The organism is Alicyclobacillus pomorum DSM 14955 (assembly GCF_000472905.1).
In the GTDB taxonomy this organism is placed as follows: domain Bacteria; phylum Bacillota; class Bacilli; order Alicyclobacillales; family Alicyclobacillaceae; genus Alicyclobacillus_A; species Alicyclobacillus_A pomorum.
This window is the reverse complement of record NZ_AXAR01000009.1, coordinates 1-57,671: the sequence shown is the minus strand read 5'-3', so window position 1 is coordinate 57,671 and position 57,671 is coordinate 1. Positions and strand designations below refer to the sequence as shown.

Below are 57,671 nucleotides of genomic sequence, written 5' to 3'. Positions count from 1 at the left end.
CGCGCAAGGGGTCGCAGACGCTCTCGCGCAGAGTTCACTCTGCGCGGGGTGGCAGTCCATCGCCGGTCCGCATTGGACGACCCAAAACCTGCTGCGCACCATGCGCAGCCTTGACACGCAGGTGTGGGAACAAGCACGCGTGGTCACGGTACTCATTGGCGGCAACGACCTGCGCCGACGCTACTACAGCTTCCTGTCCCACCCTGCCACCATGCAGGCGATTTCCCGCGCCGTCGATTCGTGTGGGCACATGCTGGCGCACGTATTGGAGCTCGTGAAGGAACAGGGCATCCCGTGTGTTGTGGTGGGGACACTGTACAACCCCCTGCCCCATGCACACGTGGCCGTCAGTGCGGTCACTCGTCTCAACGAGCAGATTGCCTGGGCTGCCTCTCGCTCAGGTTGTCACGTCGTGGACCTGTATTCCCTGTTTTTGGGGCATGAACACGAGTGGATTGCCCAGTATCGAACCGGCCACATGCAAGACCTCGCCACGCCGTTTTGCCGCCCCATCCACCCGAATGATGAGGGACATCAAGTGATTGCGAGCGCCATGTTGAACAAAGTCCTTGAAGTCTTAGCCTGCGAGGTATAAGACGGTCCGTTTTCATCGAATCAAGCCATTTGCTACAATGTTGCCGTGCACTTGAAAGCGCTTGGATGCATATCCAGCGCACAAGATGCGCGGCATGTTTGCAGTTCCATTCGGAGGTGTGCAGCGTTTGAAGTTCGTCGTACTCGGCCCCGGCCGCATGGGAACTGCACTCACTCTCGCGCTCACGTCGCTGGGTCACTCGGTGCTCGCGGCACACGGACGCGTCCCTGACAGCAGGGCAAGCCAACAGTACCAGTCTCTGACGGGGGTACCTGTCATAGGCTGGGAAGCGCTCGCACCGTACGTCCGCGAAGCCGACGTCGTCCTCCTCACCGTCCCAGACAAGGCTGTGACAGTCATGGCAGAGACCTTGGCGGACGAAGGGTGGATTGACAACGGGACAGTGATGATTCATACAGCGGGATCCCTCAGCGCTGCAGCGCTTCAGCCCGTGGAATCGCGTGGAGCGCTGCGGCTGTGCATGCACCCGCTGCAAACGATTGCCGACCCTGCAAAAGGCGCATCGCTCTTTCAAGGCGTTTACTTTACGCTCGATGGCGACGATGACGCCGTTCTGCTCGCCCAGCAGTGGATTGAAGCCTGGGGTGGAATTCCCCTCTCCATCCGCCCGGATCAGCGCCCTGCGTATCACGCGGCGGCCGCCCTCGCATCGAATGCAGTGGTGGCGCTCGCCTCGGTAGCAGCGCAGGTCTCAGGATTGCCGGACGGTCTGAAAGCGCTTCTGCCACTGCTTCACGGCGCGGTCGACAATTTGGACAAGCTCGGCTTGCCAACAGCGCTCACTGGCCCTGTCGAACGAGGAGACCTATCCACCGTGAATGCGCACCTAAGCGCTTTACAACACAACCCCACCGCATTGTCTGTGTACGCTGCCTTGGGGAAGGCCACGGCGGACGTGGCCCGCAGCAAGGAAAGTCTCTCGCAGCAACAGTGGGAGGACTTCCAACAGCTTTTCACATCCGTTCTGGGGGGTATGTAGTGTGTCAAAACCAGTCACCGTCCGCACGTTTCTGAACATGAAGCAGGCCGGCCAGAAGATTGCCATGGTCACTGCCTACGACTACCCAACTGCGAAATTGCTCGAAGAATCAGGCGTACACGCGCTGCTGGTTGGCGATTCGCTGGGCATGGTGGTGCAAGGCATGCATACCACGCTGCCGGTCACATTGGAAGACATCCTGTACCACACGAGCATCGTGTCGCGCGCAGTCACGCGCCCATTGGTCGTAGCCGACATGCCGTTTTTGACCAACCAGGTGTCCGTGGAGGAGACGTTGAAAAACGCGGGGCGCCTCATGAGCGTAGGCGGCGCACACGCGGTCAAAATGGAGGGCGGCGCGGAAGTCGCGGAGTCGGTCTACCGATTGGTGCAAGCGGGGATTCCCGTGATGGCGCACGTGGGTCTGACGCCACAAAGCGTTCACGCACTCGGTGGCTTCTCCGTGCAAGGGCGTAAAAAACCTGAGGTGGAGAAAATGCTCGACGACGTCACGTCGCTGGAACAAGCCGGCGCGTTTTCTGTCGTCCTGGAGATGGTTCCCGCTGAGGTCGCCGAAGCCGTCACAGCGCGGCTGACCATTCCCACCATTGGCATCGGTGCAGGCGCGGGATGCGACGGACAAGTTCTCGTGTTTCACGATATGATGGGTTTCACGTCGGGGTACATTCCGAAACACAACAAGCGCTACGCAAATCTCGCGGACACGATTGTGCAGGCCGCCAGATCCTACGTCGAAGAAGTGCAATCCGGCGCATTCCCAGGTCCAGATCAGACTGTGTACCTGAAGCCGGATGAACACGCCGAACTACAACCTCTGTTGAAAGGTGAACCGCTATGATTCAAATTCATCACATCCATGAACTCCGCAAACACCTGAATGAGGAGCGGCGTGCCGGCAAGAGGATTGGACTCGTCCCGACCATGGGTTACCTGCACGAAGGCCACATGGCACTGGTCGACGCGGCGCGCAAAGACAACGACGTCGTGGTCGCCAGCGTGTTCGTCAACCCGCTCCAATTCGGCCCCAACGAAGATTTTGCGAACTACCCGCGGGATCTTCAGCACGACGCAGAGCTGTTAGCCGCGCACGGGTGCGACATACTGTTCGCTCCGAGCGTGGAAGAAATGTATCCCAAACCGATGGTGACGCAGGTCGAAGTCCCAGCGCTCAGCACGCAACTCTGCGGCAAGACCCGACCCGGCCACTTTCGCGGCGTCGCCACCGTGGTCAGCAAGTTGTTTCACATCGTTCAACCGGACAGGGCGTACTTTGGCCAGAAGGACGGTCAGCAGGTGGCCGTCATTCGGCGAATGGTCGAGGATTTGAACTTCCCCATCCAAATCGTGGCGGTGCCTATCGTGCGCGAAGCCGACGGACTGGCCAAAAGCTCGCGCAACGTCTACCTGACGCAAGAAGAACGCCCACATGCCACCGTGCTCTACCGGGCGCTGCAACACGGGAAGTCACTGTTGGAAAAAGGGGAAAGATCTCCGTCCGTCGTCGCCTCGGCGATGGCCGAGGTGGTCTCAGCCGAACCCGGCGTCCGTCTGGACTACGCGGAGGCCGTATCACTGGACACGCTGGAAGCCCCCGAACGGCTGTCTGGCCCAACCATGCTGGCCATCGCCGCCTACGTCGGGAAAGCGCGACTGATTGACAACTTCCAGTTGGACGTCAGGTCGGACGGAGTGCGTACGCTCTAACAGACTCCGGCCCCATGTCGGAACCTGTTCCTCACCCCATCCAGCCATCCGCTGCACGTGATGTGGCGGATGGCTAGATGGCCGCCTGTACGATGCCGAGGTACTCGTGAAGGACCGTCCAGGTCAAGTCCATCGCCTGGCCACTCGGCACAAACTGATTCACGTACCACTTCGGTTTCGCACTCGTTTGATAATCACACGGATACGCTTCTACCCCCACACCTTCCTTCGCAAAATCCAGCACCGCCCGGCGCATGTGAAACGCGGACGTGATGAGCACCGGATGCTGAAAGTGGTGTTCTGCCAGGATTTTGCGCGTGTACTTCGCGTTTTCCTCTGTATTCCGACTCTTGTCCTCGACGTAGATATCTGCCGCAGGTACCCCCATGCTTATCAACTGGCGACGGGCAATGTCTGCTTCCACCCCATCGTCCGGGTACACCTGACCGCCAGAGAGGACAATCGGAAGCTTCGTCTCCCGGTACAAGCGCAGTGTGGTGAACAGGCGGCTTTCGGCGGACGAGGACAACATGCCCACGCCGTCCACGTCCGGTGTGTCCGGCGTCGCGCCACCGCCCAGCATGACCAGTACGTCACCGTGCACCGCGCTCGGATGCGGCACAGACTGCTCCAGTCCGCGCATCAGTCCGTCTGCCACGGCCGGAATGCAGCAAAGGTAAAAGACTACTGCGAAGCCCATGAGGGCTGTTGCCAGGCGACGCTGCTGACACTTCTGTGCCCACACGGCAAGTAGGGCAGCCGCGAGGATGAGTAATCCTGGTGGCAAAACCCATCCAACGAGCGCCTTGATTACGTACATGTTCCACCCCTCCACATCCCATCATAGCAAACTGGCAAGCCATTCCGAGTTGTGCCATCATGAGGTAGGGTGAACAGCGAATGTTTCGCGAACTGACAGAGACGGAGCTCCCGTCTGCATTGCAGTCCACTCAAGGCAAGCAGGCGTTCTTTTTCTACACGCCGCTCTGTGGGACATGCAAACTCGCGCAGAAAATGTGTACGGTGGCCATGGAAGCTCTGCCAGGCACGACGGTCTACGCATGCAACGTGAGCCGGTTTCCCAATCAAGTGCAGGCATGGAAAATCGAAAGCGTCCCTTGCCTGGTGATTGCTGAGGGCAACGAGGTGCTGCACAAGGTATACGCGTTTGAATCGGTGGACAAGGTGTACCGCCTTTTGAAAGCTTGTCAGACTCTGTAGTAGAGAGAACAGCGGTAAAGGGGAATGTACGTGGCGAGGCAGCGACGGATTACGATTGAGGATGTGGCGCGTGAAGCTGGGGTCTCCATCACCACCGTCTCGCGCTTTCTCAACCAGGACTACGGGGCCATGCGCGAAGAAACCAAAAACCGCATTCAATCGGTGATTGAACAACTCGGCTACCACCCCAACAAGTTTGCGCAAGGGCTCAAGCGCAACCGCAGCAAAACGGTTGCGGTGGTCGTTGTGAACATGGGATATCCGTTTTGCGTAGGCGTCATTCGCTCCCTGTCAGACGTTCTGCACGAGGCCGGGTACAGCTTGCTGGTGGCAGAGACCGGGGCGGACGCGGATCGGGAAGAAAAAGTGCTCCGCTCCTTGATGGCGCAGCCCGTGGACGGCATCGTCATACAAACCAACGGCGCCAACAACGAATTGCTCGCGGAGATTGCAAAATCGACTCCGGTCGTGTTGATTGACCGGCAGTTTGACGTGCCAGGCGCTGTCAACATCGTGACCAACAACGCTGAGGCCTCCGAACAACTGACCGCCAGTCTGTTTGCACAAGGGTACCAGCGCGTCCTGTACGTGACCGAGGAGGTGCAGCAGATCAGCACGCGCGTCGACAGACTGCGTGGGTATGAAGCCGCGTGTATGAAAGCAGGCAAGTTGCCCTGGGTGGCGTGGATTGACCGTGCGCGCCCGTCCACTCTGCAAGAGGCGGTCCACGACGTAATGGCAGCGCGCCCACAGGAACCGTTTGCTGTCTATGCCGCGAACGGGCTGATTATGTTGGACTTGTACCCACTCATCCGCCAATTGGACTACCCGGTGCCATCCGCCATGGGGATTGCCACGTTTGACGAGCCAGACTGGGCCAAGATTGCCACGCCGCCACTCACCTGTGTTCGCCAGCCGACGCGGGAGATTGGTGAGTCCGCTGCAGACGTGCTGTTGAAAGCCTTGCGAAAGAAGCAGGATGCGCCTATTCGCCGTACGTCCCGCATCATTCTGCCATCCACGGTCATTCCTGCGGGCGCCACCCTGCGGCTTCCGTAGACGCCGTTGCGCCCGCAACGTTTCCCCATCAGGAAGACTTGTTCAACCCAAGCAGCTCGGCCAGCCGCCGGAATTCCGCGTATTTGTGCTGGTACTTTTGATGTGCCTCCGCGTTCGGATACACGACGCGGATGAGGTCTGCAGACTGAAATTGCTTGTGTCGCAGCGCCACATCCTCCCAGCCGTACGTCCCGGATGCCAATTCCGCCAGCATGACGGCCCCCACCACAGAAGCGTCCGCCGTCGTGGCCGGAACCACGTCGGTACCGAAAATATCGGCTGCCATTTGTCGAATCCACGGCACCTCCAGCAGTTTCCCGGACGCCAACAGGCGCTTTGGCTTTCCAACCTCCCGGGTCAGCGCGGAAGCAATCCAGTACGCGTTGAGCAGCACCCCTTCCACCGCGGCGCGCAGCAGGTGGGCGCGCGTGTGTGACAGCTTCAGGCCCACCACCGTCGACGTCGCGTCTGGGTTCCAGAGCGGGGCCCGTTCCCCGGCCACGTACGGCAGAAACAGCAAATCGTCGACGTTCACCTGTTCTGCTTGGGCCAGCAACGCATCCAATGCGGCCTTGTCTTCTGTTTCAGCCCCGCCCATGGGGTCGCTCAGGACCTGTCTGTACAGCCAATCCACCACGACGCCGCCACTGTTGCTGGGGCCCCCGACGACGAAATAGCCGTCGTCCAGCACATAGCAGAACAAGCGCGTCTCTGCATCCGTGACCATCTGCCGCGTCCCCGTCCGAACCGCACAGCTGGTGCCGATGGTGACGACCATGTCGCCAGACTCCGTCACACCTGCGCCGAGATTGGCGAGAACGCCGTCCGAGGCGCCGATGTTGAACTGCGCGTGGTCGAACATCCCCGTGCTGCAGAGGGGTTGCGCTTTGAGCTCGGATCGGACGTGCGTGGTCGGCACGATGGTGGACAACTGATTGACCCCAACGCCGGCGAGTTCGAGCGCTCCCGGCAACCAATCCTTGTGGGCGATGTCGTACAGTCCCGTGGCACTGGCCATCGAGGCGTCGATTTCCCATACGCCAAACCAACGGTACCACACGTACTCTTTGAGAGACACAAACTTGAACGCCTGGCGCAGCAACGCCGGTCGATGTTCCTTCAACCACATCAACTTGGCCAGCGGAGCCATGGGGTGAATCGGCGTTCCCGTCGCTTGGTAGATGCCAATGCCTTCCGACGAAGCCCAAAGCTGCTCCGCCTGTGCCGCGGCGCGCGTGTCCATCCACGTCATGGCTGGCGTCAAGGGCCGGCCTTGCTCATCCACCGCGAGGAGGCTGTGCATGGCCGCGCTGAAACCAACCCGTTCCACCGTCCACCCGTCGGGCTGCAGGCGGCGGACGACGTCCAGTATGCAGTGCTCGACGGCGCGGTACACTTCTTCCGCGTCTTGTTCAGCCCGCGCAGGCTGGTCCTTCAACAGCGTCAGCCGCTGGCTCGCGCGGCTGAGTTCCCTTCCGTCGGTCGAAAATGCGACGACTTTCACAGACGTTGTTCCAATGTCCACTCCCAAGGTGCATGTCTGATTCATCGGTTTGAAGACTCCTCACTCATCCACGGAGATAGGGTACGCACACGGCTTCCTGCACCGTACCGTACCCTATCTCTGGGTGTTTGCTGTTCTTTCGTGATGAACGATTTTGGGCTTATTTGCTTTGTACCGCGCCCGTCTGGACGTTCATCTGGGCATACGGCGTGCGAATTTGTTCAATCGGGCCGAGCAGGATGAGGTACGACAAGATGCCGAGCAACAGTACCACCGCCGCCACGACGAAACCGATTGAGAACGATCCCGTGCCCCCCGCGATGTATCCCGTCACAATTGGGGCGAGAATGCCCATGACGTTGTTGGAGAAATTCATGATGCTGCCGACGGTGCCCACCGTGCCCTTCGGCGCAATGAGCGCTGGAATACTCCACGCAATCGGAGCGGAAAACGCCAGTCCCCCGAGCGCGATGGAGATGAAGATAATGGCCACATTCGGATTGTTGGTAAACGCGGCGCCGCCGACCGCGAGTCCGAGCAGCATCCCAATCACCAGCAGGGTTTTCCGCACTTTCGACGGGTTGTAGCCTTTGCGGATGAGCGCGTCGACCAACACCCCGCCAATCAGGAAGTCCGTCACAGTGGCCACGGCCCACGGGATCATCACGTAGATGCCGCTTTTCAGAATGGTCATGTGCATCTGCTTCTCCAAGTACCCGGGCAGCCAGGTCAGGAACAGGTAGAACGAGTACCCGTACGCAGCAAAACCAAGCGTCAATCCCCAAACTTTGCGGGTGCTCAGCAGAAATTTGAGGTTCCGCCAGGTTCCCCCCGGTGCTTCCCCTTCCTGCTGGGCGCCGCCTTCCTCAATATACTGGCGCTCTTCGGCCGTCAGCCGCGGGTGTTCGTGCGGATCGCGGTACCAAATCCAGTAAATGAGGGCGTACAGCAGCGAAAGGATACCGGTCATCCAGAAGCCGCCGCGCCATCCCCATTGCGTGACCGCGAACGCCACAACCGGCGCACCGATGACGTTGGAGAACTTGGCCGCTGCGTCAAAGGTGGAACTGGCAATCCCGCGTTCACGCAGCGGGAACCAGTACCCGGTTGCTTTGGACGCGCTCGGAAAAGCGGGTGCCTCTGCTGCGCCGAGCAAAATGCGGGACAGGATGACGAGGCCGAGACCGCTCACGACGGCCGTCATCAGCGTTGCGACGCCCCAGATGATGGTGCCCACGCGCATCAACCACTTGATTCCGATTTTGTCCAGCAATACCCCAATCGGAATTTGCAACAGCGCGTACGACCAGGCAAAGGACGACAACACAATCCCCATTTGCCCACTGGTCAAGTGGTATTCCTTCGCGATGGGCGCCGTCGCAATCGACATGTTGGTCCGGTCGAAGTAGTTGATCAGAATGCCAATAAACAGTATCACTGCAATGCCCCAGCGAACTTTCCCTCGAGAGTTCACAACATTCTCCTCCTCTTGGAGCCAATACAGGTAGGTTTCCCAGATTCGCCAAATCGGTAAGCGGATTCACGACAATGTCCGGGCAACGCTTAGAAAACGTTTTACGAAAACGTTTTACTTAACTTGTATATTAAGAAAAAGCGCTTTCATACACAAGGGTAAATTTAGGAAATCCGGTGTATAAGCTTCACCGTTGCATAGAGTCCGGGGCAAGGTGTATACTTCGACAGTTAGAACAAGGGGGATGGGACGCTGTTATGCTCATCGTTGGAATTGCAGGGGGCACTGGCTCCGGTAAGACGACAGTCGCCCATAATATTGTGGAAACGCTTGGGGAAGGCAATGTGGCCTTAATTTCCCAGGATGCTTACTATAAAGATCTCTCCAAAATCAGCTTCGAGGAACGGCAACGCCTCAACTACGACCATCCAGATGCGTTTGACAACGACCTATTGTTGGAGCACCTCCACCAGCTGCGAAACCGACAGGCGATTCAGCTGCCTGTGTACGACTTCGCGCTGCACACGCGGTTACCTGAAACCATTCCGGTAGAATACAAGCCCGTCCTGGTCCTGGAAGGCATCCACGTGCTGGTGGACGAGCGCATCCGCAATGTGCTGGATATCAAAGTGTTTGTAGACACGGACGCGGATGTCCGGGTCTTGCGGAGAATCATCCGAGACGTCAAGGACCGCGGTCGGACCGTCGACTCGGTGTACGAGCAGTACCTGTCCACTGTGAAACCGATGCACGACGCGTTCATCGAACCATCGAAACGGTACGCGGACCTGATTATTCCAGAAGGCGGCGAGAACAAAATCGCCATCAGCCTGTTGACGACGCGCATTCGCCATTTCCTGGAGGAACACGCGTACGCCCGTTGAGGGACGAGCCACCTCATATGAAGCATGACTTCACCGGCGGAGCGGAAAGGATACGCTCCGCCGGTTTTTTGTCTCCAGCAAGCCCTTTCGTGTTTCGATTGGCAAAACATCGGGCGTTTTACACATCGCTCACCGCTGCACAATGACGACGTTCAACCCGTGCAGCGTTTGGACCGATGAGGTGCGCGGCGCGCCTGCGGATGGAACCGCGCTTTCGGCTTTGGCCGGCTGCGCCACCGTCATGCGAAAGGGGCGCTCTCCGTGCTGCGCCACCCACTCGGCACCTTCCCCATCCTGAGCGGTGTGAAAGACCAGCTCCGGCCCCAGCCCTCTGACGACAGCGGTACTGCCGTCCGAAGATACACTCATCTCTGCACCTTCGTCGGCATACCAGGTGTTCCAGCGCTCGGCCAACTGGCGGACATCGCGCACGCGGGACTCAACCTTGACCAACTGGAGCCTATCCGCTGACCCAGCAGGAAGAGCTCCAGCGGCCACCAGTCCGGCTTCCCTTTGGCGGTCGTCCTCTTCCCACTCAATCAAAAACGGAAGCGGGAACGCCTCGACGTCCGTGCGCGCCGGAAACAACAGTCGCCAGCGCAAGGTCGCTCCGTCCTCCCGCCGACGCAACCCTTGCACAGGACCGACAGCGTTCAGACCCCGGGCACGCCATGCTGCTGCAATCTCGTCCAGCCGCCGGGTGCGGAGGGCAAACTGTTGAACCCCTTCCCCCCGCTGCAGATCTGCCAACACCCACTTGCCAAACTCGCTGGTCTTGGCCAGCGCCTCGTCAAACACGCCCACCCACTCGATGTAGGACAGGCCGAAGTAGGAGAGCCCGTTGTACGTTCCCCACTCGACGTGTTTTCCGCCCGGCACCGTGCGCCACCCGAAGGCGTCTGCGAAGTGCTGGCGGACAGAGTTCGGATCATACACTGTATGTACCAGATGATCAAATTGCAGGTCCATAAGACCGCCTCCTCTGTTCCGCGATGTGCAACCTGGCGACAGACCGCTCTCGTGGAAGGTGGTCCATCGCTCCTGTTGTGAATCATTGGACGCGACCGGAACGACTCTTGATGATTTTTCGAATCTTTTGTACAAAAGCGTTGTTGCATCGTGAGCGCACATCCTCCACGATGCAAGGGAGGCAAAAATATGCGGCCGATGGCAAAGATCATTTCGTTTACCAGTGGATCCATTCCTGCCAACCTCGTCAGCCTTGCCTACGGATCTTATGTGCAGAGTTACTACATCGACGTCCTGCATGGTCAGCCTGACTGGATTGGGGTGGCCGCCACCATCCAGGCAGTGTACGCGACCCTGGTGTACCCGTTTCTCGGGTACCTGTCGGACAGAACCTACTCGCGGTGGGGGCAGCGAGTTCCATTCATCATGTACGGATCCGTCCCACTCGGCGTCGCGTTCATGTTGGTGTGGACTCCGCCGGTGTCTGCCCACCAAGTGCTCCTGTTCTCCCTGTACTTTCTCCTTACCGCCATCTTCTACGACACCATGTTCAACTTGACGATGGTCAACTGGTCCGCGCTGTTCCCAGAGATGTTCCGCACCCCTGCGGAGCGGGCGATGGCCTCGGCGTGGAAGCAGATGTTCGGCATCATCGGGCTTGTGGGCGGACTCGCCCTGCCCACGCTGATTGCCGCGAAGATGGGCTGGCCAGCCATGGGTGTCCTGTTCGGCATCATCAGTATCCTGGCGCTCCTGACCACCATTCCCAGCATGGAACTGAAGCGGCGGCGAGCAGAACAACGGGCGGGGCGTGCGCACGGCCAATCTGTCGGACTGCCGGTGCGGCAAGCGCTCAAGCATACGCTCGTCAACAAATCGTTCGTCACCTTCATCGGTATGCGCTTCTTCGTGCAATTCGCGTTCACCATGCTCACAGCTGACCTGTACTACTACGCGAAGTACAACCTCGGGCTCGTGGACGGCCAGCAATCCTACTTACTGCTCGCCACACTGGCTGTGGCGTTGCCGCTCGTGTATGTCTGGGGCTGGTTGGTGCCGCGGATTGGGGCCTCGCGCGCCGTCGTGCTGGCCATTCTCTTGTTTGGCCTTGCGCTCTGCAGCTTCAACTTCACAAATACGTTCTCCGCCGCGTTGATGGCCGCCTTCTTTCTTGGCGTCGGGCTCTCCGGCATCCTCGTCCTGACCGACATCCTCATCTCAGACATCATCGACGAAGATCAGGTGAGGACCGGCGTCCGACGCGAAGGGATGTTTTACGGTATCCACGGCCTCCTGGTGGGCCTCTGCACCCCCGCGCAGGCTGTGGTGACCACTGCGGTGTTGGTCAGCACAGGGTACACCAACGCGCTCGGGGCACACCAACCGACGTCCGCCTTGTTTGGATTCAAGATGATGATCACGTGGATTCCGTTGGTGGCACTCGCAGTGGCCCTGCTGTTCTTCTGGCGGTACCCACTACACAGAAAACACGTGACCCGGATTCAGGAGCAACTCCGACACATTTCAGGTTAAGACCCCAACAGACCAAGCCGAATTGCAAAAGGAGGAAACTCTATGTCCCTGTCCCATCTCGCCCCCATCCCCAACTTGTTGAACGCCAAGCGCGTCCTGTGCATCCAGCCGCACCCGGACGACATGGACATCGCCTGCGGTGGCACGTTGGCGGTGCTCGCAGACAGAGGCGCCCACATCACGTACTTGACGGTGACGGACGGAGGCGCTGGCTCGCCGCTGCGCCGCGACGAAAACGAACTGGCCAACGTCCGCAAACACGAGCAACTCGAGGCGGGTCGCTACATTGGCGTACAAGAGTACATTTGGCTCAGCTACCGCGATGCGGATTACCTGCCCGGTCAGCAGCTCCAGCACGAATTCATCCGCGCCATTCGGCAAGTCCGGCCCGACACGGTGGTCACCATTGACGGCTGGCTGCCCTACGAAGCGCACCCAGCGCACCGGAATGTGGGACTCTCCGCAGCGGCCGCGGTTCTGTTTAGCGCCATGGGCAACATTGGGAACAGCCACGAGTTGCAGCCGCACGGCGTGCAATGCATCGCCTTCGGGTTTACGGCAAGACCCAACACGTTTGTGGACGTCACGAACACGTGGCAGCGGAAAATGGCGGCCATCCGGGCGCACGAAAGTCAATTTCCAGATCACACTTGGCCGTTTTTTGAGCATTACTTCGAAGCGAAGGCAGCCCAGCACGGACCGGCTGCAGGGGGTGAAAAAGGAGAAGCGTTGAAAGTGTTTGCCCCCATCCACCTCCACTGCAACGTCGACGCAGAAAACATGTAGAGAGCCCGACTTCCGTTACGGTCTCCAATGTCACCGCGTCCCTGCAGGGACGACCCGCTTTGCGCATACGGGCCATCCTTCTGACGCACGATAGCCAGTGGAGGGATGGCTGTGAAAACCAAACCCACAGGAACGATGGTAGGCATTGTGTTAGGTGGCGTACTCTTGATATTTCTGCTGCTGTGGATGTACTTCGCACGCTTCGGCTTGGGATTGTTTATCGGCCATTTGACTGCGGAGTGATAAAAAGCTACGCTCGCCGGGGGGCGAGCGTTTTTGCGGGTGAGTCGCTGTCTATGAACCTGCTTGATAGTCCATTTTCGAAGTTGGAACAGTGCCCAAGTGGTCTTCTGCCATTATTGACCCTCAGCCAACGCTGCAAGACGTTGGTTTGCGTTTTCTTTGTACACTCCACCGTGATAACAGATGACGGTTTCGATGTCGTATTTCGTGAACTTTTTGAGTGACTTGAGCGCTGTCTCCATATCCGGTGTGACTTCGGGATTGGGTCCAAGCAGTTCACCGTTTGCTGCCACAAGCGCATCTCCAGTGATCAATGTTTTGCTTTCATGGAGGTACAAGCTGATATGCCCCGGCGTGTGGCCTGGTGTGAAGATGACCATGATGCCCCCGCAGTATGGCAATACCTCTCCGTCTTCCACCGTTTTATCGACCTTGGCCGTTATCGGGGTTCCGAACAGCGCTTGCACTCGCTGACGCTGTTCTGCTGGGACGGATTCAAGCATCTTCGCGACGCGCTCCGGATTCATCTTCAATGGCGGTTTGTCGCCTTCGATGTACGGTTTATCTTCTTGATGCGCCAGCACCTCAACAGGATGGTCCACCGCCTTCAGAATCGCGGGTAGACCGCCAATATGGTCGAGGTCCTGATGTGTGAGAATGACCTTGCTCAGTTTGTCAAACGGCACGCCAGCGTGCTCCATCGCTGCGCGAATTTCCGCAAGTTGACCAGGCATTCCCGTGTCCACCAAAATGACTTCATCTTCATCCCAAAGAAGGGTCGGATGTATCACCATTTGCCGTCCCATCATGTTGACACTTACGTCTAATGCTTCTACACCGTTCGCTATCTTCATGGCATTCGAAGCTCATGTTTGAGCTTCCGCACACCTCCCTTGACGACATTCATTGCATCTTTCATTTTCCTCCTGATTGCCTTCAAACGCAATGTACTTTACTTAATAAAAAATTTAAGCATATAATCACTTGTTTCATGAAGGATTTGACTTGAGGGAAACAAATTTATTTAGATATCATAAAAATTAATTGGTTAAACATTATATACACTAAAGCTGAAGCCATGGAAACAACGGGGTGACTTTATGTATCAGGGCATCCATTCAGGGACAGAGCGATTTGATGCAACTTAGTTTGAAAGGAGGTGTTTCGTATGGCTCAGACGACCGCACACAGCTATGAAATTGAACGAATCAAGTCCCCTGCATTACAGATGACCATTATCATCCTCGGTGTGTTTATGGCCATTTTGGACACGAGTGTAGTGAATGTGGCGATTCCCAAGATGGAGACGGAATTGAACGCGACAACCGACCAGATTCAGTGGGTGATGACGGCGTACATGCTCGTTCTCGGCGTTTTGATTCCGATTTCCGGATGGCTAACGGACAAATTTGGCGCAAAGAAGCTGTTCCTGTTCTCTCTCGCCACGTTCACCATCGGATCCGCGCTCTGCGGTGCCGCGTGGAATCTCAGTTCCATCATTGCCTTTCGAATCTTGCAGGCCATCGGCGGTGCCCTGATGCAACCGGTCGCCATGTCCATGATATTTCGGATATTCCCTCCGCATCGCCGCGGCATGGTGATGGGCGTTTTTGGCATCGCCATGATGGCAGCGCCAGCTTTCGGGCCTGCGCTCAGTGGGTATCTCGTGGACGATTGGTCGTGGCGATTCATTTTTTACATCAATGTCCCCATTGGGATTGTCGCGGTGATTCTCGGCACCCTCACGATGCACGAGTTTCCGCACGAGGTAAAAGGGAAGTTGGATATCTGGGGGCTTATCTTCACCATCGCTGGCTTCGGAAGCTTACTGTATGGATTTAACCAAGTCTCCTCCAATGGGTGGCGTTCCACAGAAGTGGAGTCCTTCCTGACGGTAGGTGTGGTTTGCTTGGTCATCCTGATCATCGTTGAGTTGTCCGTGAAGAACCCCATCATTCAACTGCGGGTACTGAAAAACTACATGTTCAGCATGAGTCTGCTCCTGGTCTCGCTGATCAGTGTCGCACTGTTTGCAGGGATTTTCTTCCTCCCCGTGTACCTACAAAACGTTCAAGGGTTTTCAGCGGTGCGCACAGGGCTTTTCATGACGCCTGCTGCGCTGGTCTCCGCTGTGCTGATGCCGGTCGGCGGTCGACTGTTTGACCGCATCGGACCGCGTCCGTTGGGCTTCGTTGGATTGCTGATTGTGACATGGGCGACGTATGGATTTACTACGCTGGAGGCGAATACAAGTTCAAGTACAATCCAGTGGTTGTATATTGTGCGCAGCGCCGGAATGGCTCTGACCATGATGCCCATTATGACAGCTGGCATGAACACGGTTCCCGTTGAATTGACCAGCCAGGGAACTGCGATGAGCAACACGGTACGGCAGGTTGCAGCCTCGTTGGGGACTGCTGTGCTCACCAGCTACATGACCACGCAGACAAAGATTCACGCCGCCCAAATGTCTTGGCAAGTGACACCCACCTCACCATCGGGTCAATTCATGATGAGGATTCAAGCATTGATGCAAGCACACGGGATGTCGATGACGGCCGCGAAAGAGGCTGCAGCATCCGTGATGAATGGTTTGATTCAACGCAATGCGTTTGTGGCAGGGATGGACGATGCATTCATGGTCTCAACGATTTTGACTGCGCTGACCGTCATCCTGGTGTTGTTCTATGGAAGTAAACGAGAACGGGCTGTTCGTGAAAGACACCGTAAAAAACCCGTGAGAGTGGAGGCTGAAGAGCCGTTGTTGCTGGAGTGAGCAAATTGCAAATCCGACTGTGTTTCACCAGTGCGAAGGCGCGATACATTGTGCTGACCCCCGTTGTCAGGCACTATGTTGCAAACCGCTGGAGCAGCCAGTTGAGTACATACTGACTCAATGCGCATAAATCGAAGGAGGAATCTTGATGAAGGCGACTCGCTTACTCATTGTAAATTTCGTGATCATTGTGCTGGTCATTATTGCTGGATTTGTGGGCTACTACTTCTACAACCAGTCCACGCTGTACCTCACGACGGATGATGCGCAAGTCGCGGGCCAACAAATCGCGATTTCGTCGCCAGCGGCCGGAAAACTCGTTTCTTGGAATGGCACGCAAGGAAAGACATTCCATTCCGGAGATACGGTTGGCCAAGTGACAGTGTCCAACGGAGGGACAACCCAAAGCATCAACATCCCCATGCCACAGGACGGAACCATCGTCCAAAACAATGCGGTACCGAACGAATACGTAGCCCCCGGCACTCCCCTGGCCTACGCCTACAACATGAACCGACTGTATGTCACAGCCAACATCAAGGAAACACAGATTCAGGACGTGAAAGTCGGGGACACGGTCGACGTGTACATTGACGCGTTTCCGGGAACATCCGTGACGGGAACCGTCAGTCAAATTGGGCTCGCCACAGCCTCTTCGTTTTCTTTACTACCTTCAGCCAGCACGAACGCCAATTACACGAAAGTCACGCAAGTCATCCCAGTCACCATCACGCTGCAAGGATTACCCACCGGGTTGGCTCCTGGTATGAGCGCGACGGTTCGCATTCACAAATGACCATTGCAAAATGCCTCTGAAGGGGTTCAGCTCGACTCGATGTTACTGGCGTTTTCCAAATCGCTCAAAAAGGGCAATGTTGAAAAATAGGAGGCATCATCATCTATGAAAATCTACGTGGTGTACGACAGCGAAAGTGGACATACCGAAGCATTGGCTCAAGCGATAGCACAAGGTGCGAGCGTGGAAGGCGCTGACGTCTACCTCCGCCACGTCCATCAGGCGGATGTTCGCGACCTGGTGGATGTGGACGCCATCATTTGGGGGTGCCCGGGCCACTTTGGAACCATCAGTTCCGCGCTGAAAGAGTGGATTGACAAACTGGGGTATCTGTGGGCCCAGGGCAAACTCATCGGAAAGGTCGGCGCCGTATTTTGTACTACGGCGACCATCCACGGTGGAATTGAGATGACGCTGTGGAACCTGATTACCCCCATGTTGCACAATGGCATGATTATTGTCGGTCTTCCGAGTAACGTACCGGAAAATGTCATGTACGGTTCTTACTACGGTGTCGGCATTACCTGTCCGGTTGAACTCTCACCGGATGCGCCGCTGAATATGCCCAGTGAATCTGATCTGGCACTCGGACGCGCACTTGGTCGGCGGGTTGCCGAAGTGACTGCCAAGTTGGTTCGTTGATGAATCTGGCTGAACTGGAATGAAACAAGGGGGATTCCCGTGGAGTTTATCACCATCTATGTCGTCGCCATCGTGATTGTCAGTGTAATTGTGATTGCCATCAACGTCCGACTCATTCGTCGTGAAAAGAAGGAGAGCGCGGTTGAGGCCGCGAAAGCACGTCCATCAGAGGAGCAGCCGCGTGAAACCCTCTCTCAGCCAACCATGGCGTCTCAGTCCTCTAGGGCACCTGCGGATGACATCGGCCGCCCCACTGACGACGACTATCGTGACGCGCTTCGACGTTTGTCAGGTCTCTCTCCATCCGATACGACGGCTGAACCTGATGAAGCACTGCTAGGTAGCAGCGATGATGCGTATCGTGACGCATTGCGCTCCATGATGAAGAACAAACAGGATTAACAGACCTGCTACGCGCTCCCCAGGGTTCCCCCTGATAGCGCAGCAGTGCGTGAAAGCAACAATGAAGGCGATCCTAGCGGTGGGTAGGATCGCCCTTTCTAATTCCGCAACGAAAAATGCACATACAGGCAACATCATTGTATACCGCATCTTTTATACCTTCATGCGCATGTGCGGAGTCACACGCTTCTGTCGGTAACGTCCCCTGATTTCTTCGATCTCAGGTTTTTAATGTCTCCAAATGTAACGAACTTAGCGCTCTTCTCGTCCCATAGGCGGTATCGAAGCGAACGCAAACTGGACAGCAACCCAATGGAGGGGACATTCTGCAATGCCTGGATGCTTTCACAAGCTCGTTGCAGATTGTAGTTCGGAATTCGGGGACTTAAGTGATGAGCGTGATGATATCCTATGTTCCCTGTCATCCATTGCAAGACCTTCGGCAGTTTATAAAATGAGCTGCCTTTTATCGCTGCACTTACGTAGTCCCAATGATCCGCTTTCTCAAAATAGGTATCTTCAAATTGGTGCTGTACGTAAAATAACCAAATACCCATCATGCCGGACAAGTAAAGGCATAGTCCTTCCACTAAAAGGAATTCTCTCCATCCCAATGCCCAACAAAGCAATCCGGCGAATGTGAGCAGTGCTACATTGGTAGCGTAGGTGTTCCATCGTTCCTTTCGACCCGCGCGTTTCCTGTTAAACCTGTATAAAATCAGGAGAAGCAACACGGGTCCAATCCCAAACAAGACAACCGGGTTTCGATAAATTCGGTAAACAAATTTCCGAAAGGGGGACAATGCTAAATACTCATCCACCGTGAGCGTCCAAATGTCCCCTGTCCCCCTTCGATTCAAGTTGCCGCTTGTTGCATGATGAACCGCGTGTTCGAACTTCCATTGTTCATAAGGGAAAGTAGTGAGTAAGCCAGTAATATTTCCGACGATAACATTCGCCTTTCGGCTTTTGAAAAAAGAATGATGGCAGCAATCATGGAATATGATGAAAGTCCGGACCAGAAAACCACTTGCCGGAATCACGAGGGCTATTGTAATCCAAAATGAAACGGACAGACTTACATAAGCTAGGTACCACAGTACGAAAAAGGGCAATATAGTATTTGCAAGTTGCCATAAACTTTTCCGGGTATCGGGCCTTTCAAATGGGGAAAGTGATTTTCTCCAGTTCATTTGTGCTTCTTTGTCAATCATTGCGATTCCTCTTTCTCAGATCCAAAGCGAAACTAGCACCCACATCATGAAACGGGGTAGTCTTAGGATCCCATTACTTTTGGGGGCACCCCCCCCCATCATTATACTCCGTAATTCTGAAAATCATGAACAGAAACATAGCACATACGCTAGTAGCATTCATTGGTTTGCCAGTTGGAATGACTTGGTCTTTTCGCTATGTAGGAGGCCTGCCTCGTGGAGTACCGCGTTCTCCAGAAGAACGCCCCCAGTAGAAAGCGGGCGGCCCAACGAGTTTGTGGCACGGCCGCCCTTGATGATGACTTCCCTTTGACATCACAGCGACTAGGGATGTGAACGGTTACACTTCGTCCGCGTGGAACACGCAGTCGTTGAGCGGAATCACCCGGGTTTTGCGAATCCATTTGTACAGCAGCCACAAGATGAGAAACACGGGTATGCCGATGTACGTCGCAACGACATTTCCCCACTGAATCGGGCCGCCGGTGAAATCCCCGTAGCCCTGACCCAGGATGACAATCGTACACAGGACAAATGCAAAGATGGGCCCAAAGGGATACCATTTCGCCCGGTACTTCAGATCATCGAGGCTCCTTCCCTGCGCAACATACGCTTTGCGGAACCGATAGTGGCAGATGGCAATCCCGAGCCAGGTGATGAATCCGGTCATCCCCGAGCAGTTTAACAGCCACATGTAGACGACGCCGTTCCCGTACAGCGAAGAGAGAAACGCGAGGAATCCGAAAACCGTGGTGACAAACAAGGCATAGCTCGGAACCCCGCGGGAATTGACCCGTGTGAACAGCTTCGGTGCCTTGCCCTCCTTGGCGAGCGCCCACAACATCCGGGTCGACGCGTACATGGATGAATTTCCGCAGGACAGCACGGAAGTCAGTATCACGGCGTTCATGAGCCCGGCCGCAAAAGCCAGGCCCGCGCGCTTGAACACCAGGGTGAATGGGCTCACTGCAATGTCCGTCACGTCGGACTTGAGCAGGTTGGGATCCGTGTAGGGAATGATGAGGCCGATAACCAGGATGGACAGCACGTAAAAAATGAGGATGCGCCAGAACACCGTGTTGATGGCCCGAGGCACGTTGCGCGAGGGGTTGTCGCTTTCCCCCGCTGCAATGCCGACAATCTCGGTGCCCTGAAAGGAGAACCCAGCAATCATCGCGACACCGAACACCGCCATAAATCCGCCATGAAATGGACTCCCACCGAGCGTAAAGTTGTGGAGACCCACAGCAGGCTGAGTGAGGATGCCGAAGATCATCCCGATGCCGACGAGAATGAACACGATGATGGTGACAACCTTGATGCCGGCGAACCAGTACTCTCCCTCGCCGTAACTGCGCGCCGAGAGAATGTTGAGCACGAAGAGAATCGCTAGGAAAATAGCGCTCCAGAGAATGGAAGGGCTGTTCGGGAACCAGTACTTCATGACCAGCGCGCCCGCCGACAGTTCCGCCGGAATGGTGACCGCCCAACTGAACCAGTAATTCCAGCCAATCGAGAAACCCAGCGCCGGATCCACAAATTTTGCTGCGTACGTTGCAAAAGATCCGGAAATCGGCATCAGAGTCGCCATTTCACCAAGGCTCGTCATCACAAAGTAGACCATCAGGCCAATCGCGAGATACGCAAGCAACGCTCCGCCCGGCCCTGCCGAATGGATGGAGGCGCCGCTCGCCACAAACAACCCTGTACCGATGGCACCGCCAATCGCAATGATGCTGAGATGACGCGATTTTAAACTTCGCTGCAACTTCCCGTCTGCCACGGTCCCTGCCGTGTTGAACCCAACCTGTACGTCCGCCACAACATAACCCCCCATGAGATTAGAGATCCAGGACGAGGCGGTCTCCTGCCGCACGTGATACGCACGCAATGATGGATGTATTCGCTGCCTTCTCTTCATCCGTCAGGTAAACATCGCGATGTTCCACCTCTCCTTCGACGACGCCGAGTTCGCAAGTCCCGCACCCGCCTGCGCGGCACGCGTAGCGGACCCGCACGCCAGCGCGAAGCAGGGCGGCGAGCAGCGTTTCATGCGCTGCTACCTCGACATCCCGACCGGATTTGCGCAGCGTTACCCGGAACGGGCGCGGATTTTCCGGCGTCGGCGCCGTGAACCGCTCGGCGTGGATGTTGCTCTTCGGGAAGCCCATCGCTTCCGCCTGTTGAGAAAACGCCTCGATAAACGAAGAAGGGCCGCATATGTACACGTGCGTACCCACCTTGGCACCGCAGAGCACGTTCGGCGACAACCGCATCCCTTCTTCGGAAAAATAGAAACGACTCTCTGGATAAGAGGTCTCGATGACCTCACGGAAGGCACAGTAAGACCGTGATGGCGCGGCGTAGTGTAACTCAAACAATCCGTTTCTGGCCCGAAGCTCCGCCATCATCGACAGAAATGGCGTGATACCAATCCCCGCTGCGAGAAATACGTGGTGGCGTGCGCGCTGGCTGAGCGGAAAGTGGTTTTTCGGCGGACTGATGTGCACCGTGTCGCCCACGCGGATATGATGGTGCCAGCCCGCGGAGCCCCCCTGTCCGTTGTCTGACCGACGAATGGCAATCTCGTACACATTGCGCGTGCCCGGATGGTTACAAAGAGAGTAGTTTCGCTCCAGAACCCGGCCGTCGAACGCAGCGTACGTCGTGATGTGGGCGCCTGCCGAAAACGGCGGCAATCGGTCCGTCCCCACAGGCACCAGCGTGAAACGTTTCACCACCGGCGTCTCTTGGTGAATCTGCGCAACGCGGACGGTCAGAATCGCATCGTGCCTCATGTGTTCCCCTTCTTTGTCACGTTGTCCAGTATCGGATAGCCCATCACGGCATCCCATCGTGGGGAATAATGATCCGACACCGAAATCACCCTTCCACACTGTCTGCAAGTGACTGTCGATGCGTTATCGATGGGATTTGTGGTGTAACACGCAATGCAAAAAACTTGGTGGTACTTTTGCCCAAAGCCGCGGACCTGGATGTCCTCTTTGGCGTATCCCACCGTCTCCGCAAGGCGGACAATGGAGCGACCCCAGCCCCAGGGGGCCGTGATGTACAGATGCGTCCCCATCGGTTGGTCCTCGAGATACGTTCGAAGGGCATCCGAGTCATGGATATCTGGCCACGACCGCTTGGCGGAGATGAGTGCGTCAAAGCCGTAGTCCGATGTCTCTGCCCCGCCTTCCCCGATGTGGTTCCACTCGACCGGATATCCGGTGGCGGCCATTCTCCGAATATCCGGCGCGACATGCGCTGCCCCGAGCGGATGGACAAACAAGAGATGCTTTCGGCAGCGGCTGTGTATGTCAAATGGTGCTAGCGCTTTCAAATTGGGCTCCATCATTGGCATCGCTCCAAATATTCGATGACCTGTGCTCGATATGCGGTCAACCCTTTGTACGCTGCCACCTGCTCCGGGAGCGTGACCAGCACGGAATGCAGCTTCTGCGCCCAGTCCGGGTTCTGAGAGAGCTCACCGACAGATTTCAGGTACGTGTGGATGCTGAACAGCAAGGCGTTGCTTCCCGGCAGCCGCAGGACACACTGCTCCTCGACGCGAAACTGGACCTCGTCGGCCACATTTTCGGATGACACCTGGTAGCGCGCCGGCCCCCACTCATGAAACGCCTCCGGCGACAGGTCGAGCCGCCTGCCCACGTGCATGGCCCAGTTCACACGTGTCCACGGTTTGCCCGCCTCAACGCGCAGCAGAAATCGGCGGATCTTTTCGGCCAACTCGTGATTCCACGGTACCGGCCGATGAATCTCGTGAAATGCCATTCCGAGATCAAACGTGAGTGACCAGGCACTGGGAAAGCACAGTTGTCCGGCTTCGAGGTGGAGGTCATCGTCACGCTGGACCATGAGCAACAGATCTTCCTGCACGTGCCTTCCTATCCAATCAAGCGGTTGCACCGGGAGTGTGCTCGAATCGCCAAACGTGAACTGTTCGGTCTCGTTCAGCAACAGGTTCCGAAACGTCCATTCATCACCCCGGTTCTCGAGCGTGAAACAATCTGGATAGGTGTCCACCAGCTGGTGCACAATCTCATCTACCACCTCCCATTGTGCTGCCAACGTACCTGGAAGCGCGTGGAAGCAGCGCTCCGGATGATTCGCCAACAAGCGGCGCTTCTCGGCGACTTCGTGAAAATACTCGGTGGTCAGTTGGATGCAACACGGCGGTTGGAGTGGTTTGAGGTTGTTCGAATAAAAATAGCTGTTTTCCTCCAACGGAAACGGGAAACGCTGTTGCAAGGCCATCATCCGCACTGTCCCCCTGCCGCCTCTCACCGAATTTTCATTTATACTATAAAATGATTCTGATAATTTTGTCAGTAATTAATGCATTACGCCACGCATTCTATCGGGAACGAGAATCCATATATTTCATCTCTTTTCCGTAGGATGAACTCAGTCATTGGCGCGAATGATCTCGAAAAGTTCTACGCGGTACAAGGCCTATGTATCGCATTTCTGCTCATTGGGGTTGTCTTGCCGCAATGGTCTTTTTGGAAATTTCCATACTTGTTGGTGTTTGGTCGGAATGGGCAATGGTTCAGTGTTCAATATCAGGACGAGCAGTTCGAGAAAGCCCCTCAATGAACAATCAAAGGGACTTTCTCGGTGCTGCTGGGGGGATATGTCCTACCCCCAACCCTACCGTGCCTGATGATTGAATGTGGAACTTGCAACCGACCCTATTATTTTAACACGTAGACTTTTACGTGTTGAACTCCGAAACGCATCGCTTGACTGTTGCTCACCGGCAGGAAGATGTCGATGCGATTCCCCTTAATCGCGCCCCCTTCATCTGTGGCATGTGCGATGAAGGTAGATGGGAAACCGGGGAAAGACATGCCTTCAATCCGGATGGTCGATCCGAGTGGAATCACCTTCGGATCCACTGCGACAGTTCCAAAATGGACCTTGTTCCCAAGGCAATCGACAGCACCTTGAGCGCCTGTATATGCGGTAGCAACGGCATTGATTTCCTTGGTGTAAGCTGGCATCATGGCCGCCATATGCACACCCTGCGTCGCTTTATGTGACGCCGTCTGATGTGTCGCTTGGTTCGGTATCACAATCGTGTGTCCTGGGATTAACCTCGTGGCCTTGACGTGGGGGTTTGCCTTGAGGAGTGCGTTGAGTGAAACGTGGAAGCGTTGCGAGATTTTCCAGAATGTATCACCGGGTTTGATGACGTACCTGCCGGAGTGAGATGAAGCGGTGGCATGAACTCGCTGTTGATTGTGCTTTACCGTCGATGTACTTGCCAACGCTGGAGACATGTTCGCTATCATCGTGGCGCCAAGTGCCATAGCAGCGAGGTTTCTTTTTGAAGCAAAAGACATTCTTCGGTATCCTCCTTTTATCGCTTCCGAGGTTAGTTGTCGGGTGCGGACTAAGGAGACAGCCCGGGCGTTCATAGGAACGCACTTAACCCCATAGGCGAAACGTTCGCCAAAAAAATCCCCCGTACTGATGGCCCTTATCCCAAGCCATCAGATTCAGCTGTTCTGTCATTCTACCATATTTGTGGTAGAATGCAAAGTTCAATAGGAGGTAGACCGGTATCCAAGCCCCTTACTGCCTGAATCATACATCGCATTCCCACCGCCCGTGACCAAAAAAGAGGCTGAGGTGGTTCACAAAGGCGACCCCACTTCGTCAAACCACTTCGGCCCATTCATCCACGCGTCGATGTCTACCGGTCCTTGCACTTCCATGAGGCGGCAGAAATATCGATATGGAGCGCGCACCTGCCGTAAATCTGGGAACGGTAACACGCTCTCATATCCTGAGACAAACGCCGCCGCGCTCGCCTTGTCCAACAGGTACTCCAGCGCCACCAGTTCCAGTTCTCGTGGCCCCAACGCGTACACTTCGGTGTCCACCAAGGCCGTGATCCGCCCGTTCTCGTGCAGGAACTGCGTCGGATCCATGTCCAACATGATGAGGCTCGCGTGCCGCAACGGTGGCAACGCCAGCAACTGTGCGCACATCTCGTCCAACAAGATGGAGATCTCCGGTACATCCGCGTAATACCGCTGTACGAGTTCGCGCATGGTTGCAGCCATCCGCTTGTGAAACTGGCCCACGGGATAGCGCAGCCGACCGGACAGGGTGCCGCACTCGCTGAACTTGCGCGCATGGATCCGCGCCAATGCTTCGCCGAGCTGAACCAGCGCCTCTGTGGGCAAGGATTGAAACGAACGCAACGTCGTTCCCGGCATCTTTTCCACCACCACGTACGGCACGCCGTCCACCACGGCCTTGCGCAGGACTTGCGGCACCGGAATGGGCGAAAGCTCGCCCAAGACGCGGTTCATGCCCTCCAACGCAAAGAGGTCGGTGGGATCCACGCCAAATAAGTCCCGGCAGCCCCACCAAAAGTCGTTGGCGGGCTCGGAAGACATCCGCGTCCGGCGGACGATGACAGACTCGTCGCGGGTCTCCACCAGCCAGACATCGCTGGCTTGCCCAGGGTGGACGTCGGGAAACAGGCATTGGCGCAGTATCGGTTGTGTAAACAATGGCTGCAGATTCATGGTTCACCTCGTCGTGGAAAAGGCGGCCGCTGCCGGCCACCTGAAACAAATCGTTGATGATAGATATTAGATGGGGCCAGGACTACTGGACTTCGCGGCTGGCCGTCACGTTTTGGTACCAGCGCGCACTGTCCTTCCAGAGCCGGCGCTGCGTTGGGTAGTCCACGTAGAACAGGCCAAACCGCTTCGCGTACCCTTGGTGCCACTCGAAGTTGTCCATGAGCGACCAGACGTAGTAGCCGCGGACGTCCACGCCTGCGTCCATCGCTTCGCGTACAGCCAGCAGGTGGCGGCGAAGGTAGGAAATGCGCGGAGCATCATGTACGATATCTCCCTCCACCACGTCGTGGAAAGCTGCCCCGTTTTCCGTCACGTACATCGGGATGTCTCCGTAGTCTCGCCGGATGCGCAGGAGCACATCGCGCAGTCCGTTCGGCGAAATGCCCCACCCCATGGCCGTCAAGTCGCCCGTCGGTTCGAGAACGGTCGCTTGGATGATGGGGTCCGCGGGATTCGCCTTGACGCGATGTTCGAAGTAGTAGTTGACCCCGAGGAAGTCGATAGGCTGTGACATCAGGGCGAGATCGCCGTCCTTAGTGAACTGATCCACGCCCAGCGCACGCAGTTCCGTCGGGTAGGTCGCTTGGAAGATAGGCAGGAGAAACCAGCGGTTGGTCAGCGCATCCATTCTCGACGCGGCCGCCACGTCATCTGGGTCGTCAGACGCCGGTACAATATGCGACAAGATGTTGGTCAACCCCACTTTCCCCACCGCCCCCGACTGCCGGAACGCCTGCACGGCCTTGCCGTGCCCAAGCAGCAAGTGGTGCGCGGCGGCCAGCGCCTTACCGTAGTCGGTATCACCTGGCGCATGCACGCCCACGGCGTGTCCCAGCACGGCGCTGCACCACGGTTCGTTCAGCGTGATGAACATTGGAATCTTATCTCCCAGCCGACGGAACACGGTGTCTGCGTACGCTGCAAACGCGTCTGCCGTGTCGCGGTTTGCCCAACCGCCTTTGTCCTGTAACGCCTGCGGCAAATCCCAGTGATACAAGGTCGCCATTGGAGTGATGTCGTGCTTGAGCAGTTCCTCCACCAGCCGCTGGTAGAAGTCCAATCCCTTTTCGTTTAGCGCGCCGGTACCGTGCGGAAACAGGCGCGGCCAGGCAATGGAAAACCGATAGCTATGAATCCCCAGTTCCTTCATCAAGGCGACGTCTTCGCGGTGGCGGTGGTAGTGGTCGCAAGCGACGTCACCCGTTTCGCCGTTCACCACTTTTCCCGGCGTGTGACTGAACACGTCCCAAATGCTTGGACCTCGGCCGTCTTCCCCCGCGGCACCCTCCACTTGGTACGCTGCAGTGGCCGCACCGAATAAGAAATGTTCCGGAAACTTCGCCATGGTGGTTCCCCCTCTCCCCGAGCGAATGGCACTTCGCGGGTACCTTCAGAGTACCTGAAAGACGAGGCGTTGGGGGAGCAAAAAACCGCGCTCCTTCGCGAATTATGCCTCGCCCAAGTGGGCGGCCCGGAGCACGTCCAGAAAGTGGGTGAGAATACGCGCCGTGAGCCCCCATACCACGTGCTCGCCAAACGTGTAGAAGTACTGCCGCACCTTGGTTGTCCGCCACTGATAGCCTTTCCCGCCCACCACCAGGTGGTACGGAAAGTCTTGTGGCGGCTGCGGTTGGAGAGAAACGTCATACACCGCCGGCTGCGTGTTCAGCAGGGTGTGGAGCGGGACGGTAAACACTTCCGCCACCTCGGCCGGATTCGGATGGATGGCCGCAGGGCGCGTCAGCACACCGACGTGCGGATACACCAGCAGCCCTGACCATGCCACGAGGACGTCAAGGGCACCGATGTAAGAGATGTCTGCGGGGTCCAGTCCCAGTTCTTCGCTTGTCTCGCGGAGCGCCGTCGCCGCGTCGTCTACATCTGACGCTTCGCGGTGACCGCCTGGAAAGGAGATCTCCCCCGGTTGCCTCCGCAAAGACAATGAGCGCTTCGTAAACAACACGGATAGTTGCCCGTCCTCGTCTTGCAGCAGCGGCACCAACACGGACGTCTTCACTTGTGGCGCCTGCCCGATGATGCCACGTTCCCGGTACCGGATGACGCGGTCGACGTCTGCCACTTGGATGCCCGGTTCCTTCATCACCATCCGCCCCTTCCCGTGCATCTCGATGTCTCGTACACTTACTTCTCATACTATCCCATTTTCGATCCTCTGAGCGGCGCGCATATCAAAGCCCCTCCGTCTGCCAACGAAGGGGCAAGGATTGTGGCAACCATCGCGGAAATCCTGCGCGAAAGCCCATGGCTTCAGGCATGCGGAGTGTCAATGAATGTCCCGCTTTGCCCCCGCGTAGTGCTGCGCGTAGTACGGATTGGACATAGACGAGATGGTGACGCTGCCTTTCCCGGAAGACGCGTGGATGAACTGTCCGTTACCGATGTAAATCCCGACATGCGAGATGCCGGACCGATACGTGTCGTTGAAGAAGACGAGATCTCCCTTGCGCAGTTCACTCTTTGCCACCGGAACGCCAGTCTTGAACTGATCTGCTGAATTGCGCGGCAGGACGATGCCGTTTTTCAGAAACACGTATTCCGTAAATCCGGAGCAATCGAATCCAGATGGAGACACGCCGCCCCACACGTAAGGCGCTCCGATGTACCGCTCTCCTGTGGCAATCACGTGATTCGCTTTGATTTCGGCTGCAGAAGGGATCCACAGCTTCTGCCCAACGTGGATGACATTGGGATTTTGCAAACGGTTTTCTTGCACCAGGTCTGCGATGGAAACACCGTGTGCAGTCGCAATCTTCCACAGCGAATCTCCTGCTTTTACCGTGTACGCGGTGGTGCCCGGAAACGCAATGGACGGGCTGGTATCCGCGTACACAGCGGGAGTTGCTGTGCACAGTGACAAAGCAGCAAATGCGGTCAGCGCTGTGTTGCGCCAGTGAATCATGAGATACTTGCACGCCCTTTTCGTAAAATTAGCACGACGATGTGCGTATCATTGATTCCATCTGACGCAGCCACTCCCCTTCACAATGTTTCTGACAGGGCTGTCAGGCCATGTCGCATTTTGGACAGGTTTGGAACGCATACTACGAGCGAAGCCGCACGTGGCGGAGTCCCTTCTCCAAAGGTGGTGGCCGCAGGCGGATGCCCCGCCACAAACACGAACATTTTTGTCGATATTTTAAACAATGTTCGCCCTGGTGGTTTGACAGCGTTTTCTCGCCAATGCATGAGGTTGTAGCAGGGATCCGACTTCGCTAAGATAAAAGCTGCATTTCGTGGACGCCCTGGCGGCGCCACAAGGGGGAGATGTGAGAGATGAAAAAGAGAAAATGGATGGCCGCGCTGATGGCCGTAACAACGCTCAGCGGGCTCGTCGCTGGATGTGGTGCAGCAACCAACAACACGGCAAACACAGCGAACGCGGCTGGTGGTACCACCACCCAAAAGCAATATAAAGTCGGACTCATCACAGACATCGGCGGCTTGAACGACCACAGCTTCAACCAGAACGCGTATATCGGGCTGGAGAAGGCGAAAAAAGACCTTGGCATCACGGGCACTGTCGTGCAATCTCAATCCGCGAACGACTACGTGCCAAATCTGCAACGGTTCGCTCAACAAGGATATGACCTCGTTATTGCCGTCGGCTACCTGATGGAAGACGCCGTCAAACAGGTGGCACCACAGTACCCGAAGACGAAGTTTCTGATTCTCGATGACACCATTACAGGGATTCCGAACGTGGCTGGCGCCGTCTTCAAGACGGAGCAAAGCGCCTACCTGGCAGGTGCGATGGCAGGCCTGCTGGAGCAGAAGACCGGCATTCCGCACATGAACAACAAGAACGTCGTCGGTATTGTGGGCGGCATGCAAATCCCGCCCGTTCAAGAATACATCGCAGGGTTCCAGCAAGGGTTTAAGAAGACAGACCCGAAGGGTACCCTCATTGTCAAGTGGACCAATAACTTCACCGACCAAGCGCTGGGCAACCAGGTCGCCAAAGACGAAATCAACAGCGGTGCGGACATCGTCTATCAACTGGCCGGTGGCGCTGGGATTGGCGTCATCAAAGCCGCCAGCGAAGCCGGGGTGTACGCCATTGGCGCCGATGCGGATCAGGCGTACCTTGCACCCAACGCCATCTTGACGAGCACCCTCAAGCGCATCGACGTTGCGACTTATGACATCATTAAGGACGTCACGGAAAACAAGTTCACGGGCGGCACCCATACCTTTGACTTGGCTGGCCAAGGCGTAGGTCTGACCAAGTACAACGCGGTGGTACCGAAAGACGTCCAGAATCAAGTGCAGCACTATGCAAATCAAATCCAGAGCGGCAAACTGAAGGTTTCGCCGAACATGCAGTAACCCTACGCCCCATCCGCTGTGGCGCCATCACACAGAATGACGGAGCAAACCATGGCGTTGCACAGTCTAACTTCGGTTCTGAAGTAAACAAGAGTGAATTGACGTATCGATTGGCGTGCTCATTCATGGGACAATGAGCACGCCATTTTTGTTGATATGTCTTGCGTTGGCATCCATAAAACCAAGGGGAATTGGATGGGCTCAACCGTTTACAATGTCCCCACCATTCACGTGAAGAATTTGCCCTGATATGTAAGATGCGTCATCGGAGGCCAAGAACACGTAAGCCGGGGCTACCTCAAACGGTTGACCGGCACGCTTCATGGGAACATCGTCTCCAAACGTGGCAATCTGCTCTGGAGGTAAGGACGATGGAATGAGTGGAGTCCAAATGGGTCCTGGGGCCACACCGTTGACTCGAATCCCTTGCGGTGCCAGTGATAGTGCCAGCGAACGTGTAAACGAAACAATGGCTCCTTTAGATGCTGAGTAGTCGATTGAATCTTGCGATCCCAGATAGGCCCGAATGGATGTTGTGTTGATGATGGAGCTCCCTGGACTCATGTATGGCAGAGCAGCTTGCGTCAAGATGAACTGCGAAAATACATTCGTGTGAAAAGTACTTGCTCGTTGCTTCGAATCTACATCCAGTAGACTGTTCCTGATGTACAGTACACCGGCATTATTCACGAGAACGTCAATACGGCCAAATTTGCGAATGGTTTGCATGACAGCTTGTTGGCAGGGCTGCTCATACCCAATATCGCCAGGAATGGTAATGCAGCGGCGCCCGTACTTCTTGACGTAGAACTTGGTTTCTTTTGCATCGCTGTGTTCATCTAAGTATGAGATGGCAATGTCCGCACCTTCTTTCGCGAAGGCGACTGCGACAGCTCTCCCAATGCCACTATCCCCACCCGTGATGAGCGCTACCTTGTTGAGAAGTTTCCCAGCTGGTTTATAGTCAGGGTTATCAAATATGGGCCTAGGCACCATCATGGATTCAATGCCAGGTTTGCTTTGTTGTTGAGGGGGAAATCCCATGGCGTACGCTCCTCTCGGAAATCTCCCCCAAAATGTATGTCATTCGGCGATGGGTTGTTACCCATCCCCCCGTACGCCAACTCGTCAAGGGCTTTCCCGCCAATCTTCTCATGCGACTCGTCACGAACCAGCCGCCCGTGCGACATCGAAGCGCAGGTTCCTTTCGGGGTGAGCCATAGATTGCGCGGAAATGGGCATGTTATCAGTGAACTCTGGATGGAGACGAGGTTGGAGCATGCGCATGATGAAGCTGTTGTCCGTGATGCTTGCCGTGGCAGTGTCCACGTGCACGATGACGCACACTGCTCACGCAGAGACGCGCGATGGCCATGGCCAAACCATCACTGCAGTGACGTACAACATCCACTCCGGCGTCGGCATGGATAAGATGTATGACGTGTATCGGGTCTGCGAAGACATCCGATGGATTCACCCGGACATTGTGGGACTACAAGAGGTGGACGCCAACTGGAGTGCGCGGAGCCACTTTGACAACCAGGTGAAGAAGCTGGCGTACGAGTTGCAGATGAACTACTTCTTCGCGCCCATGTACGATAGACCGCCCGCCAAGCCGGGCGCTCACAACCGTCAACACGGAACCGCCATACTCAGCCGGTTCCCGATATACGAGGAGAAAAACCATCGGATTGCCCGGCTGTCCACGGACCATCCAAACGATGCCCCCGCCCTGGCCCCGGGCTTCGTGGACGTCAAGGTGGAGGTCGGGAAAACGCCATTGCACGTGTACGTCACGCACTTGGACGACCGTTCGGATCCTACCGTTCGCAAAAAGCAAGTGGACGACATGGTGCGGATTATGGAAAAGGATACAGGAACCCAGATGTTGTTTGGCGACCTCAACGCCCCGAGCACGGCGCCGGAACTGCGCCCGCTGTGGAACCTCTTTCAAGACGCCACGGTTTCCTGCAAGCCGTCCTGTAACACCTATCCTGCCGACAAGCCGACTCGGCGTATGGACTACATACTTGTGACGCCAGACATCCAGGTGGTGGCAGCCAGGACCCTGCCGACGACTGCCTCTGACCACCGCCCGTTTATCCTACAGCTGGCTATGCCAAAATCGGGTTGACGTCCACCACAGACGATTGAACAGGATGGCAATCCATGCTATCGTAAAAGCAACAATCGAATCATAAAACGGGAGCTCGGCAAACCGGGCTGAGAGGGCGAATGTGGTCGCCGACCGTCAACCTGATCTGGATAATGCCAGCGTAGGGATTTTATTGCACATGTTTTGTGTCTTTGTGCAGACCGCCGCGCATCATATGTCCGGCGGTCTTTTTGGTTGACCCGCCTCTCAGTCGGTTGTTGTGCAACCAGGGGAGGATCAGTATGTCCGAAACATCGCGCAACATCCGTCATGACAGTGAATTTTTTCCGAATAGCAAGAAAGTGTACGTACAGGGCTCAAGACCAGACATTCGGGTTCCAATGCGGGAAATTAAGTTGTCCCCCACAACCGGACGGTTCGGTAACCAAGTCAACGAGCCAATTCGCGTCTATGATACCAGCGGAATCTACACGGACTTGGACGCTGCGACGGACATTCGAAACGGATTGACGCCGATTCGGCGGAATTGGATTCTCGAACGCGGAGATGTGGAGGAATACGAAGGGCGTAAAGTCATCCCTATGGACGATGGACTCAAAGATGATGCTCAATACGCCAATCGAGAGGTATTTCCGGGTCTGAAACGTAAACCGCTGCGGGCAAAACCCGGCCGGAACGTCACCCAGATGCATTACGCAAGGCGAGGTATCATTACGCCGGAGATGGAATTTGTCGCCATCCGCGAAGGGATGGATCCTGAATTCGTCCGCAAAGAGGTTGCGGAAGGTCGCGCCATCATCCCGTCAAACATCAATCACCCGGAAAGTGAACCGATGATTATCGGCCGCAATTTCCATGTGAAGATTAACGCCAACATTGGTAACTCCGCCGTGGCATCCTCCATTGAAGCAGAAGTGAACAAAATGAAATGGGCCACGTTGTGGGGCGCCGATACGGTGATGGACCTGTCAACAGGGAAAAACATTCACACCACGCGCGAGTGGATCATCCGGAATTCCCCTGTCCCCATCGGAACCGTCCCGATTTATCAAGCCCTCGAGAAAGTCGGTGGAGAAGCCGAAGCGTTGACCTGGGAGATCTATCGCGACACGTTGATTGAACAAGCCGAACAAGGGGTCGACTATTTTACCATCCACGCCGGTGTCCTGCTGCGCTACATCCCGCTGACGGCCAAGCGCGTCACGGGGATTGTGTCGCGCGGCGGTTCCATCATGGCTGCCTGGTGCCTCGCTCACCATCAGGAAAACTTCCTGTACACGCACTTCGAAGAGATCTGCGAAATCATGAAGGCATACGACGTGGCGTTTTCACTCGGGGACGGCTTGCGCCCGGGCTCCATCGCCGATGCAAACGACGAGGCGCAGTTTGCTGAACTGGAGACGCTTGGAGAGCTCACCCAAATTGCGTGGAAGCACGACGTACAGGTGATGATTGAAGGCCCCGGACACGTCCCCATGCACAAAATCAAGGAAAACGTCGATAGACAAATGGAAGTCTGTCATGAGGCGCCTTTTTATACCCTGGGCCCTCTGACCACGGACATTGCACCGGGATATGACCATATCACGTCGGCCATCGGGGCGGCCATGATTGGGTGGTTTGGGACCGCCATGCTGTGCTATGTGACACCCAAGGAACACCTGGGGCTGCCGAATCAAGATGACGTCAAAGAAGGTGTCATTGCATACAAAATTGCGGCACACGCGGCAGATCTGGCGAAAGGACATCCAAACGCTCAGCAACGTGACGACGCCTTGTCGAAGGCGAGGTTTGAGTTCCGTTGGCGGGATCAATTCAACTTATCCCTGGATCCACAACGTGCCATTGCGTATCACGATGAGACCCTCCCTGCCGAACCCGCGAAGACGGCACACTTTTGCTCGATGTGCGGACCCAAGTTCTGCAGTATGCGGATCACGCAGGATATTCGCGAGTACGCCCGGGAAAAGGGACTAAGCGTAGAATCCGCGATAGCTGTGGGCATGGACGAGAAGTCTAAAGAATTTCGTCAGTCGGGCAGCCAGATCTACCAGGACTAACGGTGAATCAAGAGGGGTCAAAGGCTGCATTGACCTCCCTCTGTTTCATTTTGTACCATGGTCACTGGCTCCTTCATGGACGAAATCTCCTCATGTCCCCCTTCTGGCTCTGTAAAGAGGCAGATGATGGTTTTAAGAACAATAAATACATTGTATATACAGAGAAATATACATTTGATATAAATAGACATGGGGATTTCGTATCAGAAATGCCTGTTACACCAAATGACGTTGGTCTGCAGTCTCTGAACCTATCTCTTACACATGGACACCTGGTCTGGAAAGGAGCGTTCTATGCAGAACCTGAACAGAAAGCTCGGAACATTTGCATTGACCATGACAGGCGTGGGTTCGATTATTGGGTCCGGTTGGCTTTTCGGAGCCTGGAAAGCGGCGAAAGTCGCAGGCCCTGCAGCCATTTTCGCCTGGATTCTCGGCATGGGCGCGATTTTGTTGATTGGCCTGACATATGCCGAACTCGGGGCCATGTTCCCTCTGTCTGGGGGGGCCGTCCGGTACGCGCAGTATTCCCACGGTTCCCTCACTGGGTTCATGGCGGGTTGGGCAAACTGGATTGCGATTGTGTCCGTGATTCCCATTGAAGCGGAAGCTTCTATACAGTATATGAGTTCCTGGCCTTGGCACTGGGCTCATACGCTCTACACAGGGACAGCGTTGACGACGCCTGGGTTGCTATGTGCGGCTGTACTTGTGTTGGTGTACTTCTTCATCAACTACTGGACATTGGAACTGTTCGCACGCGTCAATACCTTGATTACGGTTTTCAAATTGGCCATTCCAGCGCTGACAGCGATTGGACTTTTGGTTGCCGGGTTTCACCCCGGAAACTTTTCGCACTACGGTGGATTCGTTCCGAACGGCTGGGCCAGTGTACTGACGGCCATCGCGACCTCAGGCGTGATCTTCGCGTTCAACGGATTCCAAAGCCCTGTCAATTTGGCGGGTGAGGCAAAAAAACCAAACAAGACGGTGCCGCGGGCTGTCCTTGGATCCATCTTCATTGCCGGGGTCATCTACGTCCTGTTGCAGGTGGCGTTCATCGGCTCTGTCAAACCTGATATGGCGGCTCACGGTTGGGGCGGCATCAAACTGAACTCGCCGTTTGCTGACCTGGCAATGGCCTGGGGACTGAACTGGCTCGCTGTGGTTTTGTTCGCGGACGCGTTTGTCTCACCATCCGGTACGGGGACGACCTACACGGCGACGACCTCGCGGATGATTGTCGGCATGACCGAAAACGGTTGGTTTCCAAAAGTGTTTGGAGCCGTCCATCCGTTCTACAAAATACCGCGCCGAGCGATGTTGTTGAATCTCGCCGTGGAGTACGTATTCCTACTGTTATTCCATGGTTGGGATCAACTCTCCAGCGTCATTTCCGTCGCGACCATCATTTCCTATCTCACGAGCCCGGTCGCAGTGGTTTCCTTGCGGAAGACGGGAGCGCATCTGCATCGACCGCTCAAGTTGAAGGGACTCCGCTGGATAGCGCCCATGGCATTCGTGGCGGCTTCCCTGATTCTGCACTGGGCAAAATGGCCGTTGAACGGCGAAGTCATTTTTGTCATGCTCATCGGTCTCCCGATTTTCCTGTATTACCAAGGGAAAGACGGATGGTCCGGATTTGGCCGACATCTTAAGGCGGGTGCCTGGCTCGTCGCATACATGTTCTACATGATGCTCATGGCTTGGCTTGGAAGCAGTGAGTTTGGCGGAATCAACGTGATTCCGTACGGATGGGACATGGTGGTTGTGGCCCTGTCGTCACTGGTCTTCTATTATTGGGGGATTCACAGCGGGTTTACAACCGAGCACGTGGAACGTGTGGAAGCCGAATTCCACCAGTCAACGCAGGCTACGCAAATTCTTGCGTAAAGCGATTTAAGGAAAAGCGGACTTTACTCAGATTGTCGATAAAGAGGCGCGTGGGCGCCTCTTTATCACATGTTTTTGGTTATTTGTGTGTTGTTCAGGCTGCCGAGGGTTTCTCGGCAGCCTGAGTAAAACCACCTAACACGGGTGGTTTTACTTTACTCTTGTGGCGTTAACCAGCCATCGGAGGTATGTATGTACCCCGTCATCAGTTGCCCCGTCCATTCATTGGCAAACTGAATTGGAATCATTCCGCCTGCCCCTTGAGCATTCGTTGAAACCACAAAGTCACCGGAATGCAACATTGCAATTTGCTGACCTGATCCATCATACACGGGTACAGAGGTTTGCGGCGAATTTGGATTCTGAACCGTCACGCGGTACACGTTGTCGAAATGTACATACTGACCGTCCACCCAACCGTACCCCGGGATATGATACCACTCCATCACGTAGGGGCCAGACATGCCTTGTTTCATTTGGTCGATGTGAACGCTCGTCCCCGCAGGAATCACAGAAACGGAGGGTTCAATATATTGCTTCCACAAAGTGTAGTCCCACGTACCCGTTTCCTGCAGGCCATTCTGCTTTTGGAAATTGATGACTGCTTCCTTCGTCAGTTGCCCAAACTGTCCATCCACGACAAGCCCGCTATGAATGGTCTGATTCAAATACGTTTGCAGTGTGACAACATTGGTACCGGAACTATTGAGTTGCAGCGTTTGTCCGTAGTACATCTCCGTTTCACCGGACGCCATGTCTGGGTAATATGGCAAGCCTTGATACGTGGGATTGGTTTGAATCACCCCACTTGCCCCATTCAAATAGAACACTGGCTCCTCCGTGCTATTCGGTGTTGGTGCGGGCGTAGATGTGTCACCCGTCCACTGTTTATAGCTTTGAACGGAGTCGTTCGTCGATGCAGCAAGTTCGTTCATAATTGCCCCGATATTCGCGGCCCAGTTGGGGTCTGACGCGTAATTGCGGTTCATACCCGTTAGAGTCGGAGCTACGTAATGGGATGAACCTGGTGTTAAATAATTGTTGCGAACTTCCCACGCCTGGAACCGGATGGCATAATCGTCACTCGGGAACATTCCTGCCGCATTTGGATCCCAATCATATGCCCCGTATCCATATAGATTGTTGTTATGCGTCGACAAATCACTACCAGTCCAACCAGATTCCTCAATCGAGTGAGAGACAAGGTAATTTGCATCAACCCCATAGGTATTTTGCGCGTATATGTAGGATGCCCCAAGTCCCGTAAACGGGCTGTTGTGACTCTTCAAGAAACTGTCAATCGATGATGCCGTGATATTCCCAGGCGCAGGATACCGCAAATCCACGGTCGTAAATGACGGTGTCAGTTGCCAATCCGTGGCGTTGACCCATGATGACTTGATCCCAATTCGATTCAAGGCCTGCATGACAGACCAGATAGGAATGTATGTTGTCTGATTTCCGGAATAGGGATCAAGGTGCGAAAGCGTATCCGTTCGAATGACGACGGTTCCGTTCAAAGAAATGGATGTACTACCTTGTCCAACTGAAATGTTGGATAGATCTAGATTGTAGTAAGACGGAATGCTGAGACTCCAGGACTGATTTGAAAATGTGTTTGGGATACCGATACTCTTTAGCACATTTTGTATGTACCAGACCGGCATGTAGGTCGTGTTGTTTTTCACGAATCCGTACGGGCTCGACATCAGCTTGCCATCGTAGTAAATATGCCGTACACGAACGTCCGTAATCCCATCACCAGCGGGAGGCATCATTCTCCAATCGGTACCGTTCCATGTAGATTGAATGCCTATCCAATTCAGTACTTTCATGACGTACCAAATCGGCATAAATGTTGTTTCTTTCCCGGACGCAGGGTCAACGTGAACCAAGGCATTGACCTTCTGGACAACAGTACCATTCAAAGAAATGCTCGAATCTCCGGAACCCACCGAGATATTATTCCAGTTTATTTCATACGAAGACGGGACAGAAAGGTTCCATTGTTTGTGATTCCAGGTATTTTCAATACCGATACGATTGAGTACCTGCATGACATACCAAATTGGGAGGTAGGTGGTGTTGTTTTCAACGATGCCGTAAGGACTCGACTGTAACTGGTTGTTGAAATAGATATGTTTGACAGCCAGTGCATTGGAAGTAGACTGCGTGGTCACGGTGGGATAAGTGCTGGCTTGTACAATCGGTGAATGAGCGGCAAGAGCCAAAATGGTTGGTATGGTAGATACAAAAGCAACTGGATATCTCTTCATAAACAGCCTCCATCCGAACATTTCTACAACAGGAATGTGCAGTTTCTCTATCGGTCGACAGATCCGTGGGAGACCTGGCTGTCCTTTCCTGGTGAGCCATCGAAACACACGACGGCGCCACCTACAGCACACGACCCAATAACAGGTACAGCCGCAACCAAACATTGAGGCTTTGGATTTTAGAAGAAAATAATCTCCAGCCTCTACGAATCGCGCCGCAGTTTGTATCTGTCGCTCCGAATTATCTCACATTTGTATAGTGCTTCTCTATCGTTATTTAGTATTTTCATGATGAACACTTCACATTTGTGTTATCGTGCGCGACTCCGGTAAGACGCTGACGTTCTGCATACGGCGCAATACACAGTGGCCGCAGCCACTTTACACATTTTGAAAATCGCTCATGAATGTAAAGCCAGCCCACGGGCGGGGCCACGACAATGAAAAATATGACGATTCAGGTACGTATTTCTGCACCGCAACGTCGCTGAGACTATCTAACGGAAACAGCCTCCGCGTGGTACAATAGCGCGGTCGGGAAGGAGGTTGTGAGCAGAAAGATGACGTGGCACGTCTTCACTTTGATTGGTACCATTGCGTTCGCGCTCAGCGGAGCGATTGTGGCGATGGAAGAAGAGTACGACATATTCGGCGTATTGGTCCTGGCCCTGGTCACCACGTTCGGTGGCGGGCTCCTGCGCAACCTGTTCATTGGATTGCCCGTCTCGAGCATTTGGAGCCAATCGGCACTGTTTAATGCAGCGTTTGTAGCGACAGCCATCATCATTGTATTGCCGGTTCGCTGGGTCCAACACTGGTTGCCGCGGTGGGTCAACGTGTTTGACGCGCTGGGCTTGTCGGCATTCACCATTCAAGGCGCTTTGTACGCGGCGCAGATGAAGTACTCCGTGGGGACCGTCATTGTTGCGGCCGTCATCACCGGCATTGGCGGCGGCGTGATTCGGGACCTGTTGGCCGGCCGCAAACCCCTCGTACTCCGGGAGGAGATTTACGCGTTGTGGGCGGCTGTCGCTGGCGCCGCAGTAGGCCTTCACTTGGTCGATGCACATTCTCCGTGGCAGCTGTACCTGTTGCTCACCGTCGTGTTTGTGTTGCGAATGCTTTCCGTGATCTTTCACTGGCATGTTCCGAAGCGCAAATGGGCGACAACCGGTTCATCCAAGACGGACGCGCATTCCCTGTGACCTAGTGTACCGGGTCTACCGTAGCGGCCGCCTGGTGATTCGCATGGCCTCCGGAGTAGACGCATACGCAGTTTCTCATCTTTTTGGCCTCGTACAGCGCCCGGTCTGCAGCGTCAAACAGCTCATCCGGGCCAACGCTCCGGTTTTCACAGTACACAATGCCACAGGACAGCGTCACTGGAACGCCACAGAGAACCGTGGACTCCAGGACCACGCGCAGTTTCTCGGCGAGTTCCCTCGCTTCTGCCTCACTGGCGTTTGGCAACATGACGGCAAACTCTTCCCCGCCGTATCTGCTCACAACCGCCGGCGAAGCGTGCTCCTGCAAGATTTGTGCTGCTCTCTTGAGGACTTCGTCGCCCGCGCGATGGCCGAGGGTGTCGTTGACCAGCTTAAAGCGGTCCAGGTCAAACAGCAGTAAGCAGAGGCTGTTTACCTTCCAATGGTTGTAATACTCGTTCAGCTTGTGCCGAAAGTAGCGCGCGTTGTGCAGCCCCGTCAGCTCGTCGTAAATGGACAAGCGCCGGTATTGGTGAAACTTGACCGACACCTCGTACACCTGCAGGGCAAGTACCACACTGCCACCGACCATCACCACCATCAGCAACGGGAATTGGTCGTGGAGCATCCGGTACATAGGTTCCGCAGACACTGCCAATTCCACAAAGAAGAACGCGAGTCCCAGTTGCGGCTTCACGCGCACCGAAATGAAACTCCCCGCCACGGCTGAAATCACCAATGTAGAGAGCACAAATTCCGGCTGCACCCACGTCCAAGCCGCAAGCACGCAAGCGGCCATGCCTAAGAGCAGCACGCTTGTCCATCGGGCCCGCTGTGGCATAGACACCGCCACCGTGATCAAAAGAATCGCTGCACCGTTCAAAGCAGCCTGAACATCCATGTGGTTGCTCAACATCACAAATTCGCCAATCACGCCAAACAGCACGGTGGCCAAAACAACTTTGTGTTCGGAAAGCTTTAACAGCTTCAGCACCACCCGGTGAGCAAAGTCCAACCTGTGGCAACAACCCGATGCAACTGTACCTGCGTCTTTCTATGTAAGCGTTTTGCACAATCACTAGCTTGGTTCAGCACGAGTAGATGTTACTTCGGTTGTCGTCGCTTTTTACAAAGCAGAGCGTGTCTGTGAACCTGAATGAGGCACTTCAAAAATTCGCAAAATCCCATCTGTATTCTATGCGATTTTGAAATCTCTGATATCTCAAGCGATGGCGGAGTCGTGTTGTCGGGGCTCATTCAAGCCTTGCATACTTCATGATCTACAATCATAAACGGATTGTTTGCCAGAAACAAGATCATCCGCAGTGAACCCCCGGTGCGTCAACGGGTCTCCCCCGCACACGCATCGGTTGCCCCTGCGGATCTCTCTTAGCGAATGACGGTTGCCCCCAGCGCCCCTTCAAAGTGGCCCAAGGCCCACTCGTGCCCGGCTGGGTTAAAACTGGCCACACCTTTTTCGTGCACGACAATCCGGTACCCTTTGTTGTACGCATCGACCGCCGTGTGCAGCACGCAGATGTCCGTGCATACGCCCACCAGGTGTAATTCATTCACGCCCCGAGCCCGGAGGAACAATTCCAGGTCCGTTCCCGCAAAGGAACTGTACCGCGTCTTGTCCATCCACTTCACGTGGTCCGGCAGTCCCTTCTCTGCCAGTTGCGCAAAGTAGCGACCGAGCGCACCGTACAGGTCTCTGCCCTTTGTTGTGCGAATGTTGTGCGGTGGGAACAACTTCGTCTCCGGATGAAACGCGTCGTTTTCGTCGTGCACGTCCACCGCAAACACCACGTAGTCTCCGTCCGCCACAAACGACTTGGTGAGCTGCGTGATGTATTCGTCGATGGCCTGAGCCGGTTTTCCGCAGGTCAACCGTCCGTCGTCCGCGACAAAGTCGTAGGTGTAGTCAATGACGAGTAACGCTTTGCTCATATGCGCTCCCCCTCTCTCCGAGCATAGACCATGGAATGCGTTGTGTATATACACAACCTCCCCACAAGCTGTTGCGGGGAGGTGATGAACAACGTGTTACGAGATGCCGATGCCCGACCTGCAGTGCGTGCAGATGTCTTCCCAGTCCAGGTAGCGGCGGACAATGTCTTCTTCCACCAGTTCCGATCCGCGCTGCACCTCAATGAACTTCAACCGCGTGGTGGCCCGGATGGCGTGCCACTGCTCGGCGTAAATGCGGATGACGTCTCCGGGAACCACCGGCACGATGCGGTTGTCCAGTGCCAGTTCTCCCGTCCCTTCCACAATCGTCCAAATCTCGGACCGCTTGAAGTGCTTCTGGTAACTGATGTTGTGCCCAGGCAACAGCTCAATGGACTTGGTGAGCACCTCGGTGCCGTCCTCCAGCTTCTGCACGTCGAGGACGCGGTAGGAACCCCACCGGCGCTCTTCGTACATGGGTCGACCTTCGTAGTGTCCGATGACGTCCTTCAGCTTGCTGGTGCTTTTCTTGTCCGCCACCAGAATCCCGTCTGGCGTGGTGACCACCATGACGTCTTTCAACCCCATGGCGACAACGGGAATGTCCAGCTCGTTGATGATGTGGGTGTTTTCGCACGCCACTGCCTCGCCGTTGCCCGCGAACGGATCGGCCATTTCTTCGGACAACGACTCCCACGTACCTAGGTCTTTCCACGTACCGGAGTACCCTCTTGCCACAATCGAATCCGTCTGTTCCACGACTTCGTAGTCGAAGCTGCGCTTGGGCAACGCGTCAAATTGCTCCAGCAGTGCTTTGTACGTGGTCGGATACCCCTTCGCCGCGAGCACAGACTGAATGAACTCGAGCCGGAAGCAGAACACCCCGCAGTTCCACAAGGCCCCTTCCGCAATCAACCGCTCTGCCAACTCCGTGGGTGGTTTTTCCACAAAGGAGTCAACATCCATCCAGTCGCCCGTCGTTTCAGACGGCTTGACGCGAATGTACCCAAACTTGCTCGTCGGTGCTGTCGGCTGCACGCCGAGCAGCGCCAAGTCGGCCCCCGACGCCGACAAGGCGGCTTCCAATTGAACGACTTGGGAAAAATACTCGTCGTCCACAAAGTGATCCACGGGAACCACAACCACCACTTCATCCCCGGAGCATCCTACGACGTCGGACAGGTACAGCGATGCCAACGCGATGGCTGGAAACGTGTCTCTTCGGGAAGGCTCCTGAATAAAGGGAATGTCGCCAATTTGTGAAGTGATGACTTCCCACTGCGCTTTCGACGCACAAACGTAGGCATGTGGGTGCAGGTTCATATTGCCTAGTTGCCGCCACACGCGTTGCAGCATCGAGACTTTCTGGTTGTCTCCTGCAGAAAGCACTTTGAGGAATTGCTTGGATCGGCTGTCGTTCGACATCGGCCACAACCGCTTGCCAGAACCGCCGGAGAGCAAGATTAACTTCATGGCCCAGACTCCTTTCGGAACAGGGTGAGGTAGACGTTCCTTCAAGACTCCACTAGAATAGTACTGTCTGTACGGTCATGTCCACAACTATGAAAACGAGGTCTAAAATTTATGGAACTCAGTATTGTCATACCGACGTTTAATGAAAAGGAAAACGTCCAGACCATCGTAGAGCGCATTGACAGGACACTGGCGCCTGTCGGGTGCGAATACGAGATCTGGTTTATCGACGACAGCAAGGACGACACGCCGCAAACCCTGGCAGCGTTGTCGCAGAAGCACAAGCACGTTCACTACGTGCACCGGGAAAACGAACGCGGTCTGGGCACCGCGGTGGTGGAAGGATTCCGCCGCAGCAGTGGCAAGTACATCGTGGTCATGGACGCGGACCTGCAACACCCACCGGAACTGCTGTCGACCATTTTGGAGCGGCTACGCGAAGGGATTGACGTGGTCATCCCCAGTCGGTTTGTTCCAGGTGGATCCGACGGAGGTTTGAACGCCTTCCGCAAATTGGTCTCGTGGACCGCGCGCAAAATCGGACAACTTGCCATTAAACGGTTGCGATCCATCTCCGACTGCACGGGCGGCTACTTTGGCTTGCACCGCGACGTCATCAAGGATGCCAAACTGAATCCAATTGGCTGGAAAATTTTGATGGAAGTTCTCGTGAACGGTCACTACGAGACGGTTCATGAGATTCCGTACTCGTTTCAGGCCCGCGATGCCGGGGAATCGAAGATGAGTCTGCGCGAGCAGTGGAACTACTTGAAACACATCGGCACGCTGCTCTGGAACAGCCCGGAAGACCGCCGCTTTTACGTGTTCTGCATGGTCGGCGCGCTGGGTGTGGTGGTCAACCTCATCATGATGAGCGTGTGCCTGTACGTGTTTCACATCAAAACGGTGGCGTGGGCGTCTATTATTTCATCCCTCGTCGCCATGGTGCACAACTTCTTGTGGAACGACAAAGTCACCTGGGGTAAGGAGCACGCACATCCCGTCAAGTGGCGCAGAGCGCTGCAAATGCCCATGTTTGTCCTGGTCTCTAGCGTTGGCATCGCCATCACGGCGCTGGTGGCACACATCTTCCATCAGTTGCACTGGCACGCCTTGTTTGGACAATGCATCGGCATCATTGTCGCCACCGCGTGGTCGTTCACGGCCAACAATAAATTCACCTGGGCCACGCCGGCGGAGAAAAAGAAAAAAGTGAAGCGCAAAATTCGCGTCACGCATGAGTAATCCGCCGCCTGTCGCAGTCCTGCGGCAAGGACGAGATGGAAGGAGGTCCTCCTCAGGAATGGAAGTGAGTGAGCGCCCCGAGGTGTCCAAGCGGTTTTTGTTGCCACTGGTCCTTGTGAACCTCGTACTGCGCGGCCTGTGGATTGGATATATGCACCCGCCGCAAAAAGCGGATTTCGAGTGGTACTTCACGCACGCCGTGCAGTTGGCGGAACAGAACATGTACGTCTGGAACGGACATGCCACGGCCTATTGGCCGATTGGCTGGCCGTTTTTCCTGTCTTTGTTCATCCGCGTGTTTGGCCCGCACATGATGGTCGGGCTGTTTGTGAACGCCGTACTGAGCACGGTGATTGTCGTCCTCGTCTACTTACTGACACTCTACGTGTTTCAGTCGAGATTGGCGGCAGCCATTGCGTCTGTCGCCTACACCGTGCTACCAAGTCAAATTCTCTGGAACTCCATTCTCGGCTCTGAGGAACTATTCACCGTACTTTTGATGCTGTCCACATATTTGTACGTACGATCCACCAGTGTGAGTCACAAGGGATGGCTGCGACTGACCATTCTCTCCGGGTTGGCCATTGGCTTTGCCAGCGATGTGCGGCCGATTGCACTGCTCTTCCCGGTGGTTGTCCTGCTCTACGAGTGGGTTATTCAAGGTCGGCGGTGGATGGAAGGATTTTGGCGCACAGTGACGTATGGTGTGTCCATGGTCGTGGGCATCCTGCCCGTGACCATCCGGAACATCCTCTCCTTGCACCATTTTGTGCTCGTCTCCACCAACGGCGGCGTCAACCTGTGGCAAGGGACCAAGACCGACGGCGGCTACTACTGGTCCTGGCTGCCGTGGCAAAATCCGCTCCTCGCTGCGGGCAACAACGAGATCAAAGAAGACCAAATTGGCAAGCAAGTTGCCGTGCAACACATCTTAGCGCATCCGAAATCCACGCTGTACCACGGTTTCCTCAAGATTGTGAGCTTGTACAAAGACGACGTGAACAGCGTCTGGTACACGTTCCGCATCGTGAACAACGCTCTCACCCCGACGGTGAACATGATTTGCACCAGCGCGTACTGGTTGTTCATGCTGCTGGCCATTGTGGGGCTCGTGGTCTGTTTTACCCGGCGCATCGCCTGGAAACTGGCCCTCTTCCCGGTCCTGTGGATTGTCTACAACACGCTGTTGTTCCTATTCTTCCCGGCTTGGGACAGGTTCCGTTACCCGATGATGCCGATGTTCGCCATGTTTTTAGGCTTCGGCATTGCGTGGATGGTGCAGAGGCGACGAAGCAAAGGGGCAGAAGCGTGAGGACTGTGCAGGAAGCTTGAAGAATGACGCAGGACCATTGGGGATTTGAATACAACTGAGAGCCATCGGACAAGGCAGCCCGCCTCAGGGCTGCTTATTGTTTTTCCTGCTGCAATTCCATGTATGTTTCGAGGACCTCCAACCTTGCGCTTGCCTTGTCCTGGCGACGTTCCAACAACTGTACGCGGAACAATTGGCCTTCCATGCCGTCCAATCGCTCATCCACTTTTTCCTCGAAAGCGGTGAGTCTGCGGTTGGTCTCGGCCACTTGGTCTTTCAGCTCGGAAACCTGAACGGTAAGCTCTGCCACCTGTTCTCCGAGCCCTGAGACCTGATCTTTGAGCTCAGACACCTGATCTTTGAGCTCCAAGACCATCGCATGGGTGTTCGCAACGACGCGAATCAAATCTCCCATCATCTCTTGCATTTGGTCAAGCCGCCTGTCATCGCTCACTAGACATTCCTCCTTCCCGCAGATTCTCTTCGACTTTCTTCGACAAGTCCGCGTTTGAATCCTCTCCACCTACCACAACACGTCGAATTCATTTGAGGAGCCCACCGAAGCTCATGTAGAATGAACATCAGCATAGAATGGTGGGTGTGGTGGATCATGTTGAAAGACTTCAGTGCCATTTACGCAATGGTCCTTGCTTGCGTGATAGCTCTCATCATCGGTGGAAAAGTGACGCACCAGGGGTTCGTACTTGGAATTGTATCCATCGTCACTGGGCTGCTTCTCATATACCGCAGTTGGCGCGCACCGAAGCGCTCCTTGTTAGTAAACACAGTCATATTTGTTGCCATTGAACTTACAGCATGTGTGGTTGACTTTATCGGAAACGATCCAACGGAACTCTGGTTCGCTTCATTGTATGCGATATACTCAACACTTCTCATCTGTGAAATGCTTGCACAAAGGTACTTCAACAGGCATACCCGCCAATAGACGGGGGTAGAAAGGCGTATGTAGATGTCCGCGTCAGGGCTCAGCCGGACAACTGGGAGCTGCCCCACTTCTCACGCGAATTGTCTCGCCTCTTCTTTCGTATACATGGAAGGAAAATACTCTCGCTTGCATAAGTTGTGAGTCAGGAGGGCTTCCATGAATAGCGAAGGGCTTATCAATCTGTTTGCGTTTTCTCATGGCAACATTAAGTCAATTGTGCAAGAAGTAAGCTTTGACGCAGCTTTGAAAGTACCTGACGGGTTTAACAATTCGATTTTATGGAATGTCGGGCACATCTTGCTCGCGGCTGAGCAATTTCTATTTGTCATGACAGACCGAGAGTCAATCCTTCCGGAGCATTACAAGCAATTGTTCTCCCGCGGTACGAAACCGTCGGAATGGACGATGGAACCCCCATCACTTGATTCATTGCTAGAGCAGTTAGATACTCAATCAGAGCGAGTGAAGCTTACATTTTCTGAAAATACCAACGAGAAAATGCCAACTCCATTTCAATTTCCCGGCCTTCCACCACTCGAAACCGTTGGCGATGTGTTACTGCTCACGATGTATCATGAGACGATGCACACAGGACAAATCAAAGCGTTAAAACGTCTGGTCTTACTATGAATATCACATTTGCTCGCGACCCGCTTCGGCGGGTTTTTTATTTGCGTCATTCCACCGTATCCCCACCCGGTATTCGCTACGAACGTGTGATTGTTGTTATAGAACATCCTATTGGCTCGAGACCCACTGAAATCGTATCTTCCCCCATCTCGCGGTTGCCCGATTTGCGCTATGCTGTACCATTCACGGGCCCGCATTTACCTATATTTTTTGAAACGTATAACTCCATTTCATCATCACTTCACGAGATATTTACGCCCATTTTGTAGAGTGTCTACGAGGAAGGGTTAGATGCAAGGAGGGGAAATATTTATGAAAAAGTTCTCGAAAGGAAAGAAATTGATGGCTGGCATCACATTGGCAACACTTCTTGCTGGGTCTGGAACCGCGCTTGCAGGCACTTATCTATATGCCGGTCCTCAAACCAACGGAACAGGCGTCACACCGCACGGTTGGACCCTTACGCCTGCAGGTAGCCAATTACCTTTGGGAGATTTCCCAATGGGCGGTGCTCTGAGTCCCGATGGGAAGTACCTTATTGTGTCTAATGATGGACAAGGTACTGAATCTTTGCAGGTTATCGATGTACAACATCAAAAAGTCGTGCAGACCGTTCCATATATAAATGGACAGGGGTTGTACCTGGGTGTGGCTTTCAGTCCAGATGGAAAAACGTTGTACGCGTCTGCAGGCGGTAATAACAAAATCCGCGTTTACACCGTGAATGAACAGAACCCCGCCCTGTTCTTGACCGAGCAACAGCCCATCTTATTAAAAGACAAGAACAATACAGATTTTACACCGATGGGCATTTCCGTTTCTCCGGATGGAAAGTTTCTTTATGTAGCGAACAATGTGGGTAATTCCGTGTCCAAAGTTGACTTATCCACGGGACAAATCGTTGCCACCACTTCCGTTGGAAAAGACCCGTACACCGCATTTCTTAGTAAAGATGGTAGCAAGTTATACGTCAGCAACTGGGGCGAAAGCTCCGTTACCGTGTTGAATCCCAAGGATATGTCCATCGAAAAAACCATTCCGGTCGGTTTGCATCCCAATGCCATTGCAGAAAATCCGGTGACAGGCGAGATTTATATCGCCAATTCCGACAGTGATCAAATTTCCGTCGTTGATCCAAAACAACAAACGGTGGTTCAAACCATCTCCCTTGCCCCATACAAAGGAGCCGAGCCTGGGACAATACCGGATGCATTAACGGTCAGCAAGGATGGGAAAACCTTGTATGTCGCCAACGCAGGCAGTGATGATGTCGCCGTCATTGACCTTGCGAAACGAGACGTGAAAGGACTGATTCCGACCGCTTGGTATCCGACGGGTGTGTTCCTTGATGGAAACACCATCATGGTGCTGAACGCAAAAGGGCTTGGTGCGGGTCCGAATACATTCGGACAATACATCGGCAACATGATGCAAGGAACCATGTCGTTCATATCGGTTCCAGATGAAGAACAGCTGCAAAAGTACACACAACAAGTCCTGAAGAACAACACCGTGTACGGTGCGGATGGGTTTGGTTGGCTCCGAAGCATGGAGGGAGAAAAGGACTCCCCGATTCCGCGGTTTGCAAATCAACATTCTCCCATTAAACACGTCATCTACGTCATCAAAGAAAACCGGACTTACGACCAAGTGTTCGGCGATATCAGTAAAGGCAATGGCAATCCCGCTTACACACAGTTCGGGCAACTCATTACTCCAAACCTTCACAAGCTCGTAAACCAGTTTGTCCTCCTTGACAACTTCTACTGTGATGGAGAAGTGAGTGACCCTGGGCACCAGTGGGCGACCGCCGGAGAATCCAATGACTACTCGGAAAAAACATGGCTTCCAGATTACTCCGGACGCAAAGCCTATGGAGTGGATATTCCTGCGCTGAAGCCGGCAAACGGTTACTTGTGGGATGAGGCGCTCAAAGGGGGGGTTTCCTTCCGAGACTACGGCGAATACATCAATTACTGGGAGTCTCCTGTCAATGGGAAATGGACACCGGACGATCCCGCAATCGGAAACCATTACGACCCCAATTACGCGGGTTGGGATCTTTCCATCTCCGACATGACTCGTTTTAACGAATGGCAAAAGGAATTTAAACAATATGAGCAAAATGGCAATCTGCCGCAGTTTGAAATGGTGTACTTACCGAATGACCACACAGCCGGTACATCAACAGGTTATCCAACACCGCAAGCCATGGTTGCGCAAAACGACCTTGCTGTTGGAAAACTCGTTGACACCGTCAGTCACTCACAATACTGGAAAGATACCGCTATCTTCGTGGTGGAGGATGACCCTCAAGCAGGTACTGACCACGTGGATGCGCATCGGACGGAAGCCTTAGTCATCAGTCCTTACACGCAAACCGGGAAAGTGGATCATACGTTTTATGACCAGGACTCCATGATAAGGACCATGGAACTGATTTTGGGTCTGAAGCCAATGAATCAATTTGACGCATCCGCCATCCCCATGCTGAACGCATTTACGAATCAACCAAATTTCGCACCTTATGGTGCTGTGCCGGAAAGCTATCCAATCAATACGATGAACGGTCAGAATGCTCCGATGGCTGCGGTTTCAAACCAAATGAATTGGAAGTATCCTGACGCAAACAACGAGGATACACTCAACCACATCATCTGGAAAGCTACAAAGGGCAGTGCCCCCTATCCGTCGAAAGATAGCTCGGACCAACATTAGGGGTCAATTTCAAAGGGTATTTTGGAATTACCCAAGGCTTACTTTTCAAAATGAGAGCGTTAAAATACAAGGATGAACGAAGACTTCCCGTACCCTCAGTTGAGGTGTATACGGGAAGTCTTTTCACTATACGCTGGGTCACCTCCATCGTGGCCAAATACAGCATTGTTGTCAGGGACTCATCGGTTGGAAATATACTTTTGCCTTTGGTCATCTTGCGAAGCTGTCGGTGGTACCCCTCCATCAGATTCGTCGCATCAATCACTCGACGCGATCTCGCCCGGGTAACGGAAGAGGTACGTCGCCAGCGCCAAAGTGCGTGCTGGAAAACGCAGAAATCCAATGCTGGTTGACGGCCGTGGTGATGGCCGCTGCGTCCGGATTGGACAATGGAACGTCGTCGTACGCGCTTTGTGTCGGCGCGGATTTCGACACATTCAGTAGAGTGGTCAGATCTTTCACGAGCGTCTCCTTGGAAACGGCGCCTGGGATGGAGCTCGCCTGGGGATTTGTGTCCTGCGGGCCCTGCGAAGCAGGTGGAGACTGTGGCGTATCTGTCGAATTCTGCGTCATCCCCCAGTGCGTGCCGTCCCAGGACGGCGTGATGCCCATGCGCTCAAACACGCCCATGGCGTACCAGACGGGTAGGTACATGGTGGGTATGCCTGAAGCCGGGTCTGTGTAGGCGATGCCGTTGATCTTCTTGACCAACTGGTTATTGATGTAAATGGAGATATCGCCGGTTCCCACGTTTAAATTCGAGTAGTCCACGGTTGTGGAAGAGGGAAAGGTCAACTTCCACTCTTTCTTCGTACCATCCCACGAACTCGTGATGTGGATGCTGTCCAGTGCGTGCATGACGTAGTAGATGGGTAAATACGTCGTGTTGTCGTAGGAAAGCCCTGCGGCTGGGACACCACCTGGCCGTTCAACGAGACCGTCTTCGTGGTCATGGTGGGATGGAATTGGGAGGTCGTTTGTGCTGCGTACCCTGTCTGTGAAAATGCCGTCAAGGTGGTCAATGCAGCCGGAATGACCAGGGATAGGCGGAGTGCATTTCGCATTTTCATGTCCGTCTCCTTTGTTGACGTCGTTCACTGGCGATGAAGGCGTTGCACGCCCCCGTCGCAGCTGGGATTTGTTATGGATGGGCAATCATGTTATACGTGTTGTCGTACAACAGGCGTGTGTTTGGGTCACTCGAGTTGGCTGCTGTGACCAACAATTTCGATCCCGCGTACCACGCATGCGACACATTCCCCGCAAAGCCGTCCGCCACCAGTTGGTCAATGCTCTGGCTGTAGAGCGTCTGGACCTGTGAGTCTGTCGACGTGACTTCCAGCTCGAGACCCATTCCGTGCGCGGTTGCGTATTGCTCAGCGTTGCGAATGCGCCCGATATCTGCGGTGGTGCCTTGTTCGACGTAGTTCGGCTGCAACCAGGCCGCGTCAAAGTCGAGGGTCTGCCAATCTGCAATGCCGGCAGCATCATAGTACGGAATCCAAAACAGCGGCAAGTTGTTCTGGTGCGCCAACGACACCGCATCCTGAATCAGCGGCACCTCACCAGGCCGCTCTTCATTCACCGCTTCGTTCTCCCAGTAGAGCCCCGTCAGTTCGAGGTTTTGGAAATGCGCGTTGTTCCACATCGACAACAGAGTCTGCAGGTACCACTGCATCGCTTGGTGGCGGGCTTGGAGCGCGAGGGGATCGTCACTCGTACCGTTGAGGTTGATGGGATTGCCGTTCACAGATCCCCACACGCCGTCCCCATACGATGCATACGGCAGAGTGAGCACGACTTTCTCCTTGTAGCCTGGCGTAGAGAGTTCTTGATTCACCTGTCCCACCGCGGCATCCAGCGAAGACAGCTGTTGGTTCGATGCGAACAAGTCGTTGAGATAGGCCTGCCAACCAGATTGCGTATCCGCGACAGACCCGTAGGGCAAGAACAGCATAGTGTCAAACATCCGAGCCGACGGCGCAGAACCGGTCAACGACGTGTACCCGAGCATCGGTAGAAAATCCAATTGGGACCACAGCCCTAACGATCCGTGATCTCCCGTATACACGAGCAACATGTTATGTATTCCATGCGCGCGAGCATCCGATGGGCTCAGTGCACTGTGATAGGTCGGGGGATTCTGCAGAACTTCCGAACTCGGCGCTCCACCCGCACCGTTCGGCACCGTGCCGTAAATGTGCAGATGACGCGCAAAGACCCACACAGCGACCAGGAAGCGGATGCGCACTTACTGCGTGTTGATATTGTTCACCTTTACGGAGAACGTCTGGGTGCTAATGCGCTTGTCCGTGGAAAGAATCTTGGTGTGTGCCGTGCTCACCTTGGTCCACTGTCCGTTATACTTGACCTCGAAGTCTGCATGGTTAGGATAATAGACACCAGAGCCCGGGTCTTGCTCCATTTCAATCGAGATGGCCTGAATCGACTCCGTACTCGGCAGCGTCACTGTGACATCGCGCCCCATTTGGCGAAGGTAGCCCTTCCAGTTATCCACCGTGGTCAGCGCCCCACCGATGCTGGCCTCATTCTTTTGAAATGTGGCATCCACTTGACCTTGTGTCGTGGTAGAAGAAATGGTAGACTGTGGTGCGAAGTCCGTCAGTGAGCGGACAAACGCCGTCTAGTCCCGCTCCCGAGACAATTGTCGACACCCCGGCCACTAGAGAAAGTAATAACGCAGATAATGAGACCCTTTTGAGAAAAAAGCCGCTCCGAATGACGGCGTTATGATTGTGGCGACTTCGATATCTTAAGCATTCGGCTAACTGTCACCACTGCAGCTTGTGAATAACCTTCAGAGGATTTATCTTTACAGCAGATTCGGGTATTTCCGAAACCTCCGCCTTACTGTGGCATTGCACCTGTAAGTTGAATAGTCATCGTGGTTTTATCGCCCACTGCAACTGTGTATGATGGTATATCGAGCGTAACGACGGAATTAGCACCTACCACCGCTCCGTCTCCAATCGTCACGCCCTGCAATACTGTTACGGATGCACCCAGCCAACAGTCATTTTAAGGTGGACCCTTTTGTCAAAACACGCTTTTCGTAGTTTAAGTTAATATATTGATTACCGATTCTTCAGATAGCGGTGGGAGAGCGTAGTGTAGCATCCTCCTGGAAGTAAACCTCTGCTGGTGTCCGATAGCCCAGTGATTGGTGGCGGCGTCGGTAGTTGTAGTGTTGTATAAACTGGGAGATTCTTTGCCTCGCCTCTTTCGGGCTGTTGTACTCGTGTAGGTAGACTTCCTCGTACTTCAGAGTGCGCCAGAAGCGCTAAGTGATGATGTTATCCAGTGCTCGGTTTTTCCCGTCCATACTGATTCGAACCCCTGCTTCTTTTAAGAGATCCGTGTATTGTTCACTGGTGAAGTGGCTTCCTTGGTCACTGTTCCAAATCTCCGGTTTTGCTTGGCGTAGAGCGGATTGCACCGCTGTCAGCACAAATGGCATTTCAAGAGTCTGGTCGAGCTGCCAACTCACCACATATCGTGAGTACCAGTCAACGACGGCAACCAGATACATCCATCCGTGTTTGAGGCAAATGTAGGTGATGTCGATTCCCCATACATGATTCGGACAGCTCGGTCTGACATTACGCAGTAGATACGGATACACATTATGCTCCAGGTTGCGCTTGCTGAGATTCGGACCAGGACAGATGCCCTGGAGACCCATCTCTCGCATGCAACGCTGCACACGTTTGCGGTTTACATCCCAGCCCTCAACTCGCAGCTCCTGCGTGATACGTCGACTCCCGTAGACCGGATGGTCCGTATATATTTCGTCTATTCTATGTTTGAGCTATAGCAAAATGTTCCTGACCAGTGTATGTATCACAGAATCTCCGTGACGTAGACGTACACCTGATTTGCCGTCGGCGCTGTTGCCCCCATACCCAGAGCAAACCAAAGTATATTGCCGGGACCTACACGTTGGTTATGTGCCGAACTGATGAAGACTGTCTGTTTTCCCTGATTCGTTACCCGGCCGCCTCGCGTATCCATTCTCCCAGCACTTTCTTGACTAGCGAATACCGGATAACCACTAACGACAGTGCGCACTGCACCGCTGCATGCAGTCAAGGATGTGATGAGACCCTAAGTACCAATACTGTCACTGGCAATTTTGTCTGTAAGACATGGTGCTTGAATTTTGTTCGGTCCACCACTATAATTGATTTTGGATATGTTTGCCAAAAGAAGTCCCCTTAGAGGATTTTAGGGGGACTTCTTGTTTACTACATATTTAGGGACTGTTGAACGGGTCAAACATTCGCCAGCGCATTCAACGGTGCGGACCGAAGGCTCCGCGCGAGAACACGATATAAAAGAAGGCTGAGTTACTGCTCCAGGTTTATTACTAGCAGTTGCATTTGGATAACCGTCACGTGCGTCGTCTGAAGAAGCGCCCGAATAAGACCAAACCCGTTGAGACGCTTGCCTTTGCCTACTATTCAAACACCTCAGCGCTGTTCAATATAGGATGGGCCTGATCCTTAGCTGACAACACAGGATTCGAAGTAGGCCAAGGAATCGCCAGAGCAAGGTCATTCCATAGAATCCCTCTGTCGTGTTCGGGTGAGTAGTACTCGTCTACTTTGTACGCCACAATTGTGTTTGGTACCAAGGTGCAGAAGCCATGCGCGAATCCTTTTGGAATCAGAAGCTGCCTGTGATTGTCCGCGGTGAGAATGACCCCGACCCATTGACCAAACGTCGGAGAACTTTTTCGGATGTCCACAGCAACATCATAAATGGCACCTTGTACCACACGGACTAGCTTTGTTTGAGCCTTCGGGGCCAGCTGATAATGCAGTCCGCGAATCGTTCCTGTTTGCGCCGACAACGATTGATTATCCTGAACGAACTCGTAGTCGAGACCCGCTTCATCCATTCGGGCCCGATTGTACGTTTCTGTAAAATATCCTCGGTGGTCTCCGTGCACGACTGGCTCAACAAGAACCACACCCTCAAGGTCTGTTTTGATGACCTTCATGTATATCCCTCGTTTCATTCGTCAATTAAACTTCATTCAATTCCTGTAAAAACGCCTTCAATGCGTCACGCCAAGGGCGGAACTCCGTCAAGCCGTTGATCCGAATGGACATGTGGTCCATCACGGAATACGCCGGCCTTGGCGCCGGGCGCGGAAATTCCTCCGTTGTGCATGGATGAAGGTCGGCATCCATCCCGGCTTCTTCGAAGATGGCTTTCGCAAACTCGTACCAAGAGCACGAACCTATATTGGATGCGTGATAAATCCCAAACTTTTCGGTGTGAATGAGTTCCGCGATAAAGTCCGCCAGGTCGACCGTATATGTCGGCGAACCCACCTGGTCATCAACGACCGTCAGGCGTTTGCCTTCTCTCCCTAACTTCAGCATCGTCTTCACAAAGTTCCCACCAAACGCACCGTACAACCATGACGTTCTGACGATAAAATACCGCGTGGAAAACGATGTTACGAGTTCTTCCCCCGCGCGCTTCGATTTGCCGTAAACGCCTTGGGGATTGGTCAGATCATACTCTCGATACGGCGTCCGCCCGTTACCGTCAAATACATAGTCCGTGCTGATATAGCAGTATTTGGCTCCGATTCTTTCAGACGCCATTGCCAAATTTCTAGCTCCAAACGCATTGACGGCATAAGCTTGATCAACTTCTGTTTCCGCACGATCAACTGCCGTATACGCTGCGGCGTTGATCACGAAATCTGGCCGTACATCGTGAATAACCTGAATGGCTTGCTCGAGGTTCGTGACATCGAGTTCCCCACGCCCAAAGCCGTAGACATCATGAATGGGTGAAAGTCTTCGCACCAGATCCTGCCCAAGTTGCCCGTTTGCGCCAGCGATTACAATCCTCATACGGTCGACCCCAATCGCTCTCCGTATTGGCGTTCATAATATTCCTTGTAAGCTCCAGTTCGGATCCTATTTACCCACTCTTGATGCTCGACATACCAGTGGATGGTCTCGACGATTCCCTTATCAAACGTATACTGTGGCTTCCAACCAAGCTCCCTCTTGATCTTAGAAGCGTCAATCGCATAACGACGGTCGTGACCTAAGCGGTCCTTCACGAACTGTATGAGCGACTCTGGCTTGCCGAGTTCCCGTACAATCGTTTTTACAATCTCAATATTAGTACGCTCATTGTTTCCACCGATGTTGTAGACTTCACCGTCTACGCCTTTATGAATGACCAAGTCAATGGCCGCGCAGTGGTCCTCGACGTGCAACCAATCACGAATGTTCATCCCGTCACCATACACTGGGAGAGGCTTATCCTCCAGTGCATTACTAATCATCAGGGGAATCAGCTTCTCAGGGAACTGATAGGGTCCATAGTTATTGGAGCAACGCGTAATGTTTACGGGAAGTCTATATGTCTCATGATAGGCCCGGACAAGTAGATCAGCGCTTGCTTTACTAGCAGAGTATGGACTGTTTGGCGCTAACGGCGTCTCCTCAGTGAAGAAGCCGGTTGGTCCCAGTGAGCCATATACCTCATCCGTAGACACTTGGACAAATTTCTGTACCTTGAACTCGCGGGCTGCCTCGAGTAATTGTTGCGTCCCAAGAATGTTTGTCCGAGTAAATGCAAACGGGTCCAGGATACTGCGGTCCACATGCGACTCGGCGGCAAAGTTGACGACAACATCGACTCCGCTCTCCATGATGTTCCGTACAATGGACACATCCCCGATGTCGCCTTTGACGAACCTGTACTTGGACTTCCGCTCGATATCTCGTAAGTTTTCCAAGTTGCCTGCGTAGGTTAAAGCATCGAGATTCACCACATAATAGTCAGGATACTTGTGGAGAATGTATCTCACAAAGTTACTGCCGATAAAACCAGCGCCACCAGTAATCAGGAGTTTCATAAATCAACCTCATTATCTTTGGGATTAAGTCTCACTGCGGTAGATGTTGTTTTAGGACGCCAAACATCTCACCAAAATACAAATCCTTTGCAAGTTCATTGGCCTTCGCGTATGACAAGTGCGTGCCAGCGTCCGTCCACCATCCCGACAAGATATCGTAGGTTAGTTGACCAGCTTCGAGATAGGCGTTATTCACGTCGGTAATCTCGAGTTCACCTCGGTGAGACGGCCGCAATGTTTTAATAATATCGAAGACTCTATGATCATACATGTATATGCCTGTTACAGCATATGAACTTTTTGGTGCAGATGGCTTTTCCTCAATAGAAATAATACGGCCATCTCTCAGTTCGGGAACACCATACCGCTGTGGATCTGGTACTTCCTTGATGAGGATCTTAGCACCGTGTCCTTGTTGTTTAAATTTATCCACGTATGAACCAATATCATCGCTGAAAACATTGTCTCCAAGGATGACGGTCATCAAGTCGTCACCCACAAAACCCTCAGCCAGGCCTAATGCCTGTGCAATTCCACCTGCTTCGTCTTGTACACGGAATGTGAATTCACCACCGAATTCCCGGCCGCTTCCAAGTAAATTCACGACAGCTCCCATGTGTTCCTTACCAGTCACAATGAGAATGTCACGGATCCCTGCCTTCAAGAGCTTAAAAATTGCGTGGTAAATCATGGGGTATCGACCTACAGGAAGAAGATGCTTATTAGTTATTTTTGTTAAAGGATATAGACGAGAACCCGTTCCCCCAGCCAGGATTATACCTTTCATGTTTTTCCTCCCTTATTAATTTAGTCCTTTTACTTTCCGGACTAAATCTCTCCTACACTGAAAAGTAATTGAACACACATGAAATGATCAAGTCCATATTTGTGTGTACTTTCCCTCTTCGGTAGTGCGCTCAAGCGAGTTGCTTAACGACGGAAGCCTTGGACGCACGCCACACCCAGTACTCCTGCATGTCTAGGTAGCGGTGTCCCGTCGCCCACTTTTCATCCATCTCCATCAGTAAAGCTCCCAACAGACGCAACACCGACGCACGGTTTGGGAAGATGCGAATGACGCGCTCCCGGCGTCGAATCTCCTCATTGAGTCGCTCCACACTATTGGTTGTCCGGA

Annotated in this window: 52 protein-coding genes, 3 pseudogenes and 2 riboswitches (1 of these 57 running past the window's edge); of the genes and pseudogenes, 23 read left to right on the top strand and 32 right to left on the bottom strand. The window is 54.4% G+C overall.

The annotated features are described in order from the left end of the window. The 4 genes from YWK_RS21045 to panC all read left to right on the top strand — a co-directional run. Window positions 1-595 carry the 3' portion of an SGNH/GDSL hydrolase family protein gene (locus YWK_RS21045; protein ID WP_156909117.1) on the top strand. The gene continues 170 nt to the left of window position 1, outside the view, so only the last 595 of its 765 coding nucleotides appear in the window; the start codon falls outside the window, past its left edge; it ends in the stop codon at window positions 593-595. 127 nt (window positions 596-722) lie between these two features. Further along, a complete protein-coding gene (locus YWK_RS19450; RefSeq protein ID WP_169727168.1) occupies window positions 723-1,595 on the top strand; it encodes a Rossmann-like and DUF2520 domain-containing protein in 873 nt (290 codons plus the stop codon). A 1-nt stretch (window position 1,596) separates the two neighbouring features. Then, window positions 1,597-2,454, top strand: coding sequence for a 3-methyl-2-oxobutanoate hydroxymethyltransferase (panB, locus tag YWK_RS0110615; protein WP_035466694.1), 858 nt, complete (start codon window positions 1,597-1,599; stop codon window positions 2,452-2,454). Next, a complete protein-coding gene (gene panC / locus YWK_RS0110610; protein WP_026964772.1) occupies window positions 2,451-3,320 on the top strand; it encodes a pantoate--beta-alanine ligase in 870 nt (289 codons plus the stop codon). The genes panB and panC overlap by 4 nt, the downstream gene beginning before the upstream one ends. Window positions 3,321-3,393: 73 nt before the next feature. Here panC and YWK_RS0110605 read toward each other — a convergent pair whose 3' ends face one another. Next, complete coding sequence (locus YWK_RS0110605; protein ID WP_035466693.1) at window positions 3,394-4,140, bottom strand: YdcF family protein; 747 nt, start codon at window positions 4,138-4,140, stop codon at window positions 3,394-3,396. An 80-nt stretch (window positions 4,141-4,220) separates the two neighbouring features. Here YWK_RS0110605 and YWK_RS0110600 point away from each other — a divergent pair, with 80 nt between their 5' ends. Together YWK_RS0110600 and YWK_RS0110595 are read left to right on the top strand one after the other, a co-directional pair. After that, window positions 4,221-4,541 carry a thioredoxin family protein gene (locus YWK_RS0110600; RefSeq protein WP_051375480.1) on the top strand — a complete coding sequence of 107 codons (321 nt, stop codon included), beginning with the start codon at window positions 4,221-4,223 and terminating at the stop codon, window positions 4,539-4,541. A 30-nt stretch (window positions 4,542-4,571) separates the two neighbouring features. Next, window positions 4,572-5,600: a LacI family DNA-binding transcriptional regulator gene (locus YWK_RS0110595; RefSeq protein ID WP_245578594.1), complete on the top strand. Its 1,029-nt coding sequence runs from the start codon at window positions 4,572-4,574 to the stop codon at window positions 5,598-5,600. A 28-nt stretch (window positions 5,601-5,628) separates the two neighbouring features. Here YWK_RS0110595 and YWK_RS19445 read toward each other — a convergent pair whose 3' ends face one another. After that, window positions 5,629-7,149: a gluconokinase gene (locus YWK_RS19445; RefSeq protein WP_051375479.1), complete on the bottom strand. Its 1,521-nt coding sequence runs from the start codon at window positions 7,147-7,149 to the stop codon at window positions 5,629-5,631. A 115-nt stretch (window positions 7,150-7,264) separates the two neighbouring features. Continuing rightward, window positions 7,265-8,578, bottom strand: a complete 1,314-nt coding sequence (locus YWK_RS0110585; RefSeq protein ID WP_026964768.1) for an MFS transporter — start codon at window positions 8,576-8,578, stop codon at window positions 7,265-7,267. A gap of 257 nt (window positions 8,579-8,835) precedes the next feature. Here YWK_RS0110585 and udk point away from each other — a divergent pair, with 257 nt between their 5' ends. Then, entirely contained in the window at window positions 8,836-9,462 is a 627-nt protein-coding gene (gene udk / locus YWK_RS0110580; RefSeq protein WP_026964767.1) for a uridine kinase, read from the top strand. A 129-nt stretch (window positions 9,463-9,591) separates the two neighbouring features. Here the strand turns inward: udk and YWK_RS21040 are convergent, their stop codons facing one another. Next, window positions 9,592-10,431: a VOC family protein gene (locus tag YWK_RS21040; protein WP_051375478.1), complete on the bottom strand. Its 840-nt coding sequence runs from the start codon at window positions 10,429-10,431 to the stop codon at window positions 9,592-9,594. 189 nt (window positions 10,432-10,620) lie between these two features. On the opposite strand from YWK_RS21040, the gene YWK_RS0110570 reads away from it, so the two are divergent. The 3 genes from YWK_RS0110570 (at window position 10,621) to YWK_RS22660 (ending at window position 12,993) form a co-directional block, all read left to right on the top strand. Then, a complete protein-coding gene (locus YWK_RS0110570) occupies window positions 10,621-11,964 on the top strand; it encodes an MFS transporter (RefSeq protein WP_026964766.1) in 1,344 nt (447 codons plus the stop codon). A gap of 42 nt (window positions 11,965-12,006) precedes the next feature. Further along, window positions 12,007-12,750: a PIG-L deacetylase family protein gene (locus tag YWK_RS19435; protein ID WP_051375477.1), complete on the top strand. Its 744-nt coding sequence runs from the start codon at window positions 12,007-12,009 to the stop codon at window positions 12,748-12,750. A gap of 111 nt (window positions 12,751-12,861) precedes the next feature. After that, the gene (locus YWK_RS22660) at window positions 12,862-12,993 is read left to right on the top strand and encodes a hypothetical protein (RefSeq protein ID WP_281172242.1); all 132 of its coding nucleotides are present in this window, start codon (window positions 12,862-12,864) and stop codon (window positions 12,991-12,993) included. Between the two features lie 113 nt (window positions 12,994-13,106). On the opposite strand, the gene YWK_RS0110555 is transcribed toward YWK_RS22660, so the two are convergent. After that, window positions 13,107-13,847 carry an MBL fold metallo-hydrolase gene (locus YWK_RS0110555; RefSeq protein WP_026964765.1) on the bottom strand — a complete coding sequence of 247 codons (741 nt, stop codon included), beginning with the start codon at window positions 13,845-13,847 and terminating at the stop codon, window positions 13,107-13,109. A 314-nt stretch (window positions 13,848-14,161) separates the two neighbouring features. On the opposite strand from YWK_RS0110555, the gene YWK_RS19430 reads away from it, so the two are divergent. From YWK_RS19430 to YWK_RS0110535, 4 genes are all read left to right on the top strand, one after another. Further along, a complete protein-coding gene (locus YWK_RS19430; RefSeq protein WP_051375476.1) occupies window positions 14,162-15,769 on the top strand; it encodes a DHA2 family efflux MFS transporter permease subunit in 1,608 nt (535 codons plus the stop codon). A gap of 148 nt (window positions 15,770-15,917) precedes the next feature. Continuing rightward, entirely contained in the window at window positions 15,918-16,565 is a 648-nt protein-coding gene (locus tag YWK_RS0110545) for an HlyD family secretion protein (RefSeq protein ID WP_026964764.1), read from the top strand. Window positions 16,566-16,670: 105 nt separating this feature from the next. Beyond that, window positions 16,671-17,207 carry an NAD(P)H-dependent oxidoreductase gene (locus tag YWK_RS0110540; protein WP_026964763.1) on the top strand — a complete coding sequence of 179 codons (537 nt, stop codon included), beginning with the start codon at window positions 16,671-16,673 and terminating at the stop codon, window positions 17,205-17,207. A gap of 39 nt (window positions 17,208-17,246) precedes the next feature. Next, entirely contained in the window at window positions 17,247-17,609 is a 363-nt protein-coding gene (locus YWK_RS0110535) for a hypothetical protein (RefSeq protein ID WP_026964762.1), read from the top strand. Window positions 17,610-17,788: 179 nt separating this feature from the next. On the opposite strand, the gene desA is transcribed toward YWK_RS0110535, so the two are convergent. From desA to YWK_RS21035, 10 genes are all read right to left on the bottom strand, one after another. Continuing rightward, entirely contained in the window at window positions 17,789-18,820 is a 1,032-nt protein-coding gene (desA, locus tag YWK_RS0110530; protein ID WP_026964761.1) for a Delta(5) desaturase DesA, read from the bottom strand. 343 nt (window positions 18,821-19,163) lie between these two features. Continuing rightward, entirely contained in the window at window positions 19,164-20,645 is a 1,482-nt protein-coding gene (locus YWK_RS0110520) for an amino acid permease (protein WP_415782805.1), read from the bottom strand. Window positions 20,646-20,664: 19 nt separating this feature from the next. Next, the gene (locus tag YWK_RS22655) at window positions 20,665-21,621 is read right to left on the bottom strand and encodes a PDR/VanB family oxidoreductase (RefSeq protein WP_026964759.1); all 957 of its coding nucleotides are present in this window, start codon (window positions 21,619-21,621) and stop codon (window positions 20,665-20,667) included. Further along, window positions 21,618-22,184, bottom strand: coding sequence for a hypothetical protein (locus YWK_RS0110510; protein WP_026964758.1), 567 nt, complete (start codon window positions 22,182-22,184; stop codon window positions 21,618-21,620). Before YWK_RS0110510 ends, YWK_RS22655 begins: the two co-directional genes overlap by 4 nt. Then, the gene (locus tag YWK_RS0110505; protein WP_051375475.1) at window positions 22,181-23,107 is read right to left on the bottom strand and encodes a heme-dependent oxidative N-demethylase family protein; all 927 of its coding nucleotides are present in this window, start codon (window positions 23,105-23,107) and stop codon (window positions 22,181-22,183) included. Before YWK_RS0110505 ends, YWK_RS0110510 begins: the two co-directional genes overlap by 4 nt. Window positions 23,108-23,544: 437 nt before the next feature. After that, complete coding sequence (locus YWK_RS0110495) at window positions 23,545-24,195, bottom strand: 3D domain-containing protein (protein ID WP_035466691.1); 651 nt, start codon at window positions 24,193-24,195, stop codon at window positions 23,545-23,547. Between the two features lie 6 nt (window positions 24,196-24,201). Continuing rightward, window positions 24,202-24,367: riboswitch (cyclic di-AMP (ydaO/yuaA leader) on the bottom strand. A 122-nt stretch (window positions 24,368-24,489) separates the two neighbouring features. Next, entirely contained in the window at window positions 24,490-25,392 is a 903-nt protein-coding gene (locus YWK_RS0110490; protein ID WP_035466690.1) for a phosphotransferase family protein, read from the bottom strand. A gap of 82 nt (window positions 25,393-25,474) precedes the next feature. Continuing rightward, window positions 25,475-26,797, bottom strand: a complete 1,323-nt coding sequence (locus YWK_RS0110485) for a GH1 family beta-glucosidase (RefSeq protein ID WP_026964753.1) — start codon at window positions 26,795-26,797, stop codon at window positions 25,475-25,477. Between the two features lie 102 nt (window positions 26,798-26,899). After that, on the bottom strand, window positions 26,900-27,577 hold the full coding sequence (locus tag YWK_RS0110480; RefSeq protein ID WP_245578593.1) for an NUDIX hydrolase: 678 nt from the start codon (window positions 27,575-27,577) through the stop codon (window positions 26,900-26,902). Between the two features lie 159 nt (window positions 27,578-27,736). Continuing rightward, window positions 27,737-28,372: a C40 family peptidase gene (locus tag YWK_RS21035; protein WP_051375474.1), complete on the bottom strand. Its 636-nt coding sequence runs from the start codon at window positions 28,370-28,372 to the stop codon at window positions 27,737-27,739. Window positions 28,373-28,746: 374 nt separating this feature from the next. Between YWK_RS21035 and YWK_RS0110470 the strand changes: the two genes are divergently transcribed. Continuing rightward, complete coding sequence (locus tag YWK_RS0110470; protein ID WP_026964751.1) at window positions 28,747-29,799, top strand: BMP family lipoprotein; 1,053 nt, start codon at window positions 28,747-28,749, stop codon at window positions 29,797-29,799. 201 nt (window positions 29,800-30,000) lie between these two features. Here YWK_RS0110470 and YWK_RS0110465 read toward each other — a convergent pair whose 3' ends face one another. After that, window positions 30,001-30,843, bottom strand: coding sequence for an SDR family oxidoreductase (locus YWK_RS0110465; protein ID WP_026964750.1), 843 nt, complete (start codon window positions 30,841-30,843; stop codon window positions 30,001-30,003). A 235-nt stretch (window positions 30,844-31,078) separates the two neighbouring features. Between YWK_RS0110465 and YWK_RS19420 the strand changes: the two genes are divergently transcribed. From YWK_RS19420 to YWK_RS0110450, 3 genes are all read left to right on the top strand, one after another. Beyond that, on the top strand, window positions 31,079-31,933 hold the full coding sequence (locus YWK_RS19420; RefSeq protein WP_051375473.1) for an endonuclease/exonuclease/phosphatase family protein: 855 nt from the start codon (window positions 31,079-31,081) through the stop codon (window positions 31,931-31,933). 58 nt (window positions 31,934-31,991) lie between these two features. Further along, window positions 31,992-32,100: riboswitch (TPP riboswitch) on the top strand. A gap of 96 nt (window positions 32,101-32,196) precedes the next feature. After that, complete coding sequence (gene thiC, locus YWK_RS0110455) at window positions 32,197-33,975, top strand: phosphomethylpyrimidine synthase ThiC (protein WP_026964749.1); 1,779 nt, start codon at window positions 32,197-32,199, stop codon at window positions 33,973-33,975. A gap of 294 nt (window positions 33,976-34,269) precedes the next feature. Continuing rightward, the gene (locus YWK_RS0110450) at window positions 34,270-35,868 is read left to right on the top strand and encodes an APC family permease (RefSeq protein ID WP_026964748.1); all 1,599 of its coding nucleotides are present in this window, start codon (window positions 34,270-34,272) and stop codon (window positions 35,866-35,868) included. A gap of 155 nt (window positions 35,869-36,023) precedes the next feature. Here the strand turns inward: YWK_RS0110450 and YWK_RS21030 are convergent, their stop codons facing one another. Continuing rightward, entirely contained in the window at window positions 36,024-38,144 is a 2,121-nt protein-coding gene (locus YWK_RS21030; RefSeq protein WP_051375472.1) for a glucosaminidase domain-containing protein, read from the bottom strand. Window positions 38,145-38,704: 560 nt separating this feature from the next. Here YWK_RS21030 and YWK_RS19410 point away from each other — a divergent pair. After that, window positions 38,705-39,349, top strand: coding sequence for a trimeric intracellular cation channel family protein (locus YWK_RS19410; RefSeq protein WP_051375471.1), 645 nt, complete (start codon window positions 38,705-38,707; stop codon window positions 39,347-39,349). A 1-nt stretch (window position 39,350) separates the two neighbouring features. Here the strand turns inward: YWK_RS19410 and YWK_RS21025 are convergent, their stop codons facing one another. The 3 genes from YWK_RS21025 to YWK_RS0110425 form a co-directional block, all read right to left on the bottom strand. Then, complete coding sequence (locus YWK_RS21025) at window positions 39,351-40,364, bottom strand: GGDEF domain-containing protein (protein ID WP_051375470.1); 1,014 nt, start codon at window positions 40,362-40,364, stop codon at window positions 39,351-39,353. A 374-nt stretch (window positions 40,365-40,738) separates the two neighbouring features. After that, complete coding sequence (locus YWK_RS0110430) at window positions 40,739-41,299, bottom strand: cysteine hydrolase family protein (RefSeq protein WP_026964747.1); 561 nt, start codon at window positions 41,297-41,299, stop codon at window positions 40,739-40,741. Between the two features lie 96 nt (window positions 41,300-41,395). Next, complete coding sequence (locus tag YWK_RS0110425) at window positions 41,396-42,772, bottom strand: sugar phosphate nucleotidyltransferase (protein ID WP_026964746.1); 1,377 nt, start codon at window positions 42,770-42,772, stop codon at window positions 41,396-41,398. Window positions 42,773-42,883: 111 nt separating this feature from the next. Here YWK_RS0110425 and YWK_RS19400 point away from each other — a divergent pair, with 111 nt between their 5' ends. Further along, entirely contained in the window at window positions 42,884-44,017 is a 1,134-nt protein-coding gene (locus YWK_RS19400; RefSeq protein WP_051375469.1) for a glycosyltransferase, read from the top strand. Between the two features lie 58 nt (window positions 44,018-44,075). Beyond that, the gene (locus YWK_RS19395; RefSeq protein WP_051375468.1) at window positions 44,076-45,329 is read left to right on the top strand and encodes a glycosyltransferase family 39 protein; all 1,254 of its coding nucleotides are present in this window, start codon (window positions 44,076-44,078) and stop codon (window positions 45,327-45,329) included. Between the two features lie 94 nt (window positions 45,330-45,423). On the opposite strand, the gene YWK_RS0110410 is transcribed toward YWK_RS19395, so the two are convergent. Beyond that, a complete protein-coding gene (locus tag YWK_RS0110410; RefSeq protein WP_026964745.1) occupies window positions 45,424-45,783 on the bottom strand; it encodes a hypothetical protein in 360 nt (119 codons plus the stop codon). Between the two features lie 648 nt (window positions 45,784-46,431). On the opposite strand from YWK_RS0110410, the gene YWK_RS19390 reads away from it, so the two are divergent. After that, on the top strand, window positions 46,432-46,905 hold the full coding sequence (locus YWK_RS19390; RefSeq protein WP_035466688.1) for a DinB family protein: 474 nt from the start codon (window positions 46,432-46,434) through the stop codon (window positions 46,903-46,905). A gap of 312 nt (window positions 46,906-47,217) precedes the next feature. After that, window positions 47,218-49,623, top strand: coding sequence for a bifunctional YncE family protein/alkaline phosphatase family protein (locus tag YWK_RS19385; protein WP_035466687.1), 2,406 nt, complete (start codon window positions 47,218-47,220; stop codon window positions 49,621-49,623). Between the two features lie 130 nt (window positions 49,624-49,753). Here the strand turns inward: YWK_RS19385 and YWK_RS22490 are convergent. The 11 genes and pseudogenes from YWK_RS22490 to YWK_RS0110350 all read right to left on the bottom strand — a co-directional run. After that, window positions 49,754-49,876 (bottom strand): annotated as a pseudogene (locus YWK_RS22490) (IS256 family transposase); the annotation flags it as partial. 8 nt (window positions 49,877-49,884) lie between these two features. After that, entirely contained in the window at window positions 49,885-50,778 is an 894-nt protein-coding gene (locus tag YWK_RS0110390; RefSeq protein ID WP_211231396.1) for a stalk domain-containing protein, read from the bottom strand. Then, the gene (locus YWK_RS19380; protein WP_051375467.1) at window positions 50,765-51,874 is read right to left on the bottom strand and encodes a DUF4855 domain-containing protein; all 1,110 of its coding nucleotides are present in this window, start codon (window positions 51,872-51,874) and stop codon (window positions 50,765-50,767) included. The genes YWK_RS0110390 and YWK_RS19380 overlap by 14 nt, the downstream gene beginning before the upstream one ends. Beyond that, window positions 51,875-52,195: a hypothetical protein gene (locus YWK_RS21020; RefSeq protein WP_051375466.1), complete on the bottom strand. Its 321-nt coding sequence runs from the start codon at window positions 52,193-52,195 to the stop codon at window positions 51,875-51,877. Between the two features lie 296 nt (window positions 52,196-52,491). Continuing rightward, window positions 52,492-52,662: pseudogene (locus YWK_RS21485) on the bottom strand (DapH/DapD/GlmU-related protein); the annotation flags it as partial. Window positions 52,663-52,729: 67 nt separating this feature from the next. Then, a pseudogene (locus YWK_RS21015) lies at window positions 52,730-53,452 on the bottom strand (IS3 family transposase); the annotation flags it as partial. Window positions 53,453-54,100: 648 nt separating this feature from the next. Continuing rightward, window positions 54,101-54,646, bottom strand: coding sequence for a dTDP-4-dehydrorhamnose 3,5-epimerase (rfbC, locus tag YWK_RS0110370; protein ID WP_026964742.1), 546 nt, complete (start codon window positions 54,644-54,646; stop codon window positions 54,101-54,103). A gap of 25 nt (window positions 54,647-54,671) precedes the next feature. Then, window positions 54,672-55,517 (bottom strand): dTDP-4-dehydrorhamnose reductase, encoded by an 846-nt coding sequence (rfbD, locus tag YWK_RS0110365; protein ID WP_026964741.1) that lies wholly within the window; start codon window positions 55,515-55,517, stop codon window positions 54,672-54,674. Continuing rightward, window positions 55,514-56,536, bottom strand: a complete 1,023-nt coding sequence (gene rfbB, locus YWK_RS0110360) for a dTDP-glucose 4,6-dehydratase (protein WP_026964740.1) — start codon at window positions 56,534-56,536, stop codon at window positions 55,514-55,516. The genes rfbD and rfbB overlap by 4 nt, the downstream gene beginning before the upstream one ends. A 31-nt stretch (window positions 56,537-56,567) precedes the next feature. Continuing rightward, on the bottom strand, window positions 56,568-57,323 hold the full coding sequence (locus YWK_RS0110355; RefSeq protein ID WP_026964739.1) for a sugar phosphate nucleotidyltransferase: 756 nt from the start codon (window positions 57,321-57,323) through the stop codon (window positions 56,568-56,570). Window positions 57,324-57,453: 130 nt separating this feature from the next. Beyond that, a partial coding sequence (locus YWK_RS0110350; RefSeq protein WP_026964738.1) for a transposase occupies window positions 57,454-57,671 on the bottom strand: 218 nt, incomplete at its 5' end.

Excerpts from the sequence above, each read along its gene's own strand:
- panC (WP_026964772.1), top strand. The coding sequence starts at position 2,451 with ATGATTCAAATTCATCACATCCATGAACTCCGCAAACACCTGAATGAG.
- YWK_RS0110605 (WP_035466693.1), bottom strand. The coding sequence starts at position 4,140 with ATGTACGTAATCAAGGCGCTCGTTGGATGGGTTTTGCCACCAGGATTA.
- YWK_RS0110600 (WP_051375480.1), top strand. The coding sequence starts at position 4,221 with ATGTTTCGCGAACTGACAGAGACGGAGCTCCCGTCTGCATTGCAGTCC.
- YWK_RS19445 (WP_051375479.1), bottom strand. The coding sequence starts at position 7,149 with ATGAATCAGACATGCACCTTGGGAGTGGACATTGGAACAACGTCTGTG.
- udk (WP_026964767.1), top strand. The coding sequence starts at position 8,836 with ATGCTCATCGTTGGAATTGCAGGGGGCACTGGCTCCGGTAAGACGACA.
- YWK_RS21040 (WP_051375478.1), bottom strand. The coding sequence starts at position 10,431 with ATGGACCTGCAATTTGATCATCTGGTACATACAGTGTATGATCCGAAC.
- YWK_RS0110570 (WP_026964766.1), top strand. The coding sequence starts at position 10,621 with ATGCGGCCGATGGCAAAGATCATTTCGTTTACCAGTGGATCCATTCCT.
- YWK_RS19435 (WP_051375477.1), top strand. The coding sequence starts at position 12,007 with ATGTCCCTGTCCCATCTCGCCCCCATCCCCAACTTGTTGAACGCCAAG.
- YWK_RS0110555 (WP_026964765.1), bottom strand. The coding sequence starts at position 13,847 with ATGAAGATAGCGAACGGTGTAGAAGCATTAGACGTAAGTGTCAACATG.
- YWK_RS19430 (WP_051375476.1), top strand. The coding sequence starts at position 14,162 with ATGGCTCAGACGACCGCACACAGCTATGAAATTGAACGAATCAAGTCC.
- YWK_RS0110545 (WP_026964764.1), top strand. The coding sequence starts at position 15,918 with ATGAAGGCGACTCGCTTACTCATTGTAAATTTCGTGATCATTGTGCTG.
- YWK_RS0110540 (WP_026964763.1), top strand. The coding sequence starts at position 16,671 with ATGAAAATCTACGTGGTGTACGACAGCGAAAGTGGACATACCGAAGCA.
- YWK_RS22655 (WP_026964759.1), bottom strand. The coding sequence starts at position 21,621 with ATGAGGCACGATGCGATTCTGACCGTCCGCGTTGCGCAGATTCACCAA.
- YWK_RS0110510 (WP_026964758.1), bottom strand. The coding sequence starts at position 22,184 with ATGATGGAGCCCAATTTGAAAGCGCTAGCACCATTTGACATACACAGC.
- YWK_RS0110505 (WP_051375475.1), bottom strand. The coding sequence starts at position 23,107 with ATGATGGCCTTGCAACAGCGTTTCCCGTTTCCGTTGGAGGAAAACAGC.
- YWK_RS0110495 (WP_035466691.1), bottom strand. The coding sequence starts at position 24,195 with ATGTCTTTTGCTTCAAAAAGAAACCTCGCTGCTATGGCACTTGGCGCC.
- YWK_RS0110490 (WP_035466690.1), bottom strand. The coding sequence starts at position 25,392 with ATGAATCTGCAGCCATTGTTTACACAACCGATACTGCGCCAATGCCTG.
- YWK_RS0110485 (WP_026964753.1), bottom strand. The coding sequence starts at position 26,797 with ATGGCGAAGTTTCCGGAACATTTCTTATTCGGTGCGGCCACTGCAGCG.
- YWK_RS0110480 (WP_245578593.1), bottom strand. The coding sequence starts at position 27,577 with ATGCACGGGAAGGGGCGGATGGTGATGAAGGAACCGGGCATCCAAGTG.
- YWK_RS21035 (WP_051375474.1), bottom strand. The coding sequence starts at position 28,372 with ATGATTCACTGGCGCAACACAGCGCTGACCGCATTTGCTGCTTTGTCA.
- YWK_RS0110470 (WP_026964751.1), top strand. The coding sequence starts at position 28,747 with ATGAAAAAGAGAAAATGGATGGCCGCGCTGATGGCCGTAACAACGCTC.
- YWK_RS0110465 (WP_026964750.1), bottom strand. The coding sequence starts at position 30,843 with ATGGGATTTCCCCCTCAACAACAAAGCAAACCTGGCATTGAATCCATG.
- YWK_RS19420 (WP_051375473.1), top strand. The coding sequence starts at position 31,079 with ATGCGCATGATGAAGCTGTTGTCCGTGATGCTTGCCGTGGCAGTGTCC.
- thiC (WP_026964749.1), top strand. The coding sequence starts at position 32,197 with ATGTCCGAAACATCGCGCAACATCCGTCATGACAGTGAATTTTTTCCG.
- YWK_RS0110450 (WP_026964748.1), top strand. The coding sequence starts at position 34,270 with ATGCAGAACCTGAACAGAAAGCTCGGAACATTTGCATTGACCATGACA.
- YWK_RS21030 (WP_051375472.1), bottom strand. The coding sequence starts at position 38,144 with ATGAAGAGATATCCAGTTGCTTTTGTATCTACCATACCAACCATTTTG.
- YWK_RS19410 (WP_051375471.1), top strand. The coding sequence starts at position 38,705 with ATGACGTGGCACGTCTTCACTTTGATTGGTACCATTGCGTTCGCGCTC.
- YWK_RS0110430 (WP_026964747.1), bottom strand. The coding sequence starts at position 41,299 with ATGAGCAAAGCGTTACTCGTCATTGACTACACCTACGACTTTGTCGCG.
- YWK_RS0110425 (WP_026964746.1), bottom strand. The coding sequence starts at position 42,772 with ATGAAGTTAATCTTGCTCTCCGGCGGTTCTGGCAAGCGGTTGTGGCCG.
- YWK_RS19400 (WP_051375469.1), top strand. The coding sequence starts at position 42,884 with ATGGAACTCAGTATTGTCATACCGACGTTTAATGAAAAGGAAAACGTC.
- YWK_RS19395 (WP_051375468.1), top strand. The coding sequence starts at position 44,076 with ATGGAAGTGAGTGAGCGCCCCGAGGTGTCCAAGCGGTTTTTGTTGCCA.
- YWK_RS19390 (WP_035466688.1), top strand. The coding sequence starts at position 46,432 with ATGAATAGCGAAGGGCTTATCAATCTGTTTGCGTTTTCTCATGGCAAC.
- YWK_RS19385 (WP_035466687.1), top strand. The coding sequence starts at position 47,218 with ATGAAAAAGTTCTCGAAAGGAAAGAAATTGATGGCTGGCATCACATTG.
- rfbC (WP_026964742.1), bottom strand. The coding sequence starts at position 54,646 with ATGAAGGTCATCAAAACAGACCTTGAGGGTGTGGTTCTTGTTGAGCCA.
- rfbD (WP_026964741.1), bottom strand. The coding sequence starts at position 55,517 with ATGAGGATTGTAATCGCTGGCGCAAACGGGCAACTTGGGCAGGATCTG.
- rfbB (WP_026964740.1), bottom strand. The coding sequence starts at position 56,536 with ATGAAACTCCTGATTACTGGTGGCGCTGGTTTTATCGGCAGTAACTTT.
- YWK_RS0110355 (WP_026964739.1), bottom strand. The coding sequence starts at position 57,323 with ATGAAAGGTATAATCCTGGCTGGGGGAACGGGTTCTCGTCTATATCCT.